We start from the raw sequence: 57671 nt of genomic DNA on the forward strand, positions 1-57671 counted from the left end.
GCGCGGGCCTGGCCCGCGGCTACACCGGCCGCGCCGCACTGACCGCCGAACGCTTCGTGGCCTGCCCCTACGGCGCCCCCGGCGAGCGGATGTACCGCACCGGCGACCTCGTCCGCCGGGACACCCGCGGCCGGCTGTTCTTCCTCGGCCGCGCCGACGACCAGGTCAAGATCCGCGGCTACCGGATCGAACCGGCCGAGGTCGAGACGGCGCTCGCCGCCCTCCCCGGCGTCCGCCAGGCCACCGTCACCGTCCGCACCGACCCCGCCGGCGAGAAATTGCTGGCCGGCTACGTCGTGCCCGAACCGGACGCCCCCGCCCCCGACCCCGCCGCCCTCCGTGCCCAACTGGCCGCCCGGCTGCCCGACTACATGGTGCCCGCCGCGCTCCTCACCCTCGACGCCCTCCCGCTGACGCCCCACGGCAAACTCGACCGCCGTGCGCTGCCCGCCCCGCGGTTCGCCGCGGCCCCCCACGGCCGGGCCCCGCGCGGCCCCCGCGAGGTCGTACTGTGCCGCCTCTTCGGGGAAGTCCTCGGCCTGCCCCCGGTCGGCATCGACGACGGCTTCTTCGAACTCGGCGGGCACTCCCTGCTCGCCACCCGCCTGGTCCACCGGATCCGCTCGGTGCTCGGCGTGGAACTCGGCGTCCAGGACCTCTTCCGGGCCCCGACCGTGGCCGGACTCAGCGCCCTCGCGGCCGCCGGCAGCACCGGCACCGAGCTCGGCGAGGTGCTCACCCTCCGCGCCGACGGCGACCTCCCCCCGGTCTTCCTGATCCCCGCCGCCAACGGCCTGAGCTGGGCCTACGCCCCGCTGCTGCGGCACGTCCCGGCCGGCCACCCGGTGCACGCCCTCCAGGACCCCCGGCTCACCGACGGCAACCCCGGCCCGCGCACCGTCGCCGACCTCGCGACCGGCTACCTCGCCCGGATCCGCGCCCTGCGCCCGCACGGCCCGTACGTCCTCGCCGGCTGGTCGTTCGGCGGCACGGTCGCCCAGCAGATCGCCACCGACCTGGCGGCACAGGGCGAACCGCCCGCCCTGCTGGTCCTCCTCGACGCCTACCCCGGCGATGTCCTCGGCTGGGGCACCACCCTCGACCCGCGCACTCTGGTGCCGCTCGCCCTGGACGGCATCACCGCCGAGGCACCGGACGGCACCGGCCTGCCCCCGGCCGCCGCCCTGCACGAGGCGCTGCGCACCGCCGGCAGCGCCCTCGGCTCCCTCGACGAACGGACCGTCGGCCGGCTCGTCGAGGTCGCCCGGCACAACGTCCGGGCCCTGGCCGAACACCGGCCGGGCCGCTACTCCGGACCCGTGCTCTGCTTCGACGCGGCGGCCGGCCATCACCCCGCCGGCCCCGCCTCGGAAACCTGGCAGCCGCTCCTCGACGGCCGCGTCGACACCGTCGCCGTCCGCGCCGACCACACCGGCATCGTCACCGCCGCGGCCATGCCCGAGGTCGGCCCCGTCGTCGAGGCCGCCCTCAAGGCGGCGGCCCCACCGGCCTGACCCCTGCCACGGCCCCGCCCACCCGCCGCAAGGAGGAGCATGCCCCGCCGCCGACGCCCCCCGGAGACCGGACCGCGGAAACACCGCGGCAACACCGCCGCCACGCGACCCAACTACCTTTTCCCCCAAGGAAATCCGGTACAAGGACATCCGGTCCGCACAAAGGCGGTGACAGGCCCGTGAACTCCGGTCAGCCCTCCCTGTACTGGGAAGACGGTGCCATCGTCACCGTCGACCAGCGCGTCCTGCCGCACACCCACCGGCAACTACGGCTGCGCACGGTCGACGAGACCATCGAGGCCATCACCACCCTCGCCGTCCGCGGCGCCCCGGCCATCGGCCTGGCCGGCGCCCTCGGCGTGGCCCTCTCCGCACACCGCCACCGCCACCCCGACGGCACCCTGGACGAAGAGGCTGTACGCGCCGACGCCCGGCGGCTGGCCGCCGCCCGCCCGACCGCGGTCAACCTCGAATGGGCCGTCCACCGGGTCCTGGCCCGGCTCGGCGAGGGCCGGCAGGCCGTCCTCGACGAGGGCCTGGCCATGCTGCGCGAGGACGCCGAGGTGAACGGCGCGATGGTCCGGCGCGCCGCGGACCTCCTCGACGACCTGCTCCCGGACCGCCCGCTGCGACTGCTCACCCACTGCAACACCGGCCGGCTGGCCACCACCGCGGTCGGCACCGCCCTCGGCGTGATCCTCGAACTCGCCGCCCGCGGCCGGGTCGCCGAGGTCCTCGTCGACGAGACCCGCCCGCTGCTCCAGGGCGCCCGGCTCACCGCCTGGGAACTGCGCGAGGCGGGCGTACCGCACCGGGTGTGCGTCGACTCCGCGGCCGCCGCCGCGATCGCCACCGGCCTGGTCGACTGCGTCCTGGTCGGCGCCGACCGGATAGCCGTCAACGGCGACGTCGCGAACAAGATAGGGACCTACGGCCTCGCCGTCGCCGCGGACCGCAGCCAGGTGCCCTTCCTCGTCATCGCCCCCGAATCCACCCGCGACCCCGCACTGCCCACCGGCGCCGGCATCACCATCGAGGAACGCGCCGCGACCGAGGTCACCGAGTTCGCCGGCACCCCGGTCGCCCCGGCCGGCACCGCCGTCTTCAACCCGGCCTTCGACGTCACCCCCGGCGAGCTGATCACCGCGATCGTCTCCGAGACCCGGGTGCAGCGCCCCCGCGAGGCGACCGTGGCCGCTCCCGGCGCGGACCTCCCCGACGACGGGCAACTCGCCGCCGAAGTCGCCGCCATGTCCCGGGCGCTGTACGAACGGGACTGGATGCCCGGCACCTCCGGCAACATCTCGGTCCGCTCCGCCACCGACCCCAAGACCGCGCTGATCACCGCCAGCGGCCGGGACAAGGGCGACCTGACGGCCCGTGACCTGGTCGCCGTGCACGCCGAGACCGCCGACCCGCTCGCCTCCGACGGCCCCCGGCCGTCCGCCGAAACCGCCGTCCACGCGGCCGTCTACCGCACCACCGACGCCCGCGCCGTGATCCACGTGCACGCCCCGTACGCCACCGCCGTGGCCGGCCGCTGGGCCCGCGAGACCGCCGCCCCCGGCACCGGCCCGGCCCCGCTCCCGCTGCGCGCCTTCGAACTCCTCAAGGGCCTCGGACTGGCCGACCCGGCGGCCACCCACGTGCCCGTCTTCCCCAACCACGCGGATGTCGGGAGGATAGCCACCGAGGTGGCGGACCACTTCCAGGACCGGCCCGAGGCACCGCCCGCGCTGCTCATCGCCGACCACGGCATCACCGTCTGGGGCCGGGACCTGGCCCAGGCCCGCAACCGGCTGGAGTGCCTGGAGGCGATCTGCCGGCTCGTCCTGCTCGACGACGGCAACTGGCCGGCCCGGCCCGCCCCGACACCGGAAGGAAACCCCGCATGACGCTCCTTCAGCTGATGCCGGACGACGCACCGGACACCGTGCTGCTGCGCACCACCGACACCACGGTCATCGCCAGGACCCTCGCCGGCCACGGCGTCGAACTGCGCCACTGGCCGGTCCGCGGCCCGGTCACGCCCCACGACGACAGCGACGAGATCCTGCAGCGCTACCGCGCCGAGGTCGACGAACTCAGCGCCCGCGAGGGCTTCCGCCTCATCGACGTGGCCCGCCTGCACCCCAGCGACGACCCCGCCCAGGCCGAGCAGGCCGCCAAGGCCCGCACCACCTTCCTGGAGGAACACCGGCACGCCGAGAACGAGGTCCGCTTCTTCGCCCACGGCCGGGGCTGCTTCTACCTCCACCTCGGCGGCCAGGTCTTCGCCACGGTCTGCGAAGCGGGCGACCTGCTCTCCGTACCGGCCGGCACCCGCCACTGGTTCGACATGGGCACCCGCCCCGACTTCACCGCCATCCGCTTCTTCGAGGAGGAGGACGGCTGGGTCGGCGACTTCACCGGCGACCCGCTCGCCCGCTCCTTCCCCACCCTCGACGCACTCGTCGGCACGCCCGAACCGGCGGCCCCATGACCGACCGGCCCACCCCCGGCACCCCGCCGCACACCCCGGCCGGTGCCTCCGTCAGTGTTCCCGTCAGTGCCCCCGTCAGCGCCGTCGTCCTGGACATCGAGGGCACCACCGGCTCGGCCGACCACGTCCACACCGTGCTCTTCCCGTACGCCCGCAAGCGGATCGCCGGCTGGCTCGCCGCCCACCGCGGCGAGCCCCGCTGGACCGAGATCCTCGACGGCGTGCGCACCGGGACCGGCACCCCCGACCTCGACGAGGCGGGCGCCGCCGACGCCCTGCACGCCTGGGCCGACGCCGACGTCAAGGCCGCCCCGCTCAAGGCCCTCCAGGGCGAGATCTGGGCGGCCGGCTACGCCGACGGCACCCTGCGCGGCCACGTCTACGACGACGTACCCGAGGCGCTCACCCGCTGGCGGGCGGCCGGCATCGCCCGCCACATCTACTCCTCCGGTTCGGTGGCGGCCCAGCGCGACTGGTTCGCCCACAGCAACCACGGTGACCTGACCGGCCTGATCGACGGATACTTCGACCTGACCACCGCCGGCCCCAAACGCGCACCGGACTCCTACCGCACCATCAGCCGCACCCTGGCCGTCCCGCCCGGACGAACGCTCTTCCTCAGCGACGTCCGCGACGAACTCGACGCCGCGGCCGCGGCCGGCTGGCAGACCGCGGCGGTCCGCCGCCCGGACGACCCCCGCGGCCGGTCCGTCGCGGGCCATCCCGTCCACGGCGACCTCACCGGGCTCCACCACCTCCCGCCCGCACCGCCACCCCCGGCCGCCTGACCGACCTCCCGGCCCACCCACCGAGACAGGACACATGACCACCACCGCCACCCCCGCCGCCGAACTCGCCGTCATCGGCGGCAGCGGCTTCTACGAACTCCTCGCCGACGCCGAACGCATCACCGTCGACACCCCCTACGGCGAACCGTCCGACGCGATCACCCTCAGCGAGATCGGCGGCCGTCGCGTCGCCTTCCTGCCCCGCCACGGCCGCGGCCACGCCGTACCCCCGCACCGCATCAACTACCGCGCCAACATGTGGGCGCTGCGCTCCCTGGGCGTCCGCCAGATCCTCGCTCCCTGCGCGGTCGGTTCGCTCCGCCCCGAACTGGGCCCCGGCGCCGTCGTCGTCCCCGACCAGCTCGTGGACCGCACGAGCGGCCGCGCCCAGACCTACTACGAGCGGGGCGCGGTCCACGTCTCGTTCGCCGACCCCTACTGCGCGCACGGCCGGGAAGCGGTCCTGGAGGCGGCCGCCGCCACCGGCACCGAAGCCACCGACGGCGGCACCATGGTCGTCATCCAGGGACCCCGCTTCTCCACCCGCGCCGAATCCCAGTGGTACGCCGCGGCCGGCTGGTCCCTGGTCAACATGACCGGCCACCCCGAAGCGGTCCTCGCCCGCGAACTCGCCCTCTGCTACACCGCCGTGGCCCTGGTCACCGACCACGACGCGGGCATCGACGCCCACCAGAGCGTCTCCCAGGAAGAGGTCTTCAAGGTCTTCGCCCAGAACACCGAACGACTGCGCGCCCTCATCCTGGAAACCCTCGACCGCCTCCCCAAGGAACGCACCTGCGGCTGCACCGCCACCCTCGCCGGCCTGGAGCTGCCGTTCGAACTCCCCTGACGGGCCGGCGACAGCCCCGCCCGGCTGCTGCCCGGTTGCTGTCCGGCTGTTCCGTCCCTCAGGTGGGTCCGGGCCCGTGCGGTGTGACATGCCGCAGGTGGCGTAATGACCGGTCCGGACCGTTCGGGCACGCGACGCTGAAGGGCCTTGAGCACGGTCGAATGACCGTGCTCACGGTCGTCAGGAGCCCGTGGTGGACAGGTCGGGGACGGACAGGTCGGGGACGGACGGTTCGGGGCCCGACGGGTCACCCCGGCCGGTCATGGAACGGATCCGCGGCGACCGCCGGCCGGGCCGCGGTCACCCGGCACCCCGCAGCGCCGCGATCGTGGAGAACAGCGGCTTCGAGGTCCCCCGCCCGCCGGCCTGGATGCGCTGGCTGCCGGTCGCCTACGTCGCGCTGGTCCTGCTCCTCGAAACCGTCACCCCCACCGAATGGGCGGTCAGCTTCCTGCTCATCGCCCTCCCCGTGGTCGCCGCCTACACCCTGGGCCCCCTCAGCGTCGCCGCGGTCACCACCTTCACCCTCGTACTCGAAGGCGTGATCGCCGGCACCCCCTGCTGCACCGGCCACAACATCCACCAGCTCTGGGAGAACCACCACGTCGCCGCCTACATCGCCACCGCCCTCGTCGGCGTCCTGGGCATCGCGCTGGCCGCCCACCGCCGCCGCCAGGAGCAGTCGCTGGTCCGCGCCAACTCGGTGGCCGAGGCCCTGATGCGCACCCTGCTCCGGCCGGTCCCGCACCAGGTCGGACACGTGCTCGCGGCCGGCCTCTACCGCTCGGGCGAGGTCGGCACCATGGTCGGCGGCGACCTCTACGACATCCGCGCCACGAAGACCTGCGAACGCGCCATCATCGGCGACGTCCGCGGCAAGGGCCTACGGGCCGTCCGCACCGTCGCCGACATCCTCGGCAGCTTCCGCGAGGCCGCCTACGACCAGGGGGACCTGATCGGCGTCGCGGCCCGGATGGAACGCCGGCTGGCCCGCGAGGCCGCCGAACTGCACGACGACGAACTCTTCGTCACCGCCGTCCTGGTCGAGTACGACGCGGTGGCGGGCGAGGTGACGATCGTCAACCACGGCCACATCGAACCGGTACTGATCTCCGACGGCGAGGTGACCCCCCTCCTCGGGCCCCCTGCCCTCCCGCTCGGCCTGGGCGCCCTCGCCGATGTGACCGCCACCGCCTACACCCACCGCTTCGCCCCCGGCGACGTGCTGCTCCTCTGCACCGACGGCCTGATCGAGGCCCGCGACCACGACGGCGCCTTCTACCCCCTCCTCGACCGGCTCCGCCACCACTTCACCGGCCGGCCCGCCCCCGGCCCCGCCGACGTCGTCGACTTCCTCAACACCGATCTGCCCCGCCACACCCGGACCTTCCACGACGACGTGGCCATCCTGGCAATCGCGCCCCAGGGGGCGCCGTAGCGGCTGGTGGGGGGGAGGGGCCGGTGCGGGGGAGGGGCTGGCGTGGCCCAGGAATCGGTGCGAGGGAGGAGCCGGGGCCGGTGTGTGTGGGGCGGAGGGGCCGTTCGGGGAGGGCGTCGCGCCAGGGCTTCGTGGCTGGCCTCAGTGCCCTGCGGCCGGCCTCCGGGCAGCGCGCCGCCGCCGACCCACCGCGGCCCGCCCGGCGCCCGCCGACTCCCCCCGCTCTGCCACGCTGTCGGTGTCGGCGTGGGTGCTGGTGCCGGTGCCGGTGGCAGTGACGACATCAGGGGCGGTGGCGGCATCAGGGGCAGTGGCGGCACCGCTGCCGGACTCCGGTAGCACCGCCGACAACGGACGGAACGGCAGCACCCCCGCGTACCCCACCAACCGGGAGAGCTGACGCCCCGCCAACTCCCGTACGCCGGCCAGATCCAGTCCCGGGTCATGGGCGGTGAGCCGTACCGACAGCCCCGCCAGCAACGCCTGCGCCGCCGTGGCCACCTCGGCCGGCACGCAGTCGTGGAAAATCCCTTCGGCCAGCCCCGCGGCCACCGCCTCGGCGACCGGCTGTTCCGTACGCCGGTTGAGCCGCGCCAGCGCCTCGGCGAGCTCCGGCGAGCCGGCCGCCCGCGACTCCAGCTCCGCCCACAGCCGCGCCTCCCGCACATCGTCGTCGGTGAACGGCAGCGCGAAGTCGATCAGATCCGCCAGCCGCCGGTCCGCACCGGCCCGCCCCACCTCACCGGCGCTACGGGCCAGCCGCTGCTCGGCCCGGCTCAGCGAGTGCGTCAGAGCCTCGGTCAGCAGCTGGGCCCGATTGGCGAAGTGGTAGTGCACCAGCGCCGTCGAGACCCCTGCCTGACGCGCCACATCCGCGATCCGCACCCCGTCGAAACCGTCCCGGGCGATCAACTCGACGGCGGCATCCAACACCCGCCCCCGCCGGTCCACCTGCTCGTGCCGATCCACCTCTGCTGCCGGTCGATCAACCTGGCGATCAACCTGTCGATCAACGTCGGCCGTCTGACGACCCACCTCTGCGCGACGGTCCGTGGAACCCATGGCCCGATCCTTCCACACCGGGTATTGCCCACCCCCACCTCCTGACGTTAACGTCAGGGCCCGCCCAGCCGCTGACTTTAACATCAGCCCGCGACGTCAACCCGTCATGCCACCCCGCCACGTCAACCCGTCCCGACCGCCGATCCCCGCCTTCAAGGAATGGATGGACGCCATGCCCCGCTACGGCTCGATGTTCGGCCCCGACATCACCTTCCTGGGGGTGGAGCGATGCACCCTCGACGAGCCGGAGACCTACCGCGACGCCGACGTGGTGATCATCGGTGCACCGTTCGACGGCGGAGTCAGCCACCGCCCCGGCACCCGCTTCGGTCCCCAGGCCATGCGCGCCACCGACTACAACGCCCATGACGGCTCCCGGCCCTCCCTCGCCATGCGGGTGGACGCACTCGCCGATCTCCGCGTCCTCGACGCCGGGGACGTCGAAATGTTCGCCGGCGACATCGAGGGCAGCATCCAGGCCATCGAGGACGCGGTGGCCACCATCGCGGCGAGCGGCGCGATACCCGTCGTCCTCGGCGGCGATCACACCATCGCGCTACCCGACGTGACCGGCGTCGCCCGCACCCACGGCTTCGGCCGGGTGTCGATCATCCACTTCGACGCCCACGCCGACACCGGCGACACCGAGTTCGGGCATCTGCACGGCCACGGCCAGCCCATGCGCCGCCTCATCGAATCCGGCGCCGCCCGTGGCGACCGCTTCCTCCAGATCGGCCTGCGCGGCTACTGGCCCGGCCCGGAAACCCTCGACTGGATGGCCGACCAGCACATGCGCTCGTACGAAATGAGCGAGATCACCGCCCGCGGCCTCGACGCCTGCCTGGAGGAGGCGATGGCCCTCGCCCTGGACGACTGCGACGCGGTCTTCCTCTCCGTGGACGTCGATGTCGTCGACCCCGGCATGGCCCCCGGCACCGGAACCCCCGAGCCGGGCGGCCTCACCTCCCGTCAACTCCTGGACGCGGTACGCCGCTTGGCCCTCGAACTGCCGCTGGCCGGCATGGACGTGGTCGAGGTCTCCCCGCCCTACGACCATGCCGACATCACGGCCTACCTCGGCAACCGCATCGTCCTGGAAGCTCTCTCCGGCCTGGCGGCCCGCCGCCGCGGCGACACCTGGAACCCCTCCCGCCCCCTCCTCGACGGCCGCGGCACCCGCCCCACCCCCGCCCGCCAGACACCGACCGGCCCCTGACACGGCGGGGTTGCCCGCCCGTAGGTCCGTAGGCCGGTAGGCCCGTTGCGAGTGGCGGTTCGTTATGGGTGCAGACCGCCCCTCAGGTCGCGCTCCTACGTGCCCCCGGTGCACCGCCCCATGCGTGCCCCTCCTCAGCCGTCACGTCCGCGTCTGCGTCCGCGTCCGCCCCCTAAGCGCCCACTGCCCGGGTCTCCGTCCGCTGGTGTGCCTCGCGGGCCGCGTCCACGAAGTTCTCCAGGGCCGCCCAGAACGGGCGGTAGGCGGCATCGAACGCGTCACGGCCGTCGCCCTCACCGGCCAGCTCCTGCTGGACGGCCGCGTAGAACGGGCCCGTCGCCTTCTGGAGCGACAGCGCCGCGGCGGCGGCCGACGGCGGGCCCTCCAACTCTACGACACGCGCACAGCGACGGATCTTGGCGTACTCGGCCACCTCCCTGTCATGCAGCTCAGTCAGCGTCGCCGTCCGGTCATCGGAACCGGGTAGCCGCAGCGTCGCCGAAATCTCCCAGTACAACTCGCCCATGCGGTGGGTCTGTTCGATCAGGTCCAGGTACGCGGTACGCCGGCTTTCACGCAGCCGCTCGGCGCGTTGCGAGCGAGCGGCGATCTCCGCCTGGATCCGCGCCGCCTGTGCGCTGCCACGGCTGGTGACCCAACTGGCCAGCACCGCCGTGCCACCGGTTACCGCCGCGATTGCCAGAGTCCACAAGCTGCTGTCACCCACCCGGCGCACAATACCCAGGCGCAGTCGCAGCCCAGCAGCCGCCCGATGCTCACATTCCGCGCCTGTTCGCCGCCGGCGCCCCCGCCGACCGCACACCTACGACGGGAACTCGCCCGGTGGCACCTGACTCGTGGTCGCATTGCCGCCGATCACCTTGTTCAGGGTGAATGTCAGCACCGTGTACTGCGTCCCGCCGGAAACCTGGACGGTCCGGAAATTCGCCTTGTCGTCGAACTTCTCGAAGCTGCACTCCCGGGTGAAGGAGCTCTTCCGGCTGTTCCAGTCCTCCCCGGTCGTGAAGTACACGGTGTACGAACCACTGTTGACGCTACGTATGGTGGTGTTGGACCCCTTACGTATGTAGACGGAGAAGGCCGTCCGCGTGCCTCGGGTCAACGTCACCACGGCATCGCCGCTCGTACCGTTCCGCACCGTCAGCCGACCCAGTCCGCCCCGGCTGCTGTCGCGTATGAACGCGCCATTGGCCAGCCGCCGGTGCTGCGCCTTTTCCGTACGTGGCAGCCGTAGCGTGGCGTCGTACCCCAGGCTCGTGAGCGCGCGGCCGGCCTCTCTCACGCTCTTCGGGCTCTCCGCCGTATCGAGCGTCACCCGTGGTGAGTCGGCACAGCGGCCGCCACTTCCGCGTGCACTCCTGAGGTCCTGCCCCAATGCCCTTAGCGAAACGGCGAGTTGTCGGTTGCCCGCCGTGGCGTTCTCCGGTGTCCGGGCGGTCTCCAAGGCGTCCGCGGCCGCCTCGGCCTTACCGACCGCCGAGTCCAGCGCCCGGTTCAGCGATCCTCCTTCCTGCGCCCGGTCGACAGCTTGAAGCGCGCTGTTGAGCGGGCCCAGGGCGTTGCTGAGGGCGTGACGGTAGGACGCCGGATCGACGCTCGGAGTGGGGGAGGAACTGGGCGACGACGCCGCATCGGCCGTCGATGAACCGCCGGACCCGCTCGCCCCACTCGATCCACCTGCCTCGCTTCCCCCGTCCGACGAACAGGCCGACAGAGGGAGCGAGAGCGCGAGCACCGCCACTCCGAGAGCGACCCCCCGGCGCATCCGCGCCCGTGCCCCCGACCTGCCCCGAAGAGTCGGCGTACGCCGCACCCACATGTATCTGTTCATGATCCCCCCTGGTCCCCCTGATTCCCCCGGTTTCCCGGTAACCCGGGCCCCCAATTCCGCTTACGTTCTGCTGCATTGCTGCATTGCTGTACTGCTCGGTATCTGATGGAACTCCTCAGGGTCCTCTGCACCTCAGAACGCGCAGAATCCTGAAGACCCGCAGAACCCGCGGAACCCTGAAGCCCCTCAGAACCCTCAGAGCCCTCAGCCCCTCCGACTCGGAATCCCTGGAATCCCTTGGCGCCCCTCAAGCTCGGACGAATCCCTCGGGACGCCTCGTCATCCCTCGTCATCCCTCGGTATCTCTCGCTATCCCTTGGTTTCCATCGGTACCCCCAGAACCCCCCTGCTTTCGTCTGCTTTCCCTCAAGTCCCGCAAGGACCTCAAGCCCCGCAAGCACCTCAAGTCCCGCTGGTGCCTCGTGTCTTGAGCCCACCAGATCCCCTGGATCACCCGAACTTCCGGCAACTGCCGAAAGGAACCGGATGCATAACTAAGGCTTCTCCCACCCGAGTTGACTGTCAAGGTTGCTCGTCCGGGCTGTGGATAACTTCGTCGCTCGCCGGAATTTCTACTTCCGCACCGGTGCGCCGGCCACCGTGGCGTAGGTAGAGTCCGCTGCCATGGCAGCGCTGAGTGATCTTCTCCCCCTTGCCGCTGTGCGCCTGGATGTCCAGGTGGCGGACTGGCAGGAAGCGATCCGAACGGCCGGCGTATTGCTGGTGGAGACGGGGGCCGCGACCGACGGGTACACCGCCGAGATGATCCGTAACGTCGAGGAGAACGGGCCCTACATCGTCCTCGCCCCCGGCTTCGCCTTCGCCCACGCCCGCCCTTCACCCGCCGTCCTCAGGACCGGGCTTTCCTGGGTGCGGCTGTCCCGGCCGTTGGAGTTCGGGCACGAGACGAACGATCCGGTGACGTTGGTCGTGGGCCTTGCCGCACAGGACGCCGACGCGCACACGGAAGCGCTGGCCGCCCTCGCGCGGCTCCTGGCCGACCCGGCAACGGCGCAGGCCCTCCAGGAAGCGGCCGATCCGGACGCGCTGCATACGGTGCTGGCGGAGTCGGCGGCCCTACCGCAGGCGCCGGGAAAGGAAGCGGCACCACCGGAGGAGCGAGCTCACCAACCGTCCCGGAGCCCGTCCGTCCACAAGATCCTCACCGTATGCGGCAACGGCGTCGGCACCAGTCTCTTCCTCAAGAACACCTTGGAGCAGGTGCTCGACCGCTGGGGATGGACCCGGCACGTGACGGTCGAGGCAACCGACACCATTTCGGCCCGGGGCAAGGCGTCCGAGGCCGTGGCGATCCTCACCTCCCGGGAGATCGCCAGGACGCTGGGCGACGTCGGCGTACCGGTCAGGGTCGTCGAGGACTTCACCAGCGGCCGCGAGGTCGACCGGGTACTCCGCGATACGTACGACGTCTGAGCCGCCTCGATCCGCCCTCGTCCGAGCCGCCCGCCTTCCCCGCACGCGGCCCCGCCCGCGACTGCGGACGCCCCCCACCTTCACTGCACCCCACCCGACCCCACCCGACCCCACCCCTCCACCCCCATCCGGCACCGGGAGGACGGACCGCACCATGCACGGGCTCATATCCCTCGCCACGTTCCTCGTGAACGAAATCCTCAGCCAACCCGCGTATCTCGTCGGCCTGCTCACCGCCGCGGGCCTCATCGCGCTCAAGAAGTCCGCCGGGCAGATCGTCGGCGGCGCCATCAAGGCGACGCTGGGCTTCCTGCTGATCGGCGCGGGTGCCGGTCTCGTCGTCAGCGCGCTCGCTCCGTTGGGAGGCATGATCCAGGGCGCGACCGGCGCGCACGGCGTGATCCCCACCAACGAGGCGATCGTCGGCATCGCCCAGGCGAAGTTCGGCGCCCGGGTCGCCTGGCTGATGATCCTCGGCTTCGCGGTCGCCCTCCTCCTGGCCCGCTTCACCCCTCTGCGCTACGTCTTCCTGACCGGCCACCACATCCTCTTCATGGCCACGCTGCTGACCATGGTCCTGGCCACCTCCGGCCAGACCTCCGTGATCGTGGTCCTTGTAGGAGGCCTGCTGCTCGGCATCCTCCTGGTAGTGCTGCCGGCCTTCGCCCACCCCTGGACGAAGCGCGTCACCGGTAACAACAGCATCGCCATCGGCCACTTCGGCACCGCGGGTTACGTCCTTTCCGGTGCTGCCGGTAGGCTCGTCGGCAAGCGCAGCCGCAGCACCGAGGACATGAAGCTCCCCGAGGGCCTGCGCTTCCTGCGCGACTCCATGGTGGCCACCGCGCTGTCCATGGTGCTGATCTACGTGATCATGTCGCTGGTCTACCTGGCCAAGGCGGGCCGGGCCACGGCCTTCAAAGCGTTCGCCACCGGCGGCGGTACCCCGGCCGCCGACCTCGGCAACTACGCCATGCACTCCGTCATGCAGGGGCTCCAGTTCGGTATCGCGGTCGCGGTGATCCTCTTCGGGGTGCGCACGATCCTGGCCGAGCTGGTCCCCGCATTCCAGGGCATCGCCGGCCGGCTCGTGCCCGGCGCGGTGCCGGCGCTGGACGCACCCATCGTCTTCCCGTACGCGCAGAACGCCGTGCTCATCGGCTTCCTCGCCAGCTTCGTCGGCGGTCTGGTCGGCCTCGGCGTGCTCACCTGGGCGTTCCACCCGGCGTTCGGCCTCGCACTGGTTCTGCCGGGACTCGTACCGCACTTCTTCACGGGCGGCGCGGCCGGCGTCTACGGCAACGCCACCGGTGGGCGGCGCGGGGCGGTTGTGGGCGCCTTCCTCAACGGCCTCCTGATCACCTTCCTGCCCGCGCTGCTGCTCAAGGTGATGGGCGCGTTCGGCAAGGAGAACACGACCTTCGGCGATGCCGACTTCGGCTGGTTCGGCACCTTGATCGGCAACGCGGCCAAGGCGGGTTCCACCGGGGGCATCGTGCTGATGCTGGTGATCGGCGGTGTGCTGCTGGGGGCCGCGGTCCTCTTCCAGAAGCGCGTCGTGGACACCGGCTGGGACCCGGGCGCCGCCCGCGACGCCCTGCGGCCCGAGACGTCATCCGGGGGGATCTCCTCGGAGCCGTCCGGTGCGGACACGGCGCTGCCGGCGTCCCGCACCTACGGAAAGATCGCCCCGCCCTCAGGTGCGCCGACCCCACCTCCGCCCCCGTCCCCGGAGGCCGACTGAACGGCAGCGGAGCGGCTTCATACCCCGGCCCGGTGCTGTCCGCGCGCCGGGATGCTCTCGGGAGGTGAAACGCCACGGCCGGGGGCGTGCAGCCCCTCCGCTAGCTCGCACTCAGAGCTAAAATCGGGGCATGGCCATGGGGGAGTTCCCCGATTCGCTCGCCGACGTCCTGGCCGGTGTCCAACGGCTGATCCGGCGCCGCCTGCGGGCCGGTCTCACCGCGCCCCCACTGCGCGGCGCCGAGGTGGAACTCCTGCGTCTGGTCGTGGCCCGCCCCGGCATCCGCGTCTCGGCCGCCGCGAAGGAGCTCTACCTCGCCGGCAACTCCGTCTCCACCCTCGTCAACCGGCTCAGCCGGACCGGCTATCTCCGCCGTGAGACCGCACCGGAGGACCGCCGCTCGGCACTGCTGTATCCCACCCCGGCCGCCTGCGCGCGGCTGCACGACTGGGAAGTCCGCCGGAGCGCCCTCGTACGCGAACAGGTGGCCCGGCTCTCCGAGGCCGACCAGGCCGCCCTGGCCTCGGCTCTCCCGGCACTGCGCAGACTCGCCCACAACCTGCACGAGGAGGCGGAGGGCTGATGACTCCCGACCCGGTCCCCGACGAGATCCCAGAGGAAAGCTGCGAGGAGGCCGCCGACGAGACCCTCGGCGGCGCATCGCGCGCCGCTGCGCCCGGCCCCGCACCCGCCCCGGATGCCTCCGACGCCGTGCTCTGCCGTGGCCTGCGCTACGCCTTCGGCGAGACCCGGGCCGTCGACGGCGTCGACCTCTCCGTACGCGCCGGCGAGGTCTTCGGCCTGCTCGGGCCCAACGGTGCCGGGAAAACCACCGCGATCCGCTGCATCACCACCCTCCTGCCCGTCCCGGCCGGCATGGTGCGGGTATTCGGGCACGACGCGGCCAGGCAGCGGATGGCGGTACGTCGACTGCTCGGGTACGTCCCCCAGCAGCTGTCCGCCGACGCCGGCCTGACCGGCCGCGAGAACGTCACCCTCTTCGCCCGGGTCTTCGACGTCTCCCGCCGCGAGCGCGCCGCACGCGTCGACCAGGCGTTGGCGGCGGTCGGCCTCACCGACGCGGCCGACCGCCTCGCCAAGACGTACTCGGGAGGCATGATCCGCCGCCTCGAACTCGCTCAGGCGCTGGTCAGCGCGCCCCGTCTGCTGATGCTCGACGAGCCTACGATCGGCCTCGACCCGATCGCCCGCACCAGCGTCTGGGACCACATCAACGCGGTACGGGCCGCCACCGGCATGACCGTCCTCGTGACCACCCACTACATGGACGAGGCCGACCAGTACTGCGACCGCGTCGCCCTGATGCACCACGGCCGGATCCGTGCCCTCGGCACACCGGACGAGCTCAAGTCCGCCCTCCGTGCCCGTCGCCGGACAGCCCCCGCCCCGGCCACGACGGGCACATCGGCCCACCCGTCCCCGGTCTCGACGTCACACCCCCACTTCCCCGCTTCACCGCTCTCCTCATCCTCGCTCTCCTCCCCGCCTTCCTCAGCGGCACCGTCGCGCTCGTCCGATGCCGCGCCGACGCTGGAGGACGTCTTCCGGGACGTCGCCGGCAGCGGCCTCGACGAGCAGTCAGGAGACTTCCGCGATGTCCGAAGCACCCGCCGCACCGCCCACCGCGTCGGCTGACGCCCGTCACGACGCCGGACAGCTGGACCTGCTGCTGGCCCCGCCCCGCGCCCGTACCGGATGGCGGGTGCTGCTCGCCCGCGTCCTCGCGATGTGCGTGGTCGAGCTGCAGAAGCTGCGGCACGACCGGACCGAGCTGTACACCCGCGCCGTCCAGCCCGCCCTCTGGCTTCTGGTCTTCGGGGAGACCTTCAACCGCATCAAGGCCATCCCCACCGGTGGCACCCCCTACATCGACTATCTCGCGCCCGGCATCATCGCTCAGTCAGCCATGTTCATCGCGATCTTCTACGGCATCATGATCATCTGGGAGCGGGACGCCGGCATCCTCACCAAGCTGCTGGTCACCCCGACCCCACGCGCCGCCCTGATCGCCGGCAAGGCGTTTGCCGCCGGGGTGAAAGCGCTGGTCCAGGCCGTAGTGGTGATCGTTATCGCCGCACTGCTGGGTGTGGCCATGACCTGGAACCCGCTGCGGCTCCTCGGTGTGGTCGTGGCGGTGGTGCTCGGCTCGGCCTTCTTCTCCTGCCTGTCGATGACCATCGCCGGCATCGTGCTCACCCGCGATCGTTTGATGGGTATCGGCCAGGCCATCACCATGCCGCTCTTCTTCGCCTCCAATGCGCTGTACCCGGTGGCGATCATGCCTGGCTGGCTCCAGACGGTCAGCAGGATCAATCCGCTGAGCTATCAGGTCGATGCCCTCCGCGGCCTTCTCCTCGGCACCCACGCCCATCTCGCCCTGGACTACGCCGTACTGGTCGCGGCCGCCGTGGCCGGTATCGCCGCCGCCTCCTCCCTCCTGGGCCGCTTGGCCCGCTGACCTCGCCCCCCATGAGGCCCGCCGGTCATGTGTGCCGTCCGGCCATCGCAGCCCCGTCCGTCGTCGCTCCCTCAGCCGTACGCGCGGCGTCCGCCGTCGTACGCTCGGCCTGCTCCAGCCACTCCAGGTACCAACTCCGGAACGTGGCCGGCGTGCCGTCGTCCGGGCCCAGCCGCAGGGGCTGCATATCGACGCCGTCGCAGCGGGCGTCCGCCCATATCCGGCCCCGCTCCGGCCCGCTCACCACCAGCCACCGGCGCTCGGCACATCCGATGTGGCACAGACATATCGCCCCGACGGTGCGGTCCTCGGACCACATCAGCGTCTCCCACCGGTCCCACCAGGCCTCTTCCGCCTCCTCGTACTCCTCCGCACTCTCGAAGTCGGCCTCGTCGGGCCGCTCCGCCTCCAACGCGTCGAGCAGCTCGGCATCGGGACCGGCCTGGGGAAAGGGCTCGGGCAAACGGGCGGGGGTGGTCATATTGCCTCCGTCGCCCACCCACTCCCAACCGCCGCCCGCCACCCTGCGCACGGGGAAAATGCCATAGGCCGGGCCCGCCCCGCCGGCGCCCACCTCTCGGAGGAACTCCCGGTACGCATCGGGCAGGCGCACTCCCAACGAGCGCTCAAGGTCCGCCAGTTCGTCCGCCGTGAGCGGATCGGCCAGCGCGAACCCATGGCCGTGATACCCGAACACCTGCTCCGCGCACGGTGCCGAGCACAGCCGCAGCACCCGCTCGCGGACCCCCGCCCATGTCTGCTCAGTCATGCTCCCACCGTACGAGGCACCACTGACAACGCCCGCCGCGCAGCCGGCTCGCGGCCGGCGCCGCGACGGTGGGCCGGGCCCGCGGCACGTCTCAGAGCCAGTCCCGCCGCTTGAAAATGAAGTACAGGCTCACGCACACCACCACCATCAGCCCGATGGCGAAGGGGTACCCGAACCCCCAGTGCAGCTCCGGCATGTTCTGGAAATTCATGCCGTAGATCGTCCCCACCAGCGTCGGTGCGAACAGGATCGCCGCCCACGACGAGATCTTCTTGACCTCTTCGTTCTGCTCGAAGCCCGCCTCGGCCAGGGCCCGCATCTCGGCGTTCTGCTGCTGGTTCACCAGGGTGGCGTTGACGGTGAGGATGTCCTGGAGGGCCTGCCGGAAGCCGTCCACCCGCTCCGTGGTGTGCAGCACGTGGTCCGCCACGTCCCGCAGATAGCGGCGCAGCTCCTCGTCGATCGCATACTTCTCGAAGCCCGCGGTCAGGCTCTCCAGGATGCCGTTCAGCGGACGGGTGGCGCGCTGGAACTCCACGACCTCCCGGGAGAGTTCGTAAATACGGCGGGAGACGCGCGGGTCGCCGCCGAAGACCTCGGTCTCGATCTCGTCGATGTCGGTCTGTACCCCGGCCACGACCGGCGCATAGCCGTCGACGACCGCGTCGAGGATCGCGTAGAGCACGGCCTCCGGGCCGCGCTTGAGCAGCTCCGGGGCGTCCTCCATGCGGCGGCGCACGGCCGTGAGGTCCGGTGCGCCCCCGTGCCGCACGGTGATGACGAAGTCCCGCCCGACGAAGAGGTGCAGCTCGCCGAAGTCGACCTCTTCGGCGTCGTCCAGATAGCGCGCGGCACGCAGCACGACGAACAGGGTGCCGCCGTAGCGTTCCAGTTTGGGACGCTGGTGAGCCTCCAGGGCGTCTTCGACGGCGAGCGGGTGGAGATCGAACTCCGAGGCCAGCGTGACCAGTTCGGAGGGTGTGGGGCGGTGCAGCCCGATCCAGGCGAGGGTGTCCGTAGTGGCGCGCTGCTGCCGGAACGCGTCGGCAAGTGTGTCGTGGGTGCTGACGCGGTGTCCGTCGCGATACAGGGCGGCGGTGATGACGCTGCTGGCGTTCTCGGCGGGCGGTTCCGGTGGCTGGGATCCGTCTGCGTTTTCGGCGGGCGGGGGCCCCGCGGGCCGTTTCTTCGCGGTTTTGCGCAGGCCGCGCAGGCCACGCGGCCGACGGCCGGGAGGTTCAGAGCTCACGACAGAACCGACCTCCGTCACAAGGGGGGATGAACGGGCACACAGAATCTCGACGCAGGATATCTGCCGCAGATGTCAGCACAGGTCAGCGGGCATGGTGCAGGATGGAACGGGACGTGACGCGGCGTGTGTCGCGTCCGGCGAGCTTTGTATGTTTATCCCTAGAATTGCGCGATGCAGATACCGCAGACAGCCATTGCTCCTCTGGGTGAGGTGATTCGGTGAACGGCCCCGATGCCACCGACGAACAGTGGGAAGGGCTCGCCGAGGTCGTCCCGCTCCGCGGCAGTAGTGAGTGGCCTTCCTGGCCCGACCACCGCGCCCTCCCCGAGGACGAACCGGCCGAGGAGCAGCGGCGGTTCATGGTCATCAGGGTCCAGACCTTCGCGGACGCCCGCGAGGTCGCCGAGTACCTGATGGCACAGATCCCGGTCCTGTTGGACCTCAGCAGCGCCGACACCGACGTCGCCAAGCGCATCCTGGACTTCTCCAGTGGTGTGGTCTTCGGACTCGGCAGCGGTATGCACCGCGTTGACACCAACGTCTTCCTTCTGGCGCCGGTCGGCACCGAGGTGGCAGAGGCGGTGACGGGGACCATCCCCCGTTCGTAGGAAGAGTGATCGGGCGGAACGGTTCTCCGGTCGCGCCACTGCATAGCGTCCCCACATGGATACCGGCAGTGTGCGACCGGCGGTCACCGAGTTACGGCTGTCCGCCTTCAAGACCCATCGCGGCATCACCCTGCCGCTCGGCCCGCTCAGCCTGTTGAGCGGCGAGAGCGGAAGCGGCAAATCCAGTGCGCTGCAGGCGTACGAGATCCTCGCCCGCCTGGGAAGCGGGGAGCCCCTGACCCGGGCGGTACGGGACGTCGCGGGCAGTGCATCGGCGTGTGTGCCGGCGGGGTCGCGCCCCGACGAACAGGGGAGACGCGGCTTCCGCATCGGCTGCACGGTCGACGGTCCGGCCGGTCCGGTCGACCTCGATCTCGCCGTACAGGCCGAGCCCGAACTCCGGATCGTCGGCGAGCGGTTGACCGGCGGCGGCGAAACCCTGCTGACCACCGCCCTCACCGACCCGGCGCGTCCTGCGGTGCAGGCGGCCTGGCACACCGCGGGTACGACCCCGGTCACCCGCGCCCCGCTGCCCGACGACCGTCTCGGTACGTCGCTGCTGCCGTTGCGCGTAGCCGGTAAAACGGAGGGCCAACGGCTCGTGCTGGCGGCCGCCGAGCAGGTCGTGGTCGCGCTGCGCTCGGCGTTCGTCTGCGATCCCCGGCCGGAGGTCATGCGGGGGATGCGGGCGGCCATGGCGGCCGGCGCCGTAGGCACGGACGGAACGGGGGGCCGGGCCAAGAAGGCGGGCACGGGCAACGCCGCGGGAAAAGGGGCGGCGACGACGGCAACGGCCGGGAGCTGGGGCGCCCGGGCCCGCAACGGGAGCGGAGGCGGTGGCGAGGCAGGACGTTGGGGCCGCGACACCGACGATGTGCAGGACGAGGGGCGGCTGCGGACCTCCTGCGACAACCTGCCCGCCGTACTGGAGCGGACGAGCAAGGAATGCGCCCGACGGCACGCGGTGCTGGTCGCGGCAGTACGGGAGGCCTGCAACGGCCCGGTCGACGGACTGCGTGCCGTCCCGAGACAGCCGGATCAGGCGGCCGAGGCGGCGACCGCAGTTCCTTCGCCGGCGGCACCGGCGGCCCCGCCGAGCAGCGGACGCAGCGGTTCCGGTACTCGGCGGGCCGGGCAGGGAGCGGTGGCGGAGGAACGGCGTCTGCAGGCCGTGGTCGACCGGGGCACGCTCGGCGAGATGCCCATCGAGCAGCTCGGCGACGGCGAGCTGCGGTTCGTCGCCCTGGCGCTGGTGCTGCTGACCGGGCCGGGCGTGCTGGCCATGGATCCGGCCGGGGAGATCCCCTCGGCACAACAGCAGATGACCGTCATGGCCGACGGAATGGACCGTTGCATGGACCGCAGGCAGGCGCGTGAGCTGGTGTCGCTGGCCGTGCGCATGGCGGAACGCGGGCACGTCCGGTTGCTGGGCACGGTACGGGACGCTTCGGTCGCCGACGGATTGCCCGGCGTACAGGTGCTACACCTAGGAGCATGAGCGAGGATCTTCATGCGCTGCAGCGACGACTGGCCGAATTCGCGGCCGCGCGGGACTGGCAGCAGTACCACACCCCCAAGAACCTGGCCGCGGCGCTGAGTGTCGAGGCCGCGGAACTCGTCGAGATCTTCCAGTGGTTGACCCCGGAGGAATCGGCGGAGGTGATGTCCGATCCGCGGGTGGCCGGCCGGGTCGAGGACGAGGTCGCGGACGTGCTGGCATATCTGCTGCAGTTCTGTGGGGCGCTGGGCATCGACGCCTTGTCGGCGCTGGCCGCGAAGATCGAGCGCAACGAAACGCGCTTCCCGGCGGTCCGGCAGGCCCGGCCGGACCGGCCCCGGGAGGGCGAGAAGTAGCGGGCGGGGGAGGGCGGCTCCGGAAGCGGGGCCGCCCCCTTGATGCTGAATTTTCCGGTCATTGCAGCTTTTTCTGGTGCCCTGAGTCGATCGTGTGACGGGTGGGGGTTGCGTGACGTGAGGGGAGCGGGCCGCGCGCAAATCGGACTCTCATCACTCTCTGGAGTTATGGATCTCTCCACAGCGCCTTGGTTGTCCACAGATTTGCGAATTCCCCTGGCTTTTTTGGCTGTTGACCCTCACTCTGGGTAGTGAAAGGAGTGCGGGGTGCATGCGAAGAAAGAAGGAAGGAGGGGGAGAGGATGGACGCGGTGCGGATCATCGCGGCCAGCCGGCGCGGCCTGGCGGAGTCGACCACGGTGCAGGACGTGATCGTCGAGGCGTGGCAGGCGCAGGCCTTGGCGGAGGCGATAGGCAGCCATCTCGCGATATGCGGACCGTACGAGGTGCGGTCCCGGGCCCAAGGCCTGGGTGATGCGAGCGGGCGGTTCAGCGGGGGACTGCCGCGCTCGACGCCGGCCAGAGGTGGACTGCGGGCAGCACAACTCTCCGAAGTGCGTGACGTCAGGGCTGCCTTGTCGGGGCTGTGTCGACTGCTACGCGAGGTTTGCGAAGCACTGGTCGGAGTGGTGCTGCTGGCCGAGGAGGAAGGAACGTACTGGACCTGCGTGGAGGCGATGGACACGCTCGACGAATCGAGAGACCGCGTTACCGGAATACTGGAGAAGCTGGAGGTGCGTGACCCGAACCCTGCCTGAGAACGACCACAGAAGAAGTCTGCGGAGAGCAGAAGAAGCCCGATGACGGTGGTAGCCCTGGCACGCCGGTTTCCCTGACGGCAGCGGCAGCGGTTACATGCAGCGCCGCCACTCCTTCCGACGGAATGCCTGGCGGCCTCTGCGCACCCTCTTGCACCCTGCGCACCTGACACTTCGCCTGCTGCTGACGAATTGCTCTGCATCGCGAGCCCCCCAAGGTCCGGCCCGCCACCCATAGACCGTCGCCCGTCGCTTTCGTGCCCTTTGAAGCCCGCTCATGGGCGGGGCCGCCCCCGACGGGCCTGAATTCCCCGCTCATCGGCGCCACATGCCGCAGCCGAGGTATGCAGAGCTACCTCCCTACATCCCTATGGCCCTAGGTCCCTATGGCCATCGACCGCCCGCGCGGTCGGGCAGTCGGCAGCGGTGAATGAGCAGGTTCCGGCCGGGACCGGGCGGGGCCGATCCGACCTGAAGCAACGCCAAGCAACGACGTACTGCCGCGGTTGGTCCGCCGTGAGAAGTGCAGGATGGAGGTATGGACCTACGAATCTTCACCGAGCCCCAGCAGGGGGCTTCCTACGACACGCTCCTGAAGGTCGCCAAGGCCACGGAGGATCTCGGCTTCGATGCATTCTTCCGCTCTGACCATTACCTGAGCATGGGCAACGGCGACGGGCTGCCCGGTCCGACGGATGCCTGGATCACCCTGGCGGGCCTGGCCCGTGAGACGAAGCGGATCCGGCTCGGCACGCTGATGACGGCGGGCACCTTCCGGCTGCCGGGTGTGCTGGCCATTCAGGTGGCGCAGGTCGACCAGATGTCGGGCGGCCGGGTGGAACTCGGCCTCGGAGCAGGGTGGTTCGAGGAGGAGCACAAGGCGTACGGCATTCCGTTCCCCAAGGAGAAGTTCGCGCGGCTGGAGGAGCAGCTGGCGATCATCACCGGCCTGTGGGCCACCGAGACAGGAAAGGAGTTCACCTACGACGGGACCTATTACCAACTTGAGAAGTCGCCGGCGCTGCCCAAGCCCGCGCAGACCAAGGTGCCGGTGCTGATCGGCGGGCACGGTGCGACCCGTACCCCGCGGCTGGCCGCGCAGTACGCCGATGAGTTCAACATCCCCTTCGCCTCGCTCGAAGACAGTGAGCGCCAGTTCGGACGGGTGCGGGCGGCTGCTGAAGCCGCCGGGAGGAAGGGAGATGAGCTGGTGTACTCCAATGCCCTGGTGGCCTGCGTCGGCAAGGACGATGCGGAGGTGGGGCGGCGGGCCGCAGCCATCGGGCGGGATGTGGACGAACTGAAGGCCAACGGCCTTGCGGGTTCCCCCGCGGAGGTCGTCGACAAGATCGGGCGCTATGCCGCCCTCGGCACCTCCCGCGTCTACCTGCAGATCCTGGACCTCGATGACCTGGACCACCTCCAGCTGATCTCGGACCAGGTGCAGTCCCAACTGGGCTGAGTCGGTCAGGCGAGGCGCCGAGTCGAACCAATGCGTTGCTGAGCCGGATCGACTGCGGTGCCGAGTCGAACGAACTGCGTTGGGCCGGCCGGCCGAGGTGGTGCAGGGGGAGGGGCTGCTGGAAAAACTGGTGGGGATCGGGGAGCGGTGCCGTAATACTCGGACGGGTGTTCCTGACGATAACCACCACCGGCAGCGCCGACCGTCCCGCGACCGACCTCGGATTCCTGCTGCACAAGCATCCCGACAAGGCGCAGCAGTTCTCGACGTCGCATGGCACCGCACATGTCCTGTACCCGGAGGCGGATCCGGAACGGTGTACCGCGGCGCTGCTGCTGGAGGTCGATCCCATCGCCCTGGTTCGCCGGAGCCGCGGCAAGGGCCGTGGCGGCGCTCCGGACTCGGCGCTCGGGCAGTACGTGAACGACCGCCCGTACGCGGCCTCCTCGCTGCTGGCGGTGGCGTTGCGGAGCGTCTTCTCCAGCGCGATGAAGGGGCAGTGTGCGGCGCGGCCGGAGCTGGTGGCGCGGGCGATGCCGTTGCGCATCGAGGTGCCCGTGCTGCCAGCCCGGGGCGGTGCGGAGCTGGTGCGCAAGCTGTTCCAGCCGCTGGGGTGGCAGGTGCTGGCCGAGGCGGTGCCGCTGGACGAGACGTTCCCGGAGTGGGGTGACTCCCGCTACGTACGGCTCGTACTGGAAGGGGAGTGCACGCTCGCCGAGGCGCTGCGGCATCTGTACGTGCTGCTGCCGGTGCTGGACGACGCCAAGCACTACTGGGTCGCGCCCGACGAGGTCGAGAAGCTCCTGCGGGCCGGTGAGGGCTGGCTGGAGGGGCATCCGGAGCAACGGGTGATCGTCGGCCGCTATCTGGCGCGGCGCTGGTCGCTGACGCGGGAAGCCATGGCGCGCCTGGAGCTGGAACGGCTGGCCGAGTCGGACGACGTGGCTGCCGAGGAGATCGACAACGCGGTGGACGAGGAAGCGGACACCGAGGAACGGCCGGTGCCGCTCGCCGTACAGCGGAGGGAGGCGATTCTCGCGGCGCTCCGGTCGGCCGGGGCTGAGCGGGTGCTCGATCTCGGCTGCGGGCAGGGTCAGTTGGTCGGTGCGCTGCTCAAGGACCCGCAGTTCACCGAGATCGTGGGGATGGACGTGTCGATGCGGGCGCTGCACGAGGCGCGGCGCCGGCTGCGGCTGGACCGGATGTCTGAGCGGCAGGCGGCGCGCGTACGGCTCGTACAGGGGTCGCTGGCGTACACCGACGCGCGGCTGAAGGGATATGACGCGGCGGTGCTCAGTGAGGTCGTCGAGCATGTCGACCCGGAGCGGCTGCCGGCGCTGGAGTACGCGGTGTTCGGGTCGGCCCGGCCGAGGACGGTCGTGGTGACGACGCCGAACGTCGAGTACAACGTGCGCTGGGAGTCGCTGCCGGCCGGGCATGTGCGGCATGCGGACCACCGCTTCGAGTGGACCCGGGAGGAGTTCCGGGGCTGGGCGCGGGAGGTGGCCGCGCGGCACGGTTACGAGGTGGACTTCGGCCCGGTGGGGCCGGACGACCCCGAGGTCGGGTCGCCGACACAGCTCGCCCACTTCCGTAGGGCGGAGGAGGGTGACAGTGGGAAAGCCGCGGGTGCGGGCGCGGGCGCGGTCGCAGTCGTAGCCGGTGGTCGCGGCGAAAGCGCCGCCGGAACGGGAACCGGAACCGGAACCGGTGCCGGTAACGGTTTGGGTGCCGCCGCCGGTGCCGGCAGGCATAAGGAAGGAAGCAGTGCTGTGAGTGGGGAGGAGGGTGCGGTATGACGGGCGTCGACCGTCGGGAAGCTGCGGTGGAAGTAGCGGTGGAAGAGACGAGGGAAGTGGCTGAGGAAGGGCGCGTGGGGCGCGTGGAGCGGCGGGCGCTCGGGGTGCCGGACCTGTCGCTGGTGGTGTTGGTCGGAGCCACCGGGTCCGGTAAGTCGACCTTCGCGGCCCGGCACTTCAAGGCGACGGAGGTCATCTCCTCCGACTTCTGCCGCGGGCTGGTCAGCGATGACGAGAACGACCAGAGCGCGAGCAGCGATGCGTTCGACGTCCTGCACTTCATCGTGGGGAAGCGGCTGGCGGCCGGGCGGCTGACGGTCGTCGACGCCACCAATGTGCAGTCGGAAGCACGCACCCAGCTGGTGCGACTGGCGCGGGAGCATGACGTCCTCCCGGTGGCGATCGTGCTGGACGTGCCCGAGCAGGTGTGCGCCGAGCGCAACGCGACGCGGGCCGACCGCGCCGGGCTGCCGCGCCGCGTCATCCAGCGCCACCAGCGCGAACTGCGCCGGTCCATGGGCCACTTGGAGCGCGAGGGATTCCGTAAGGTGCACCACCTCAGAGGCCAGGCGGAGGCCGATGCCGCCGAGGTCGTCAGGGAGCGCAGGTTCAACGACCTGCGGCACCTCACAGGGCCGTTCGACATCATCGGCGACATCCACGGCTGCCGTTCCGAGCTGGAGACGCTGCTCGGCCGGTTGGGGTACGTCGTGGTGCGCGACGGGCTCGGCAGGGCCGTGGACGCGGCGCACCCACAGGGCCGTACCGCCGTGTTCGTCGGGGACCTGGTCGACCGCGGACCGGACAGCCCCGGGGTGCTGCGGCTGGTGATGGGCATGGTCGCGGCCGGGCACGCGCTCTGCGTACCGGGCAACCACGAGAACAAGCTCGGCCGCTACCTCAAGGGCCGCAAGGTCCAGCACACCCACGGCCTCGCCGAAACCGTCGAACAGCTGGAGAAGGAGGACGCCGCCTTCCGGGACGAGGTGGGGACGTTCCTGCACGGACTGGTCAGCCACTACGTCCTCGACGGAGGCGGACTGGTGGTCTGCCACGCCGGGCTGCCGGAGAAGTACCACGGCCGGACGTCCGGCCGGGTGCGGTCCTTCGCGCTGTACGGCGACACGACCGGCGAGACCGATGAGTTCGGCCTGCCGGTGCGCTACCCGTGGGCCGAGGACTACCGCGGCCGCGCCGCCGTCGTCTACGGACACACGCCCACCCCGCGTGCCACCTGGCTGAACAACACCATCTGCCTGGACACCGGCTGCGTCTTCGGCGGCCGGATGACCGCGCTGCGCTGGCCGGAGCGGGAGCTGGTGGACGTGCCGGCGGAACGGGTCTGGTACGAGCCGACGAAGCCGCTCGCCACCGAGGCGCCGGGCGGCGCGGACGGCCGTCCGCTCGACCTGGGCGACGTTGCCGGCCGGCGGATCGTGGAGACCCGCCACATGGGCCGGCTCGCAGTGAAGGAGGAGAACGCGGCGGCCGCGCTGGAGGTGATGAGCCGCTTCGCGATCGACCCGCGGCTGCTGCCGTACCTCCCGCCGACGATGGCGCCCTGCGCGACGTCTCAGGAGGACGGCTACCTGGAGCACCCGGCGGAGGCGTTCGCCGGGTACCGGGCGGACGGCGTACGGGAGGTGGTGTGCGAGGAGAAGCACATGGGTTCCCGTGCGGTGGTGCTGGTGTGCCGCGACGAGACGGTGGCCGCGGAGCGCTTCGGGGCACCCAAGGGGATCCCGGGTGCGCTCTACACCCGTACGGGACGGCCGTTCTTCGACGACCCGGAGGCGACCGGCACCCTGCTGCGGCGGGTCGCCGCGTGCGTCGCGGGGGCCGGGCTGTGGGAGGAGCTGGAGACCGACTGGCTGCTGCTGGACGCGGAGTTGATGCCCTGGTCGCTCAAGGCCACCGGGCTGCTGCGCAAGCAGTACGCGGCCGTGGGCGCGGCGTCCGGAGCGGCGTTCCCGGGCGTGCTCGGCGCGCTGGAGGCAGCCGCCGGCCGCGGGGTCGAGGTGGCACCGCTGCTCCAGCGGCAGCGGGACCGGGCGGCGGACGCCGCGGCGTTCACGGCAGCGTACCGGCGCTACTGCTGGCGCGTCGGCGAGCGGGCGGCGTCGGACGGGCTCGGAGCGTTGGAGGGAGTGCGGCTGGCACCGTTCCAGATCCTCGCCGTACAGGGGCGCAGCCTCGCCGGGCTGGCACACACGGAGCAACTGGCGCTGATCGACCGGATCGTGGCGGCGGAGAGTGCGGTGGCCGGCCATGACGACGGGGTGTCCGGAGGCGGACTTGCCGCCGGCGGGGCCGGGCTGCTGGCCACGACGCGGCGGATCATCGTCGACACCGAGGACGAGGCGTCGGTCGCGGCCGGCATCCGGTGGTGGCTGGAGCTGACCGCGGAAGGCGGCGAGGGGATGGTCGTCAAACCGGTGCAGGCGCTGATACGGCAGCCGGACGGGCGGCTCGTCCAGCCGGGCGTCAAATGCCGCGGCCGCGAATACCTGCGGATCATCTACGGGCCCGAGTACACCCGTCCGGACAATCTCAAGCGGCTGCGCATACGCCACCTGGGCCACAAGCGTTCGCTGGCACTGCGGGAATACGCACTGGGCCTGGAGGCGTTGGACCGGATGGCGGAGGGCGAGCCGCTGTGGCGGGTGCACGAGGCGGTGTTCGGTGTGCTCGCACTGGAGTCGGAGCCGGTGGACCCGCGGCTGTAGCGGCGGCGGCCTGCGGACCGAGGAGGCGCGCTCGCCCCTGCTGACCGAGGTGGCGCGCCCCGCCCGTCAGGCCAACGATGGTGCGCTCGCTCGTCCGCCGTTGGGGGTGGGGGCGTTCGTCAGGCTGTTGAGGGCGCGCTCGCCGTTAGGTGGTCAGGCCGTCCTCGTCGCGCTCGTCGTGCGGTAGGACCGGCGGTAGTCGTTCGGCGGTACGCCCACCGTGCGGGTGAAGTGGCGGCGGAGGTTGGCGGCGCTGCCCAGTCCGGAGAGTTCGGCCACCCGGTCGACGGGCAGGTCGGTGCGTTCGAGCAACTCCCGGGCCCGGCCGATGCGTTGGGTCTGGAGCCACTGCATGGGCGTGGTGCCCGTGGCCGCGTGGAAGCGGCGGACGAGGGTGCGCGGGCTGGTGTTGGCGCGGCGGGCGAGGTCGGCGACGGTCAGTGGCCGGCGCAGGCGTTCGGTGGCCCAGTGCAGCAGCGGCGCGAGCGAGTCGTCGGGGCGCTGCGGCAGCGGCGTCTCGATGTACTGCGCCTGGCCGCCGGGACGGTGGGCCGGGGCGACCAGCTGGCGGGCCAGCGAGTTGGCCGTCTCGGTGCCGAAGTCCTCCCGTACGAGGTGCAGGCAGACGTCGATGGCCGCGGTCGAGCCGGCGCCCGTCAGCACATCGCCGTGGTCGACGTAGAGGACGGCGGGGTCGACGGTGACGGCCGGATAGCGCTCGGCGAGCAGGGCCGCGTACATCCAGTGCGTGGCGGCCGTGCGGCCGTCGAGGAGCCCGGTGGCGGCGAGGGTGAAGGCCCCGGAGCAGAGGGAGACCAGTCGCGCGCCGCGCCGGTGCGCCTCGCGCAGCGCCGCCACGAGTTCGTCCGGCGGATCACCGTGCACATCCGCCGAGCCCGGTACGAGGACGGTGTCGGCGGTCACCAACTCCTCGACCCCGTAAGGGGTCCGGGCCTGGAACCAGGGGCCGGTGCGGGGCTCGGCGCCGTCCGTGCCGATGGCGCACACCCGCAGGTCGTACCAGCCCGGAGGGGTCTGGATGCGGTCGAAGCCGAAGATGTGGCAGGGGATGGCGAGTTCGAAGAACGGGATGCCGTCGGTGACGGCGACGGCGAGGGAAGGCATGGGCCGAGTATGGCAGCGGAGGTGGCAGAAATGTAGCGGGCGTTGTCAGGGCTGCCACTCGTGACGGAGGGCGTCGCGTTCGATGCTGATCGGCATGACCAGTTCTGTTTCGAGATGCCGTGGGACGGATGCGCCCGCGAAGGAGCCGGTGGCGGGGCCCGGGAACGCCCCGGCGGATGCGTCCACCGGGGCGGCGGGCGTCGCGGGAGGCGCCGAAGCGCCCGCCGACCCTCGCCGCTGGCTGGTGCTGGCGATCGCGTCCGCGGCCCAGTTCCTCGCCGTACTCGACCTGATCGCCGTCACCATCGCCTTCCCGGCGATCGGCCGGGACTTCGCGCCCGCGTCCGCCTCCGCGCTGTCGTGGGTGCTCAACGGCTACACCGTCGTCCTCGCCGGGCTGCTCGTACCGGCCGGACGGATCGCCGACGAGGCGGGGCGGCGCCGCTGCTTCCTGGTCGGCATGGTGCTGTTCGGCCTGGCCTCGGCGGCCTGCGGCGCGGCGCCCACCCTGGGTCTGCTGGTCGCGGCCCGTGTGGTGCAGGGCGTGGCGGCGGCGGTGCTGATCCCCACCTCGCTCTCCCTCGCCCTGCCCGTCTTCCCGCCGCACGAGCGGGCGACCGCGGTCGGTGCCTGGACGGCGGTCAGCGCGGTCGCGGCGAGCTCCGGACCGGTGATCGGCGGACTGCTGGCGGCCGCCGACTGGCGACTGGTCTTCCTGATCAACGTCCCGGTGGTGGTCCTCGCGGTCGCGGCGGGGATACGACTGCTGCCCCGCTCCGCGGTGGATCGTGGAGCCCGGCGGAGCCGGGACCTGCCGGGTGCGGCGCTGGTGCTGGTGTGCATCGGCGCACTGGTGACCGGGTGCGTACAGGCCCCCGAGTGGGGATACCGCGCCCCCGCCACCCTCCTCGTCCTCGGCGTCGGCGTGGCGGCCGGCGCCCTCGGGGTACGGCATGCCGGGCGCGCCGCGGAACCCGTCGTGGATCCGGTCCTGTTCCGGACACCCGGTTTCGGGGCGGCCGCCCTGGGGCTGCTCAGCTATTTCGTCGCCTATTCGGTGATGATGCTCGGCGCGACGCTGCTGTTCACCGACGTCTGGCACTACTCGGTCCGGACGGCCGGGCTGGCGCTGGCCCCCTGGCCGCTCACCGTGCTGGTGGTCTCCGCGTTCTCGGGCCGGATCGTGCGGGCGGTCGGGGAACGCGCCACCGGCGTCATCGGGTCGCTCTCCTTCGTCGCCGCCGCGTCGTGGTGGCTCGGGTGCGCGGACGACGGCGCCGCGGGCACGCAGTACGCGGCGCACTTCCTGCCGGGCCTGGTCCTCGCGGGCATCGGCACCGGCCTGTACCAACCGGTCATGTTCGCCGCCGCGGGACTGCTGCCCGCGCAAAGCCTCTCCGTGGGGTCCGGGGTGCTGATGGTTTCGCGGCAGGTGGGTACGGCGCTGGGGGTGGCGGTGCTGATCGCCGTCGTGGGAGGGCAGGGCGGAGGAAAGGGACAACCCGGGCCAGGAATGGGGGAGTTGAGGGTCGGCTGGGTGATCGCGGCGGTGACGGGGGCGGTCGCGGTGGGAGCGGCGGTCACGCTGCGGGCGGGCGGTGACCGCGGCGGGGTCACCCTCCCGGCCACCCGCCGGCAGGACCGTAGGCGCCCCTCCCGGCACCGGCCCCCGTCCGCTCCCTGGTCCCCGCCGGCCGCCGTCGGCCACGCTCCCGCCACCCCCGTCCGCCGACCCGTGCACCTCACATCGGCCGACTCCCTCCACCCGGCCCCCGGAGCGGCCAAGATGGGGAGATGGGATTCCAAGTCGACTCCGAGGCCGGGCGGCTGCGCCGGGTCATCCTGCATCGTCCCGATCTGGAGCTGAAGCGGCTCACCCCCACCAACAAGGACGCCTTGCTCTTCGACGACGTGCTGTGGGTGCGCCGGGCGCGGGCCGAGCACGACGGGTTCGCCGACGTACTGCGCGACCGGGGCGTGGAAGTGCACCTCTTCGGGGATCTGCTGGCCGAGAGCCTGCAGATCCCCGCAGCCCGGGAGCTGGTCCTGGACCGGGTCTTCGACGAGAAGCTGTACGGGCCGCTGGCCACCGACCATCTGCGCGCCGCCTTCGACGAACTACCGGTACCGGCACTCGTCGAGGCGCTGGTCGGCGGGATGACCAAGCGCGAGTTCCTGGAGCAGCATCCCGAACCGACCTCGGTCCGCTTCCATGTGATGGATCTGGACGACTTCCTGCTGGGTCCGCTGCCCAATCACCTCTTCACGCGCGACACCTCCGCCTGGATCTACGACGGGGTGTCGATCAACTCGATGCGCTGGCCGGCCCGCCAGCGCGAGACCGTCCACTACGAGGCGATCTACCGCTACCACCCGCTCTTCCGCGGCGAGGACTTCCACGTCTGGTCGGAGGGGCAGGCGGACTACCCCTCGACGATCGAGGGCGGCGACGTCCTGGTCATGGGCAGCGGCGCGGTGCTGATCGGGATGAGCGAGCGGACCACTCCGCAGGCCGTCGAGCTGCTGGCGCGCGGGCTGTTCGCGGCTGGTTCGGCGCGCACGATCGTGGCGCTGGACATGCCCAAACGGCGGGCCTTCATGCACCTGGACACCGTCATGACCATGGTCGACGGGGATACCTTCACCCAGTACGAGGGCCTCGGCATGCTCCGCTCGTACACCATCGAGCCCGGCTCGGGCGAGACGGACCTCAAGGTCACCGATCATCCGCCGGAGCACATGCACCGCGCCATAGCGGCCTCGCTGGGACTGTCCGACATCCGGGTGCTGACCGCGACCCAGGACGTGCACTCCGCGGAGCGCGAGCAGTGGGACGACGGCTGCAATGTGCTCGCCGTGGAGCCCGGCGTGGTGGTGGCGTACGAGCGGAACGTCACCACGAACACCTTTCTGCGCAAGCGCGGCATTGAGGTGATCACGATTCCGGGGAGCGAGCTGGGCCGGGGCCGGGGCGGGCCGCGCTGTATGAGCTGTCCGGTGGCGAGGGACGCGGTGCCCGGGGCAGGCTGAGGCGTGCGGCGGGTGCGGTGCGGTGGGCGGGGTGCGCGGAGGACGCGGCAGCCGCAGGTACGCCGCGGCGGCGACGGTGTGGCGCGGCTGCCGCGGGTACGACGGCGCTGCCGCAGGTGACGCGGCCGCCGCACGGAGGGCATGCCGTATATAGATACGAGGCGTCGTATACACTTCCAATCCAATCCCGTCCCCGACCGCCGCGAAACAGGAGCCGACCGATGGCGATAGACCTCACGGGCCGCCACTTCCTCAAGGAGCTGGACTTCAGCGCCGAGGAGTTCCGCCGACTGATCGACCTCGCGGCCGAGCTGAAAGCGGCGAAGCGTGCCGGTACCGAGGTCCCCCGCCTCCGCGGCAAGAACATTGCCCTGATCTTCGAGAAGACCTCCACCAGGACCCGCTGTTCCTTCGAGGTCGCGGCCGCGGACCAGGGTGCTTCGACCACCTACCTCGACCCCTCCGGTTCGCAGATCGGGCACAAGGAGTCGGTCAAGGACACCGCGCGGGTGCTGGGCCGGATGTTCGACGGCATCGAGTTCCGCGGCAGCCGCCAGTCCGACGTCGAGGAGCTGGCCGCGTATGCCGGCGTATCGGTCTTCAACGGGCTGACCGACGACTGGCACCCGACCCAGATGCTCGCCGACGTCCTGACCATGGTGGAGCACGGCGGGGGCCGCCCCCTGCAGGAGACCGCCTTCGCCTACCTCGGCGACGCCCGCAACAACATGGGCAACTCCTACCTCGTCACCGGCGCCCTGCTCGGCATGGACGTACGGATCGTGGCGCCGAAGGAGCTCTGGCCCGAGGAGGCGGTGATCACCCGGGCGCACGAGCTCGCCGACACCAGCGGGGCCCGGATCACCCTCACCGAGGACGTCGCCGACGGTGTGCGCGGCGCGGACTTCGTCGCCACCGACGTCTGGGTGTCCATGGGCGAGCCCAAGGAGGTGTGGGACGAGCGGATCGCGCTGCTGGCGCCGTACGCGGTCACGATGGACGTGCTGCGCGCCACCGGCAAGCCGGACGTGAAGTTCCTGCACTGCCTGCCCGCGTACCACGACCTGGGCACGGCGGTCGGCCGGGAGATCCACGCGCGGCACGGCCTGTCGTCGCTGGAGGTCACCGACGAGGTCTTCGAGTCCGCGCACTCGGTCGTCTTCGACGAGGCGGAGAACCGTATGCACACCATCAAGGCGGTACTGGTCGCGACGCTCGCCGGCTGATGCTCGCCGGCCAGGGGATGGCCGCCTTCGCCGCTCGCCCGGCGGCGGCGATATCGCACCACCCATATCGGCAATATCACACTGCATAGGCATACGTTCCAAAGGGCGATCATGCAGCTCCGGCGGCTACCATCGAGCCGCTAGCGGGGTTCGGACCCACCGGTCCGGACCCCGCTCGTGCGTGGCCCACCCGTGCCCCGCGCACCGCACCACCAGAGAGAGAACGCCCATGCGTGCCCCAGGTCCCTCCGGACTGCGCATCAAGTCCCCCGACCTCCTCGTCGCCGAATCGGGCGCGGACCGTGAAGGCAACGGCCTCAAGCGCAGCATGGGCCTCTTCCAGCTCGTCTGCTTCGGCATCGGCGCCATCGTCGGCACCGGCATCTTCGTCGGCCTCTCGGACACCGTCGCCGAGGCCGGCCCCGCGGTCATCGTCTCCTTCCTGCTGGCCGCCGCCACCTGCGTCTTCACCGCCTTCTCCTTCGGGGAACTGGGCGGCGCGATCCCGGTGTCCGGCAGCTCGTATTCCTATGCGTACGCCACGCTCGGCGAGCGCACCGCCTTCCTCGTCGGCTGGTGCCTGCTGCTCGAATACGGCGTCTCGGTGTCGGCGGTGGCCGTCGGCTGGGGGCAGTACCTGAACGAGCTGCTGGGCAGCCTGACCGGCTGGGAGCTGCCGGCCGCGCTCTCCAACCCGCCCGGCGAGGGCGGGATCGTCAACGTCCCCGCCGTCGTCGTGATCCTGCTCGCCGCGCTCCTGCTGGTCCGCGGCATCCGGGAGAGCGCCCGCGCGACCGCCGCGATGGCGGTGCTGAAGCTGGCGATCCTGGTGCTGTTCTGCGCGATCGGCTTCACTGCCTTCCGGGCCGGGCACCTCTCGCCGTTCGCGCCGCAGAGCATCGCCGGGATCACCTCCGGCGCCTCGGTCGCCTTCTTCTCGTACATCGGCTTCGACGCGATCACCACGGCCGGGGAAGAGGTCAGGAACCCGCGGCGGAACATCCCCCTCGCCATCATGGTCTGCATCGGCGTGGTCACCGTGCTGTACTGCCTGGTCGCGGTCTCCGCCATCGGCGCGCTCTCCTCCGACCAGGTCGCCGACCAGCCCGCCGCGCTGTCCTTGATCGTCAACCGGGTCACCCACTCGACGCTCGGCGGCGGTGTCATCGCCTTCGGCGCGGTGGTCGCCATCGCGTCCGTCGTCCTCGCGGTGATGTACGGACAGACCCGCATCCTGATGTCGATGTCGCGGGACGGACTGGTCCCGCGCGTCTTCGAAAGGATCTCGCCGCGTACGTCCACGCCGGTCGCCAACACCTGGATCGTCGCGGCCGTCTTTGCCGTGCCCGCCGCGGTCGTCCCCCTGGACGTGGTGATGAACCTGACCACCATCGGGACGCTGGCGGTCATGGCGGCGGTCAATCTCAGCGTGCTGGTGCTCCGCCGGACCCGGCCCGATCTGCCGCGCCGCTTCCGCGTCCCGTTCTTCCCGCTCAGCCCGATTCTCGGCATCGCCTTCTGCGGCTATCTGATGTACGGCACCGGCCCGGCCACCTGGCTGCAGTTCGTGGGCTTCCTGGTGGCCGGCGCGCTGGTCTACGCGCTCTACGGGCGCCGCCACTCCCGCCTCGGCCAGGTCGGCAGCCCCGGCACGGTCTCCGCGCCGGCCGCGGAGAACCGGGAGAACGAGGGGGACGGCGCGAGGGACAGGGAGAAGGCCAACGACAGCGAGAAGGACATCGAGGAGGACGCCCAGACGGAGCGCGAGGCGGCGGTCAGCGCCGGCGCGGCTGGTGCACTTCGGGAAGGATGAACCAGACCGCCTTACCGCGCCCCGTCCGCCGACAGCCGGAGGCGGAGCTGAGCGAACGCACGAGCAGCAGCCCGCGGTTCCGGATGGCGGGGACGGGGGCGGCTGCCCGGATGGGGGCAGGGCCGGGAGCGGGGGGTGCGGTTACGGCGACCGGTGCGTTCCCTGGTTCGCCGAGCGGCTCGTTCTTCGGTTCGTCCAGCGGGGACGCTGTGTCCGGTCCGGATATCGCCCGGGGTGCGCCCGCCCCGGTCATCGGCAGGGGCCTGCCCGGCCCGACCGCCGGTAGCGGCAGCGGCAGGGGTAGCGGCAGCACCATCGGCAGCGGCTCTCCCAGCCCCTCGAAGAGCACCTCGCCGCCGTCGTGCACCTCCACCTGACACCCGTCCGGCCGCCGCTCCACCACCAGCTCGATGGGGTGACCGTCACTGGTGTGCTTGAGGGCGTTGGCGACCAACTCGGCGGTCAGCAGCTGAGCGGTGGTGCGGTCCGCCGTGGTCCCCAGGTCCTGGAGCGCACAGTGGACCATCGCACGGGCGATGGGGACGGCCGTCGCTTCCCGAGGAAGCGCGATGCGCCAGCTCGACGGCGGAGGCGATTCCAACATGCGCGCGGCGTTCCGTTCGCGGGGGCGGGCTCGGACGGTTCCACCGTAGGAAGCGCGGGGGAGGCCCGGGCAGGGCCGGGCGGCCGCAAGGTACGTGACCCAGGTCATACGCGAGGCGGGACCAAAGTCCCGAACGGACGGGACCTTCGGCCCAGCCCACACCCCGCACCCCACCCGGCCCTCACCACCGCAGCGCTACGGAGGGCGCCGCGGGCCCGGGCGGCACACGGATATCGCGCCCTCATGACGACAGTCACAGAACAGTGATAGCTTCGAAGGGCATCCGGAAGAGCACCACCGGCCGACCCGCCGAAGGGGGCAGGCAGTCCGATGAGTCCGTTCGCAGGATCAGCCCGTAGTACAGAGGCCTGGCAGCACATCCGTGTGACCAGGGAGGACGGGGTCGCCACGGTCACCCTGGCGCGACCGGAGAAGCTCAATGCGCTGACCTTCGAGGCGTACGCCGATCTCCGTGATCTGCTCGCCGAACTGTCCCGGGAGCGCTCCGTGCGCGCCCTCGTGCTGGCAGGGGAGGGGCGCGGGTTCTGCTCGGGGGGTGACGTCGAGGAGATCATCGGGGCCACCCTGGGCATGGACACCGGCCAGCTGCTGGACTTCAACCGGATGACCGGGCAGGTCGTGCGGGCCGTGCGGGAGGCACCGTTCCCGGTGATCGCGGCGGTGCACGGCGTCGCGGCCGGTGCCGGTGCGGTGCTCGCGCTGGCCGCGGACTTCCGGGTCGCCGATCCCTCGGCCCGCTTCGCGTTCCTCTTCACCCGGGTCGGACTGTCCGGCGGTGACATGGGCGCGGCCTATCTGCTGCCGCGGGTCATCGGGCTCGGTCACGCCACCCGGCTGCTGATGCTCGGCGACGCGGTCCGGGCGCCGGAGGCCGAACGACTCGGTCTGATCAGCGAGTTGGCCGACGAGGGACGGGCCGACGAGGCGGCCGCGGCGCTCGCCCGGCGGCTCGCCGAAGGGCCCGCGCTGGCGCACGCACAGACCAAGGCGCTGCTCACCGCCGAACTCGACATGCCGCTGGCCGCCGCCGTCGAGATGGACGCCGCCACCCAGGCACTGCTGATGAACAGCGCCGACTACGCGGAATTCCACGCCGCGTTCACCGAGAAGCGGACGCCCAAGTGGCAGGGGAAATAGCCATGCGGGTCGCGGTCATCGGCGGCGGACCGGGCGGACTGTACGCCGCGGCGCTCCTCAAACGGCTCGACCCCACCCGTGAGATCACTGTCTTCGAGCGCAACGCCCCCGACGACACCTTCGGCTTCGGCGTCGTGCTCTCCGACGAGACGCTCGGCGGCATCGAGCACGCCGACCCGGAGGTCTACCGCGCGCTCCAGGCGGAGTTCGTCCGCTGGGACGACATCGACATCGTGCACCGCGGCCGCACCCTCACTTCCGGCGGACACGGCTTCGCCGCCCTCGGCCGGCGCCGGCTGCTGGCCGTACTGCACCGGCGCTGCCGCGGCCTCGGCGTGGAGCTGCGCTTCCGCACCGAGGCGCCGCCCGCCGCCGTGCTGGCCCGGGAGTACGACCTGGTCATCGCCGCCGACGGCGTGCACAGCGCGACCCGCACCGCGCACGCCGACGTCTTCCGGCCGCAGCTGACCACCCACCGCTGCCGCTACATCTGGCTCGCCGCGGACTTCGCGTTCGACGCCTTCCGCTTCGAGATCGCCGAGACCGAGCACGGCGTCGTCCAGCTCCACGCCTACCCCTACGCCGCTCCTGCTCCCACACCTGTTTCCCCCGACGCCGGCCTCACCCCGCCCCACGCCGGCCCCCCTCTGCCCTCCGCCCGCTCTTCGGCGGAGCCGGCCGGTTCTGACTCGGCCCTCGGTGCGAGCACCGTCATCGTGGAGATGCGGGAGGAGGTCTGGCGGGCCGCCGGGCTGGACCGGGCCGATGAGCGGACGTCGGTGGAGTGGTGCGGCAAGGTCTTCAACGACGCCTTGCGCGGCCGGGCCCTGCGGTCCAACAACTCCAGCTGGATCCCCTTCCGCACCGTCGTCAACGCACGCTGGTCGCACGGCAACACCGTGCTGCTCGGCGATGCCGCGCACACCGCGCACTTCTCCATCGGCTCCGGTACCAAACTCGCCGTCGAGGACGCCCTGGCGCTGGCCGCCTGCCTCGAAGAGCAGCCCGACATCCCTGGCGCCCTCGCCGCCTACGAGGCGGAGCGCCGGCCCGTCGTCGCCTCCACCCAGCGGGCCGCGCGCGCCAGCCTCGCGTGGTTCGAGGAGCTGGCCGGGTACGTCGACCAGCCGCCGCGTCAGTTCGCCTTCAACCTGCTCACCCGCAGCCGCCGCGTCACCCACGACAACCTGCGACTGCGCGACCCTGGATTCGTCGCCGCCGTCGAGGACGAGGCGGGCATCCCGGCCGGCACCCCGCCGATGTTCACGCCCTTCCGGCTGCGCGGGCTCACCCTGCGCAACCGCGTGGTCGTGTCACCGATGGACATGTACTCCTCCGAGGACGGTGTCCCCGGCGACTTCCACCTCGTACACCTCGGCGGCCGGGCCCTCGGCGGGGCCGGACTCGTGATGACCGAGATGGTGTGCGTCAGCGAACGGGGCCGGATCACACCGGGCTGCGCCGGTCTCTACACGGCCGAACAGGCGACGGCCTGGCGCCGCGTCACCGACTTCGTGCACACCCGGGCGCCCGGCACCGCGATCGGCGTGCAGCTCGGCCACTCCGGCCGCAAGGGCTCCACCAAGCTGATGTGGGACGGCATCGACGAACCGCTCGACACCGGCAACTGGCCGCTCGTCGCCGCATCCCCCCTTCCCTACAAGCCCGGCAGCCAACGCCCCCACGAGCTGACCAACGGCGAACTCACCGAACTACGGCGGGAGTTCACCGACGCCGCACGGCGCGCCGCCGACTGTGGTTTCGACCTCCTCGAACTGCACTGCGCCCACGGCTATCTGCTGTCCGGATTCCTCTCCCCGCTGACCAATCAACGCACCGACGCCTACGGAGGTTCCCTGGCCGGCCGGCTCCGCTTCCCGCTCGACGTCTTCGACGCGGTGCGCGAGGTGTGGCCGGACGACCGGCCGATGACCGTCCGGATCTCCGCCACCGACTGGGCCGACGGCGGCACCACCGCCGAGGACGCGGTGGCCATGGCAGCCGCGTTCGCCGAGCACGGCGCCGACGCCATCGACGTCTCCACCGGGCAGGTCGTCTCCGACGAGCGCCCCGACTTCGGCCGCTCGTACCAGACGCCGTTCGCCGACCGGATCCGCAACGCGCTCGGCGTGCCGGTCATCGCGGTCGGCGCGATCTCCTCCTGGGACGACGTGAACTCCCTCGTCCTCGCCGGGCGCGCGGACCTGTGCGCACTGGCCCGACCGCACCTCTACGACCCGCACTGGACCCTGCACGCCGCCGCCGAGCAGGGCTACACCGGCCCGGGCGCCCCCTGGCCACTGCCCTACCAGGCGGGCAGCCGCACCCCGCCCACCGGGCGCACCGACGCACCGAAGCCCCGCCTCACGCTGCGGTGACGGGGGAGGCACGGGCAGCGCGGGCGGGGCCGCTCCAGGAGCCGGTCCGTCAGGGCACCGGCACGCCGGTGATCCGCGCGGCGACCACCGGTTTTCCGTGCTGTTCCACGCCGACCTCGACCCGTCGCGCGCCGCCGGCCGCGACCGGGTCCGGGGTGCGCGCCCGCACCCAACTCGGCGCGTCCAGCTCGGCGTACCGCGCGAAGGAGCACTCCAGCGAGACCGGCAGCATCGGCACCCCGGGAGTCACCGCCTGGGCGGCCTGCCGGGCGGCCTCGACCAGCAGCATGCCGGGGGCGTGGTCGACGGGATGGCCGAAGAGCACCGGATGGGAGGTGTCGACCCGCAGCTGCCAGCGGTCCGGGAGGTCGGTGGGGGAGAGCACCACATCGCGTTCGTGGTCCCGGGCGACCAGCTGCGGACCGACCGGCTCCGGCACCGGCAGCCGGCGGGAGTTGGCGAACGCCAGCTCGCCGTATCTGCCGCGCACCCGGCGGTGGGCCCGCGGGCTGTGGCAGGAGTAGATCAGCCGGGCATGGGCCAAGTGGGCGCCGTCGCACCGGATGCGGAACTCCTGACGGGCGCTGATCAGGCGCTTCCCGCGACGCACCACGTCATGGTCGGTGATCCGCAGCTCCACCTCGGCCGGTTCGTCGGCGGTGCGCAGCGCCTGCGGGGCGAGGTCGTAGCGGACGTGCTGCCAGACGATGGGGTGGTCGAGCGGCACCCGGTGCGCCACATGGCTCAGTAATATCCCCGCCTGCCGCACGGTCTCGATCAACAGCAGCGGATCGTGCAGCCCGGCGACCGGTCCGTAGAAGGCGTGGGCCCGCGGCCACTGGGCGCTGACCACCCAGCTGTTGCCGGGACCGGGCCGCCAGTTGGTGAGGAACACCTCGGATTCGGCGGTGCGGTGTCCGTACGCGCGGAGGCCGGGCGAGGGCGACGAGGTCGGGCGGTTCCCTCCCACCAACGGGGTCGCCCGGGGGTGATGGTCACGTGAGGAGGAGGGCATCAGGGTGGCGCTGGCCATGGGCGTCCCTTTCTGCGGTGCGGCTCTCAGCGCCCTCACGGGCGAACGATCGACGACGGCCCCGAGGTAACTAAGATACGGACCATGTGGTTTGTTTGCCAGGGGCCACATGCCGGAGCGAAGCGCGGATCAGATGGGGACCTGGGTCCTGCGGCCGTGCGGATCGAGCCGGCTCAACGGGCCGGGCGCGGCCAGCCCCGGCAGGGTGTGCTTCCACAGCGCGGTGACCCGCTCGGGGAGGTCGGCGCGGTTGGTCGCGGCCCGCGAGAACAACTGCACGCCCATATAGGCGGCGACGAAGAACTCGGCCGCCCGTTCGGGGACCACGCCCGGCAGTAATTCCCCGTTGTCCCGGGCCTCGCGGAACATCGTCGTGATGATGTCCGTCCACACCTGATAGGGCATCAGCGGTTCCTCGCTGAAGGTCGTCTCCACCGCGATACGGGTGCCGGCCTGCAGCAACGGGTCGCTGCGCAGCGCCAGCGCCACCTGGTGCGTGAAGTCGATGGCGTCCTGGAGGCGGGACGCACTGACCTGTGGGAGGAACGGTTCGGCCTGCTCCGTGATGACGGCACGAGCCAGCGCGTCCTTGGAGGTGAAGTGGAAGTACACCGCCCCTTTGGTGACGCCGGCACGCTGGATGATCTCGGCCATGGTGGCCGCCTGGTAGCCGCGATGTCCTATGACGTGAGCCGCTGCTTCGAGGACCGTGCGTCGGGTACGCAGTGCGCGTTCCTGCTTGACCACAGATCATCCTCCGCATGCTCTCCAGGAGTTGTTCGGCCGTCGACCGCTGCTCGTGGCGGCGCAGTCTATTTGCGCCATCGTAAAGAAGCCAACCATGCGGTATTGAATCCGCGCGCCGCCCGATCCCAAGCCCCGAACGGCCGCGGGGCACTTCATCGGGAGCAGGGCCGGCCCCGCTGCCGCGGTCACGGCGGCGCGCGGGTGTCGGAGGCGGCTGCGCGCTCCGGCGGACTCGGCCACTGCCGTTACACGTGGCGGGCGTTCGCCGTCGGCGGGCGGGTGCGGGGGTGCCGCGGGCGCCGACGGCATCGATGTGCCGGCATCGGCGCGGTGTTCGGGAGTGGCGACGCGGACGCGCGGACGGCGGCGCGTTGGCGTTCACCGGAGGGAGGAGGACGGGCCGCGGGTGCGGCCCGGTACGGCGCGTCGGCTTCGGTTCAGCCGGCCGCAGGCAGTTGTGCCGGTGCGGGGACGCCGGCGGCCGGCACCCGGTCCGGGGCCTCCGGGAGCAGCGCCCACAGTCCGGCGACGGCCTCCTCGTCCCACCAGGTGCCGTCCTCGCCGCCCAGGTGCAGCAGTCCCACCACGACCGAGGTCAGCAGCTGGGCGGTGCGCCGCGGTTCGGCGTCCGGTGCGTCCGCCGCGGCCGGTCCGCCGGGGCTGCCGGTGCCGCAGGTGACGGCCTTGTCGAGGAAGAGCGCGTACCAGCGCTGCTCCAGGGCGTAGATGCCGAGGCCCGGTGCGGTCTCGGGCCGCAGGCGCAGTCCGGCGCGCAGCACCGCGTCGGTCCGCACCCGGCCGAACAGCTCGACGGCGAAGTCCCGTACGGCGTGCGGCAGTGGCTCCGGGGAGCGGGTGAAGGCGTCCTCGATCTCCTGGAGGCTGGCGAGCGCGGAGTCCCGCACCGCGAGGGTCAGGTCGTCCTTGGACGTGAAGTGGAAGTAGAGGGCGCCCTTGCTCAGGCGGGCCCGCCGGCTGATCTCGACCATGCCCGCGGCCGGGACCCCCTTCTCCAGGAAGGTCTCGGCGGCCGAGCGGATGAGTGCCTGGCGGCTCTGGATGGCGCGATGCTGGGTGGGCACGGTGTCCGTCCCGTCTCTAGTACGGCTGCGAGCTCATTGCAGTCTACATAGAAAACCAACCATGCGGTTCGATATGCTTCAGGGGTTTGGCCGGAACTGGCGTCACCTGACGGGAAGTCGACGGTTCGCCGCCCCATCGGGGGCATCGGCGGCCCCTGTGAAGCATGTGTCCCCAGTCTGAACGCTGGAAAGGGTGTTGTCGACCCGTCAGGGAGTGACCAAGGCACATTGACAAACAGCGCAGGCGGTTTTTAAATCTCCGAAGGCGGTAAACGGGACGTTCCCTTCCGTTGCAGCCGCCCCGTCGGTCGCGTGCCGCCCCAGGACAGCGGTGCGCCATGGCGAGACCGCCTCAACCGTTACGAGTCGTCGACCGCGGGCCGCCCCACCAGCAGAGCCGGCAACGTCACCCGAACCCGCACCCCCACCGGAACCCGAAAGGTCTCCAGCCATGCGCGTAGCAACGGAAGTCCGCGAACGTCCCGTGAGAGGCGCACGGGGTACCGGAGTCGACACGCTCCGGGCCGCCGTCTTCGACCTGGACGGCACTCTTGCCAACACCCTGCCCGCAATCAGCAAACTGTTGGTCAAGGTGGCTTCGGAGCAGGGCTGCTCGGTGACCGCGCGGCAGGCGGCGGCAGCCATCGGCAAGCCGCCCGGCCCGGCCTTCGGCCGGCTGCTGGGCCGTCCCGAGGACGACGGACGGGTGCAGGCCGCCATCAACCGCTACCGCGAACTGTTCTCCTACGAAGTGCTCTGCCAGGGGCCGCAGCTGCTCTTCCCCGGCGTGAGCGCGGGGCTGTCCGCCCTGCGCGCCCACGGCGTCGAGCTGGCGGTCGCCACGTCCAAGCCCACCCGCAGCGCCGAGGCGCTGCTCGACGTCATGGGCATCCGCGACCTGGTCGGGCCGGTCATCGGCCAGGACATGGTCCGGCGCGGCAAGCCGCACCCGGAGATGGTGCTGCGGGCGGCCGGCCGCCTGGGGGTCGCGGCCTGGCAGACCGCGTACGTGGGGGACACGGTGGGGGACATGAGGATGGCGGTCACCGCGCGGATGGAGCCGGTCGCGGTGACCTACGGGGTGGGCACGTTCGGCGAGTTGGCCGCGGTCGCCGGTACGCGCATGTGCAGTTCCTTCAAGGACGTGGTGTCGGTGATCGCCGCCGCCCGGCCGCGCCCCGCCATGGCCGCCGGAGCCGCGGGCGCCGCGCGGGCCGTACAGCGCCGCCGCTGACGCGCCGCGGCCGTCACGGCCCGGCCGTCACCTCACGCACGTAACGGGCGCCCGCCGCCTGCAAGGTGTCGTGCAGCCGGCCGAAGACCTCCGCAGCGCGGCCGCCCGGCCAGTCCTCCGGCAGGAGGGGAGAGGGCAGTCCGGGATCCGCGTACGGCAGACGGCGCCAGGCATCCAGGGCCAGCAGATAGTCGTGGTAGGCCGCCTCGCCCGGCACCGTGCGCCGCCGTGACCAGCGGCGCAGCACCGGCTCCTGCTCCGCCAGGAAGGCGCGGTGCTGCGCGGCGATGGCGTCCAGGTCCCACCAGCGCGCCACCGACGAGGCCGTCGGCGCGAAGCCCGCATGGGTACCGGTGAACAGTTCGACGTAGGGGGCGAGTTCGAGCCGCTCCAAGGTGTGCCGGGTCTCCTCGTAGAGGTGTGCGGGGGCGATCCACACACCTGGGGCGGCGGTCCCGAAGCCCAGCCGGGCCAGCCGTGAGCGCAGCAGGTGCCGTTTGTGCCGCTCCTCCTCGGGGACGGAGAAGACGGCCAGCACCCAGCCGTCGGACAGCCGCGCGGCCGGGCGGCCGAAGATCCGCCGGTCGCCGTCGTCCAGCAGCTGGCGGCCCGCGTCCGACAGCCCGTAACCGGCCGCGCCGGTGACGGTGCGCCCGGGGACGAGCAGGCCGCGCCGCTTGAGGCGGGAGACCGCGGAACGCACCGACGGCGGATCGACACCCAGCACACCGAGCAGCCGGATCAGCGCGGCGACCGGCACCGGCCCGGCCGGCTGGTCCGCCGGTCCGGGCTCGTCGCGCCCGTACGCACCGTAGAAGGTGACGATCAGGGACCGTGGGGTGCGCTGTGTCTGCTGGTCGGTCACCGGATCACTGTAGATCGGCGACCGGGTGCGGCCCGCGGGACGGGTCGGCCGGCCCGTGCGGCGCGCGCAGCCGGAAGCGCTGGAGCTTGCCGGTCGGGGTGCGCGGCAGCGCGGTGTGGAAGACGATCTCGCGCGGGCATTTGTACGGGGCGATGCGGGACTTGGTGAAGGCGCGCAGCGTGGCGACGGTGTCCGGGCCCTGGGGCACGCCGGCCCGCAGGACGACGTGGGCGACCACCACCTGCCCGCGCTCCTCGTCCGGCCGCCCGACGACCGCGGCCTCGGTCACGTCGGGGTGGTGCAGCAGTGCGTCCTCCACCTCGGGGCCGGCGATGTTGTACCCGGCCGAGATGATCATGTCGTCCGCGCGGGCCACATAGCGGAAGTAGCCGTCCGGTTCGCGCACATAGGTGTCGCCGGTGAGGTTCCAGCCGTCCCGTACGTACTCGGTCTGCCGCGGGTCCGCGAGGTAGCGGCAGCCCGTCGGGCCGCGGACCGCCAGCAACCCGGGCTCGCCGTCCGGCACCGGCCCGCCGTCCGCGTCCACCACCCGTGCCTCGAAGCCCGGCACCGGCAGGCCCGTCGTGCCGGGCCGGATCGCCTCGTCGGCGGCCGCGATGAAGATGTGCAGCAGTTCCGTGGCGCCGATCCCGTTGATGATCCGCAGACCGGTCGCCCCGTACCAGGACTGCCAGGTGGCGGCGGGCAGGTTCTCCCCGGCCGACACGCAGCGGCGCAGTGAGGAGACGTCGTGCCCGGCGAGCCGGGGCAGCATCGCGCGGTAGGCGGTCGGCGCGGTGAACAGCACCGAGATCCGGTGCCGGGCGATGTCGGCGAGCAGCCGCTCGGGCCCGCCCCAGTCGGCGAGCAGGGCCGAGGCGCCGGCCCGCAGCGGGAAGACCACCAGCCCGCCGAGGCCGAAGGTGAAGCCCAGCGGCGGGCTGCCGGCGAACACGTCGTCCGGGGTGGGCCGCAGCACCTGCGCGGAGAAGGTGTCGGCGATGGCGAGCACGTCCCGGTGGAAGTGCAGACAGCCCTTGGGGCGGCCGGTGGTGCCGGAGGTGAAGGCGATCAGCGCGACGTCGTCGGCCGCGGTCGGCACCGCCTCGTACGGGGCGCCGCCGGGCCGGGCCAGATGCCGCAGGTCGCCCGGTCCGTCACCGCCGTACGTCGTGATGCGCAGCCCGGGGACCCCGGCCTTGGCGAGGTCGTCGACCGACTCGGCCGCGCACAGGGCGTGCTGCACCTGTGCCAGCCCGCAGATCGTGGCGAGTTCGTCGGGGCGCTGGGAGGCCAGGACCGTCACCGCGACCGCGCCGGCCTTCATCACGGCGAGCCAGCAGGCGGCCAGCCAGGGGGTGGTGGGGCCGCGGAGCAGGACGCGGTTGCCGGGGCGGACGCCCAGCGGACCGGTGAGCGCATGCGCGATCGCGTCCACCCGGGCGCGCAGTTCCCCGTACGTCCAGACCCGGCCGGCGGCGTCGCGGAGCGCGGGCCGGTCGGCGCCGTACCGGGCGAGCGAGCCGTCCAGCAACTCGGCGCCGCAGTTCAGCCGGTCGGGATAGCCCAGGTCGGTCAGGTGCGGCCACTGCTCGCGCGGTGGCAGCCGGTCGCGCGCGAAGGTGTCGGTGTGGGCCGAGGACCGTGGCTCCATGGCGGTGCGCCCCCTAGGACGGCCGGGTGGCCGGCTCGGTCGGCTGCTCGTCCCTCCGGCCGGGACCGGCCGACGAGCCGTCGAGACTGCTCCAGAACTGTCAGTTGTTCAGGGACTGTCCGTCGCTCAAGGGCTGTCCCTCGCCCCGGGGGCTGCCGTTCGGATCCGTCGTCAGCGTAACGTGTTCGTGACGGCAGTCAACAGACCGCGATAGAGGACCGCTACCAGGGAGCCGCCTCGTGACTGTATTCGCGCTGGGACCGGACGAGCAGGAATGGTGTGCCGCGTTGCGCGCCATGACGGCCGAACGGCTGAGCCCGCTCGCCGAGAAGGGGACCGAGGGCCGGGTCAACCGCCCCCTGGTCGCCGCCCTCGGCGAACTCGGCCTGCTGCGCCGCCTGTTCCCGGACGACGGACCGCCGCGCGCCCTGGACCTGTGCCTGCTGCGGGAATCCCTCGCGCAGGAGTGCACGGAGGCGGAGACCGCCCTCGCGCTCCAGGGGCTGGGGACCTGTCCGGTCGTCCAGTCGGGGACCGAGGCGCAGCGCGCCCGCTGGGTGCCGGAGGTCGTCGCCGGCCGCGCGGTCGCCGCCTTCGCCCTGAGCGAGCCGGACGCGGGCTCGGACGCCGCCGCGCTGTCGCTGGCCGCCGAGCCGGACGGGCCGGGCCGCTGGCGGCTGACCGGCGAGAAGTGCTGGATCTCCAACGCGCCCGAGGCGGACTTCGCCACCGTCTTCGCCCGCACCGGCGGCGCGCCGGGGTCCCGCGGTGTCACCGCCTTCCTGGTGCCCGCCGACCGGCCCGGCCTGACCGGCGCGTACCTGGACCTGCTCAGCCCGCACCCCATCGGCACGCTGGTCTTCGACGGCACCCCGGTGACCGATGCGGACGTGCTGGGCGAGGTGGACGGCGGCTTCGCCGTCGCGATGCGCACGCTGAACCTCTTCCGGCCGAGCGTGGGCGCCTTCGCGGTCGGTATGGCGCAGGCCGCGCTGGACGCCGCGGTGGCGCACGCCGGCGCGCGCACCGCGTTCGGCGGACCGCTGAAGGACCTGCAGTCCGTCGGCCACCAGCTCGCCGAAATGGCCACCCGCACCGAGGCGGCCCGCCTCCTGGTCTACGCGGCGGCCACCGCGTACGACACCGGGGCCCGCGACATCGCCCGCCGCTCGGCGATGGCCAAGCTGCTGGCCACCGAGACCGCGCAGTACGTGGTCGACGCCGCCGTCCAGATCCACGGCGCCCGCGCACTGCGCCGCGGCCACCTCCTGGAGCACCTCTACCGCGAGGTCCGGGCTCCCCGCATCTACGAGGGCGCCACGGAGGTGCAGCGCTCGATCATCGCGAAGGAGCTCTACCGGGCCTGACCGCCGACGGCGGGCCGTTGCCGGGCACGGCCCGCCGACCGGCGGTCACCCACCGTTCCGACGGGCGAGTGTCAGTGCCGAATGTCAGGCTGAATCCAGAAAGGATCCGCGAAGGGAAACGCCATGATCACTACTGACTTCGTCCCCGGCTCCCCGTGCTGGCTCGATCTGGGCGCGCCCGACGTCGAGGTCGCGACGGCCTTCTACCGAGCGGTGTTCGGCTGGCGGTCGGAGCCGTTCGGTGACCAGCAGGCGGGCGGATACACGCTCTTCCGGCTCGACGGGAAGGCGGTGGGCGCGGTCGGCCCGCTCACCGAGGACGGCGCCACGTCGGCCTGGACGATCTACTTCCACACCCCCGACGCGGACGCCACGGTCAAGGCGGTGGAGCAGGCGGGCGGCTCGGTCCGTTCGCAGCCGGTCATGGTCGGCGCCGAGGACGGCCGCTTCGCGCAGCTCACGGACCCGCAGGGCGCGGACTTCGCCGTCTGGCAGCCCGCGCGGTACCCGGGCTTCGAGGCCGCCGACGCCCCGGGCAGCCTGGGCTGGACGGAGCTGTACACCACCGACCCGGCCGCCGCCCAGACCTTCTACAGATCCGTCTTCGACTGGCACACCCAGGACATGCCGCTCCCCGCCGGAGGCGGCACCTACACCCTCCTCACCCCCGCGCACTGCGGCGACGACCGCACGCACGGCGGCCTCATGGGCGTCCCCACCGACCTCCTCGCCCCCACGGGCAAGCCCTACTGGCACCCCGTCTTCATCTCCAAGGACTGCGACGCCACCGTCGGCCTGGTGACCGGCAACGGCGGCACCCTCTCCATGGGCCCCGAAACCGCCGAGGGCGTCGGCCGCCTCGCCGTCTGCACGGACTCCGCCGGCGCCGAATTCGTCATCCTCACGCCGCACGGGGCGCTGTGACACCGGGGCCCCGGCAGGCCCCGGCTGATGGTTCTGGTCGACCAGCTCCCAGGGCCCCTGATCGGCGCGGGCGGTCCCTGTGCCGAGGGCGAGAGCGAGCCGTATGCGGCTGACCGGCCCCGCCTTGTGCCGTGTCTCAGTTCCAATTGCGCTTGGCGTTGGTGAGCGGGTTCATGGCCTTCACCCACGAAACGTCAGGGATCCAGGACTCCAGGTCCCGTGACCAGCCGCCCAGCCACCCTCCGGGCTTGAGCGTCACGAACATGACGTGGCAGGCGAACTGCTTGTAGAGGGAGCTGCGCTTGGTGTCGGCCATCCCGATTCTGATGGTGAGGGAATGATCGGGCGTCCCGTGTGTGGCCGCAAGAGTGCTCTGTCCGGGCCGTGGGGGCGGGAAAGGCGGAAGGGCTCCACCCGGGTCGCGGGTGGAGCCCTTCCTGTGAGGCCTACTAGCTCGGCCAGGCTACTCCTGGGCGGTGCGGCGTCGGCGCACCCACCACATGAGGCCACCGCCGGCTGCCGCGAGCACCGCGGCGATGCTTGCGATCAGGCTGATGGGGGCATTGTTGCCGGTGTCGGCGAGATCGCCGCCAGGGTCGCCTGGCTTTGATGTGGCCGGGGGCTGTCCGCCGTTGCTGTCGGTCGGGTTCGGTGTGCCCGGTGTGGAGGGCCGGTCCGTCGGGGTCGGTTTGCCGGTGTGCGACGGGGTGGGTGTCGGGGTGGGGTCGCCGCCTGGGTCCTCGCTGCCTTCGTCGCCGCTGGGTCCGGCGCCGAGGTAGAGGGTGTCGGTGTCCCGGTAGGAGGTGTCGTCGGATGTGAGGGAGTTTCGGGTGGTGTTGTCCAGGTCCCGGTTCTCCAGGCGGAAGCGCGTCTTACTGATGTTGCGCTTGGGCTGCTTGGAGAAGTCGACGCCGCCGACGCCCTGCTTGTAGATCTTGCCGCCGTACTCCAGCTCGAACCACTCGATGCCTTCCTTGTACGACTTCATGTACTTGTCCCAGACCTTTTCGCGGGTCCAGTCCTGGTGCGGGGCGCGGATCGGCCACGCGGACACATCATTGGAGTTGATGATCCGGTGGAAGTCCGTCGGAGACTTGGCGTCGGTCTGGCGGATGTACTCGGCGGCGACGCGGGCGTTGTAGACGGCGCGCAGCTCGGCGTACTTGGGGTCCTTGTTCACCCGCTTCTGGATGATCGGGACAATGTTGGCGTTGACCGACGCCTCGATCCGCTTCTTTTCGGCGTCCGAGAGGTCAGTGCACTCGGTGGAGCCGGGGACGGTGTAGTCGACGTCCAGCCACTCGGCGGAGACATCCATCGGCGAGTCGAGGATGTAGATCCCGCCGTCCTGCTCACGGACCTTCGCCTCGTCGGGCTCGATCCAGAACCGGGTACCGGGGAAGCACGGTATGCCGTTGCGGCGCGGCGCGGTGTCCCAGTAGCGCTTACCCTCCACGTGCTTGTTCGGGTTCAGCGCCTCGGAGAAGTCGTACTTCATGAGCAGATCCGCGTCGAGAAGGACACGGCCGGCGTCGGTCTTCCCGAACTTCGCGTCCATGACCTTGCCCGGCTGGTCCGGGTTCAAGTTGACCCAGAACTTCTCAGGAGTCAGCGCGAGCCAGGTGAACAGGGCGTCGGAGGAGAGCTGCATCCTCTGCTCGCCGCCGAAGCCGGGGTTGTTGTCCGGGTCGGGCATCTGGTCGGCACGCATGGAGTACTGCATGCCCTTGCCCTTGCCCAGGCCCCCGACGTACCGGAGCTCCATGGTGGTGAAGTCGACGCCGCCAGGGCCGCCCCTGGGGAGGGTGCCCCTCGGGTCGAGGCGGTTGGCATCCCTCTGGAAGCGCTTGGCCTCTTCCAAGGTCTTGCCGGAGGAGATGGCGCGCTGGTTGGCGGGGCCGCGGGTGCCGCAGTCGTTGGCGCCGCCCGCCATGAGCTGCGTCCGCGTGCCGCCGGTCTGGCAGGCGGGGGCGAACCACCGCTGGTGGTCGGAGAACCCGCGGATCGGGGTGGTCTTGGGTACCGGGTTGTAGAACCGCTGGTTACCGCGGACCTGGCCGGTCTTGCCGCCTCGCATGGCGCTGACGTCGCGTTCCAGGTCGTTGATGTGCTTGACCTGGCCCTTGGTGAACTTCTTCGCGCCGATGAAGCGAAAGGTGTGCTTGGGCATCGACTTGGCGACGACCCGGTCCTTCGCGAGCTGCTTGGCGGTCAGCTTGCTGTTGGATTTGAACTCGTTGAACTCTTTGGTCTTCTGGTTGTAGGCGTCGTAGCGGCGCTCGCCGACCTTGGCGCCGTTCTTGTCGAACAGCTCGACGGTGACCTCACACAGCCAGTCCGGGCCGACCAGGCGGTAGTCCTTGACGAGCTGACGCTCGAAGCCGGAGCCCTTGTGGTTGTTGATCTGGTTGCGGATGTACCTCTTGTCGAACCAGTGCTTGAACCCGAGGCCCTCCTTGTTCGCGAAGTACCGGGCGTAGATCTCCATGGCCCGGTCCTCGGGCTTCTTGGAGATGTCGGCGGCCTTCTTCCAGGCCGCCACGTTCTTCTCCAGGTCACCGGGGACTTTCGACAGCGCTTGCGTCTTCTCGGCGGCCGTCGGCGTCTTCAGGCCGTCGTACGCCTGGCCGGGCAGGTCGTACTCAAACTTCCGCGGGAGGGCGGTGTCCTTGTGGAGGTTCCCGGTCAGGTCGTTGGGGAACCCGGAGTTCGCCGGGGTCTTCGCGGCGGCCGGGAGCTTGTTGCGGACGTCGCAGCGCTGGCCGGAGCCGGGTTTCATCTTCGCCGAGACCGGCGGCAGCTTCGGCGGCGCGGCCTGGACGGCTGGCAGCCCGGTCATGGTGACGGCCGCAGTCAGGCCGAAGGCGGCCGTTAATCGGGCCGCGAACCGCCACCGGGACGGTATGCGGAGCAGTTTGTTCAAGAGCTCGTCTTTCCCTCAGGTGGGGCCTTGAGGGGTCGTGGGCGGCACGTGAGGCCCCCGTGACGTGTACGCGCCGCCCGAACACCATAGTCCCAACTACCCACGAACAAAGAAGAGTTGATGGCGTGTCGAGGTGGTGATCCTCGCCCCTCCAGACAGTGGCCACCGGCTCCTTGCGCCTTAGATGAAGTACAGGCCCTCCATCGAGCAGACGGACAGCTCGCTGTGTTGTACGCGGAAGGCGGTGGTCTGCATCTCCTCCCATCCCCAGGGGTCGGAGTGACCCAGCGCCAGGCCGGCCAGGGAGGGCCATTCGATTTCGTGGAGGGGCTGGTTCATGTCGATGTCGGCGGCGGTGAGCATCCAACTGCTCAGGCCGAGGGAGGCGATGACATCTTGGGGTGAGCCCAGGACGACGAACGGTTCGTCGTCGGGCCAGCCGGAGGCGTGGAACATGGCGCCGTCGGGGAGCATCACGACGGTTTCGGTGTGTTCCATCCCGCCGTAGTAGGTGACGTGGCCGACGATCCGCGCTGCGGGGAAGCGCTCCTGCAGCCGTTCGGCTTCGGCCAACAAGGGGTTTCCGTTTCCGTCGTCGGCGAAGACGGGGGTGGAGATGGCCCGCATGCCGCCCCACACGGAGGCATGAACGATGTCCAGATCGGAACGCACCGACGAGGGCAGCGGCGTCTGCACGGAGCGCGGCCCGAGATCCTCCAGTACCTCCTCGATGCCGTCGAAGGACTCGACGAACAGGCGGGCCTGAGCGGAGTCGTTGGCCGGGAGGCTGCGGGCGTCGATGTTGAACGGCGGCTGAGCCACGGTGAGATGACACAGGCCCATCGAGCCGCGAACTATCCGTTCCGGGGCAGAAGTCCAGTACTTGGTATCGGTCATGCGGGCCACCGTAGCGGCCGGCGGTGACAGCCCTCCCCCATGCGCTCTGCCCACCTCATGCGGCCGACCGCAAGCAGGTCGCCTCCCGCCTCTGCCCCGAAGTCCCGGAGAAATCCCACAGGTGCCGCCGCGCCCCCTCCAGACCCGCATCAGCACAGGTCAGGCATGGGCGCGGCGGCATTTCCGTATCAAATGTCCCGGAAGATCTCGATCTGCGCCCCGATCGAGTTGAGGCGGGCCGCGAGGTCCTCGTAGCCGCGGTTGATGACGTAGACGTTGCGCAGGACGGAGGTGCCCTCGGCGGCCATCATGGCGAGGAGGACGACTACGGCGGGGCGCAGGGCCGGGGGGCACATCATTTCTGCGGAGCGCCAGCGGGTCGGGCCGTCGACCAGGACCCGGTGCGGGTCGAGCAGTTTGACCTGGGCGCCGAGGCGGTTGAGGTCCGTGAGGTAGATGGCGCGGTTGTCGTAGACCCAGTCGTGGATCAGGGTCTGGCCCTGGGCGCTGCCCGCGATCGCCGCGAAGAAGGGGACGTTGTCGATGTTCAGGCCCGGGAAGGGCATCGGGTGGATCTTGTCCAGCGGGGCCTGGAGTTTGGAGGGGCGGACGGTCAGGTCGATCAGCCGGGTGCGGCCGTTGTCGGCGGCGTACTCCGTGCTGCGTTCGTGGTCCAGGCCCATCTCCTCCAGGACCGCGAGCTCGATCTCCAGGAACTCCACCGGCACCCGGCGGATGGTCAGTTCCGACTCGGTGACGACCGCGGCGGCCAGCAGGCTCATCGCCTCGACCGGGTCCTCGGAGGGGGCGTAGTCCACATCGCGCTCGATGTGTGCGATGCCGTGCACGGTGAGGGTGGTGGTGCCGATGCCGTCGACCCGGACGCCCAACTCCTCCAGGAAGAAGCAGAGGTCCTGGACCATGTAGTTGGACGAGGCGTTGCGGATGACCGTGACGCCGTCGTGCCGGGCCGCCGCCAGCAGGGCGTTCTCGGTGACGGTGTCCCCGCGCTCGGTCAGTACGATCGCGCGCTTGGGGGTGACGCTGCGGTCGACCTCGCCGAGGTACGTGCCGTCGGTCGCGGTGATCTCCAGGCCGAAGTGCCGCAGCGCCGCCATGTGCGGGGTGACGGTCCGGGTGCCGAGGTCGCAGCCGCCCGCGTACGGCAGTTTGAAGCGGTCCATGCGGTGCAGCAGCGGACCGAGGAACATGATGACGCTGCGGGTGCGGCGGGCCGCCTCCAAGTCCATGGAGTCCAGGTCGAGTTCCGCGGGCGGCACGATCTCCAGGTCGTTGCCGTCGTTGATCCAGCGGGTGCGTACGCCGATGCTGCCGAGCACTTCGAGGATGCGGTAGACCTCCTCGATGCGGGCCACCCGGCGCAGAGTTGTGCGTCCGGCGTTCAGCAGAGTGGCGCAGAGCAGCGCCACACAGGCGTTCTTGCTCGTCTTCACGTCGATGCTGCCGGACAGTCGACGGCCACCGACCACCCGCAGATGCATCGGGCCGGCATAGCCGAGCGAGACGATCTCGCTGTCCAGCGCCTCGCCGATGCGAGCGATCATCTCAAGGCTGATGTTCTGATTCCCGCGTTCGATGCGATTCACCGCACTCTGGCTTGTGCCGAGCGCCTCCGCGAGCTGCGTCTGCGTCCAGCCACGGTGTTGCCGGGCGTCACGGATGAGCCTGCCGATGCGTACGAGGTAGTCGTCTGCCATGGGGCGACCGTATCTCAGATATGAGATGGGTATGCAATTGATGGTGGTTGAGTTGTTCTATTAGTATGCGAATAAGTGGAGGGGTGGTTTGAGGGTGGGTCACCGTCGGTGTGTGCGCGATGTCGTGGGGCGTGGCGCCGATGGGTCTTATTCGGCGGGTACCCCCCATGGCGCACTGAATGCTGCGCAAAGGGTTCTTGGCGAATGAAAGGTGTGAAGGGCGTGAAGGGTGTGAAAGGGATGAAAGGGGCGTCAGGGGTCGGGGGTGGGGCGCGGGCACGTTCCGGGTTGGCGTCGAGCGGTCCTTGGTGGGCCCTGATCGCCGCGTTCCCTTTCGTCGCGACGCTCACGACCGTCGTGCTCGTGTACGCCGTCGTGGCCGACCGGCTGCCCGAACCGCTCGCGGCCCACTTCAGCACCACCGGCGGCCGGGCCGACGGCTACGGCACCGCCCAGGACTTTCTGACGGTGGTTCTGGGACTCCTCCTGGTGAGCGGTGCCGTCTTCGGTGCCCTCCTCCAGGTGCCTGCGTTCCGCCCCGCCACCCCTTGGCTGATCGCCGGCGGATACGCCACGGCCGCGGGGATCGGCTATCCCGGCTGCCTCACCCTGCTCCTCAACGACGGTGCCGCCGATGCCTCGGCCGTACGGCTGCCCTTGTGGCAGCTGCCCGTGATGCTGGTGGTCGCCCTGGCCGCCGGTGTACTGGGCCGGCTGCTGGCCGGCGCCCCGCCCCGCCTGCCGCACCCGGAATCCGGCGGGGCACCCCGGCTCGACCTCCCGGCCGGTACGGCCGCCGGCTGGTCCCGCACCATCAGCTCGCCCCTGATGGCCGTCCTCGGCGGCGTGCTGTTCTGCGCCGGGCTGGTCCTCGGCGTCCTCGTCGACTGGCCGGCGAGCCTGAGCCTGATCCTCGCGGCGGCCCTGGTCCTTCCCTTCGCCTCCGTGCGGGTGACCGTCGACCGTCGCGGTCTGACCGTCGCGCCCACCCTGCTGCCCTCGCGGCTCCGCATCCGCCGTGTCCCCCTCGACCGCATCACGGAGGCCACCGGCCGGCCGATCGCCGCCCTGGCGGAGTACGGCGGCTGGGGCTACCGCATCCGCCCCGGCGGCAGCGGGCTCATACTGCGCTCGGGTGACGGAATCGTGGTGACGCTCACCGGCGGCCGGACGTTCGCGGTGACGGTCGACGACGCGGCCACCGCCGCTGCCCTGCTCAACACGTACGCGGACCGCGCGCGGTCGCAGCAAGGAGGCTGAGGTGCTCTTCCGGGTCGATCCCGGCTCGTCCGTCCCGCTCGGCGACCAGATCGCGGCATCGGTCCGCGGCGCGATCGCCGACGGCAGTGTCAGCACCGGGGAGCGGCTGCCGGCCGCCCGCGAACTCGCTGCGTCCCTGGGCGTGAACGTGCACACGGTCCTGCGCGGCTACCAGCGCCTCAAGGAAGAGGGCCTGATCGAACTCCGCCGCGGCCGCGGCGCGGTCGTCACCGGCAGCACCGCGCCGGCCCGCGCCCGCCTCGGCGAGACCGCCGCCCGCCTGATCGCCGAAGCCCGCCAACTGGGGCTCTCGGACGAGGAGATCGTGGGGGTGGTGCGGGTGGGGCTGAACGGGCGATGAGGGGGGCGGGCGGACGGGCAGTGACGGGCGGGCGGAACGGTGTGGAGCCGGCCGCCCGCCCGTTGCGGCCTCTCCCCGTGCTGCGCCATCCGGGGTCACACTGCAGCCATGGAACCCACCCAGGACCGGCGCACCGACGCCCTCCTCCAGCGCTTCCGCACCGACCTGCACACCCGACTGCCGCTCCGGGCCCTGTGGGCGCACGGGTCGCTGGGCGGCGGGGACTACCAGGAGGGCCGCAGCGACCTCGACCTGATCGCGGTCCTCGACTGTCCCGCCACCCCGGAGGAGGAGCGGGACATCGGTGCGCTGCACCGCACGCTGGACGCCGACGACCCGCTCGCCCGGCATCTGCACTGCAGCTACCTGGTCGCCGATGACTCCGCCGCCGACCCCGGACGCAGCCACCTCACCTGGGCCCACCGGGAGGTGCTGCACCGCCCGGTCACCCCGGTCACCCGGCGCGAACTCCACACGTTCGGCCGCGTCCTCTCCGGTGACGCCCCCGGTGCGCTGCTCCCGCCGGTGAGCGATGCCGAGCTCGCCGCCTACATCCGTCACGACCTGCGGAGTTACTGGCGGCCCGCGCTGGACGACCCGGCGCGCTGGCTCCAGGACGGCTGGGTCGACCTCGGACTGCTGACCCTCGCCCGCGCCACGGTGACCCTGCGCGACGGCACCCTCATCACCAAGGCCGAGGCGCTGACCGTCCTCGGCGAACTCGGCGCCCCGGACGCCGTCGTCACCGACATCAAAAACCGGCGGTACGGCCCCCGGCCCGCCCTCGCACCCGCGGACCCGGGCCGCCCCGATCCCTCGCCCTGGCACCTTCACCGCGCCGACCTCACCCGGGCCTTCCTCGGCCCGGCCATCGACCGGACCATTGCGACGTACGGAACGGGACGGTAATGAGGCATCAACTGCCCTCAGCCCGCTCGGAGTTGAGGCGGTGACGGGGTCGGACGGGCGCGGCGTTCCGGGGTCGGTGAAAGCGGGCAATTGCCGTGTCCTAGATTGGGCCGGGTGACCATTCGCCCCTCCCGTGACGAAGCCCCGACATCGAGGCCGACATCGAGGCCGACACCGACGTCGACGCCCCCGCAGACGCCTGCGCCGGCCCCGGCACCCGGCCGTCCCCGGTCCCGCGCCCGTGTGCGGGGGATCGCGCTCGGTGTCGTGCCGCTGGTGGCGCTGCTCGCCGTGGTGGGGTTCGCGCCGCTGCCGTACTCGGTGGCGCGGCCCGGGCAGACCACGGACGTGCTCGGGAAGCACGGCGGCGGGGAGGTCGTCGCCGTCAGCGGCGCCCCGGTGCGCAAGACCCGTGGCCAGCTGCGGATGGTGGCGATCCAGGCGACCGGGCCGCATGTCGACATCCACCTGGGTCAGGTGGTCGACGCCTGGTTCCGTCCGGATCGTGCGGTGATGCCCAGGGACGCCGTCTTTCCTTCCGGAAAGTCCGATGCGCAGGTCGCCCAGCACAACCGCGCGGACATGAAGTCCTCCCAGCGGTCCGCCGTCGCCGCGGCGCTCGGGCTGCTGCACAAGGACCCGGACCAGGTGAAGGTCAAGCTGACGCTCGACGATGTGGGCGGGCCCAGCGCCGGGCTGATGTTCTCGCTCGGCATCGTCGACAAGCTGGCCGGCGACGGCAGCGGCGGCGACCTCACCGGTGGCCGCACCATCGCCGGTACGGGGACGATCGACGCCGACGGCACGGTGGGTGCGGTCGGTGGCGCGGCGCTCAAGACGCAGGCGGCGCGGCGCGACGGGGCGAGCGTCTTCCTCGTACCGGAGGAGGAGTGCGCGCAGGTCCAGCCCGCACCGGCGGGGCTGCGGCTGGTCCCCGTCACCACGCTCAAGAGCGCGGTGCAGGCGCTGCGCGCGCTGGCCCGCGGTGGCACGGTCCCGCACTGCTGAGGTCGCCCACGCGACACCTCAAGTGCCCGCCTTCCCAGGCCAGTTGACCGCTCCTCGCCGTCAGTCGGTGACCTCGGCGTCCTCGTCCTCGCCCTCGCCCTCGCCCTCGATCTCGTTCTCGTTCTCGTTCTCGTCAAGGATGGTCAGGTCCAGCCGCCGCAGCCGCGCGAGGTCGGCCAGGATGTTGATCTCGACGATCCTTCCGTGCGCGAAGGTGAAGCCCATGACGGAGAAGAGCCGGCCGTTGTGCACCGTGACCACCCCCGGC

49 protein-coding genes (2 of these 49 cut by a window edge) are annotated in these 57671 nt (G+C 71.5%); 32 read left to right on the forward strand and 17 right to left on the reverse strand.

Annotated features, from left to right (window positions below):
- The 6 genes from ACGF4C_RS04140 to ACGF4C_RS04165 all read left to right on the forward strand — a co-directional run.
- Positions 1-1514, forward strand: partial view of an amino acid adenylation domain-containing protein gene (locus tag ACGF4C_RS04140; RefSeq protein ID WP_393563080.1) — the 3' end only. The gene continues 2710 nt to the left of window position 1, outside the view; only the last 1514 of its 4224 coding nucleotides appear in the window; its start codon lies off the left edge, out of view; its stop codon occupies positions 1512-1514.
- Positions 1515-1693: 179 nt separating this feature from the next.
- Complete coding sequence (mtnA, locus tag ACGF4C_RS04145) at positions 1694-3409, forward strand: S-methyl-5-thioribose-1-phosphate isomerase (RefSeq protein WP_393563082.1); 1716 nt, start codon at positions 1694-1696, stop codon at positions 3407-3409.
- Entirely contained in the window at positions 3406-3996 is a 591-nt protein-coding gene (locus ACGF4C_RS04150) for an acireductone dioxygenase (RefSeq protein ID WP_393563083.1), read from the forward strand. The genes mtnA and ACGF4C_RS04150 overlap by 4 nt, the downstream gene beginning before the upstream one ends.
- A complete protein-coding gene (gene mtnC, locus ACGF4C_RS04155) occupies positions 3993-4784 on the forward strand; it encodes an acireductone synthase (protein WP_393563085.1) in 792 nt (263 codons plus the stop codon). Before ACGF4C_RS04150 ends, mtnC begins: the two co-directional genes overlap by 4 nt.
- 34 nt (positions 4785-4818) lie before the next feature.
- Entirely contained in the window at positions 4819-5634 is an 816-nt protein-coding gene (locus ACGF4C_RS04160) for an S-methyl-5'-thioadenosine phosphorylase (protein ID WP_393563087.1), read from the forward strand.
- Positions 5635-5896: 262 nt separating this feature from the next.
- On the forward strand, positions 5897-7072 hold the full coding sequence (locus ACGF4C_RS04165) for a PP2C family protein-serine/threonine phosphatase (protein WP_393563088.1): 1176 nt from the start codon (positions 5897-5899) through the stop codon (positions 7070-7072).
- Between the two features lie 141 nt (positions 7073-7213).
- On the opposite strand, the gene ACGF4C_RS04170 is transcribed toward ACGF4C_RS04165, so the two are convergent.
- Positions 7214-8041, reverse strand: a complete 828-nt coding sequence (locus tag ACGF4C_RS04170) for a TetR/AcrR family transcriptional regulator (RefSeq protein ID WP_393563089.1) — start codon at positions 8039-8041, stop codon at positions 7214-7216.
- Between the two features lie 256 nt (positions 8042-8297).
- Here ACGF4C_RS04170 and speB point away from each other — a divergent pair, with 256 nt between their 5' ends.
- Positions 8298-9350, forward strand: coding sequence for an agmatinase (gene speB / locus ACGF4C_RS04175; protein ID WP_393563091.1), 1053 nt, complete (start codon positions 8298-8300; stop codon positions 9348-9350).
- A 172-nt stretch (positions 9351-9522) separates the two neighbouring features.
- On the opposite strand, the gene ACGF4C_RS04180 is transcribed toward speB, so the two are convergent.
- Both ACGF4C_RS04180 and ACGF4C_RS04185 read right to left on the reverse strand, forming a co-directional pair.
- The gene (locus ACGF4C_RS04180) at positions 9523-10077 is read right to left on the reverse strand and encodes a hypothetical protein (RefSeq protein WP_393563092.1); all 555 of its coding nucleotides are present in this window, start codon (positions 10075-10077) and stop codon (positions 9523-9525) included.
- 96 nt (positions 10078-10173) lie between these two features.
- Positions 10174-11112 (reverse strand): hypothetical protein, encoded by a 939-nt coding sequence (locus tag ACGF4C_RS04185; protein ID WP_393563093.1) that lies wholly within the window; start codon positions 11110-11112, stop codon positions 10174-10176.
- A 714-nt stretch (positions 11113-11826) separates the two neighbouring features.
- Between ACGF4C_RS04185 and ACGF4C_RS04190 the strand changes: the two genes are divergently transcribed.
- The 5 genes from ACGF4C_RS04190 (at position 11827) to ACGF4C_RS04210 (ending at position 16859) form a co-directional block, all read left to right on the forward strand.
- Positions 11827-12636 carry a PTS sugar transporter subunit IIA gene (locus tag ACGF4C_RS04190; protein ID WP_393563094.1) on the forward strand — a complete coding sequence of 270 codons (810 nt, stop codon included), beginning with the start codon at positions 11827-11829 and terminating at the stop codon, positions 12634-12636.
- Positions 12637-12790: 154 nt separating this feature from the next.
- The gene (locus ACGF4C_RS04195; RefSeq protein ID WP_393563096.1) at positions 12791-14380 is read left to right on the forward strand and encodes a PTS ascorbate transporter subunit IIC; all 1590 of its coding nucleotides are present in this window, start codon (positions 12791-12793) and stop codon (positions 14378-14380) included.
- Between the two features lie 130 nt (positions 14381-14510).
- A complete protein-coding gene (locus tag ACGF4C_RS04200; RefSeq protein WP_393563097.1) occupies positions 14511-14963 on the forward strand; it encodes a MarR family winged helix-turn-helix transcriptional regulator in 453 nt (150 codons plus the stop codon).
- Positions 14963-16036 carry an ATP-binding cassette domain-containing protein gene (locus tag ACGF4C_RS04205; protein ID WP_393563099.1) on the forward strand — a complete coding sequence of 358 codons (1074 nt, stop codon included), beginning with the start codon at positions 14963-14965 and terminating at the stop codon, positions 16034-16036. Before ACGF4C_RS04200 ends, ACGF4C_RS04205 begins: the two co-directional genes overlap by 1 nt.
- The gene (locus tag ACGF4C_RS04210) at positions 15996-16859 is read left to right on the forward strand and encodes an ABC transporter permease (protein WP_393563101.1); all 864 of its coding nucleotides are present in this window, start codon (positions 15996-15998) and stop codon (positions 16857-16859) included. Before ACGF4C_RS04205 ends, ACGF4C_RS04210 begins: the two co-directional genes overlap by 41 nt.
- 25 nt (positions 16860-16884) lie before the next feature.
- Here ACGF4C_RS04210 and ACGF4C_RS04215 read toward each other — a convergent pair whose 3' ends face one another.
- Positions 16885-17628 carry an SMI1/KNR4 family protein gene (locus tag ACGF4C_RS04215; RefSeq protein ID WP_393563103.1) on the reverse strand — a complete coding sequence of 248 codons (744 nt, stop codon included), beginning with the start codon at positions 17626-17628 and terminating at the stop codon, positions 16885-16887.
- A gap of 91 nt (positions 17629-17719) precedes the next feature.
- The gene (corA, locus tag ACGF4C_RS04220) at positions 17720-18877 is read right to left on the reverse strand and encodes a magnesium/cobalt transporter CorA (RefSeq protein WP_393563105.1); all 1158 of its coding nucleotides are present in this window, start codon (positions 18875-18877) and stop codon (positions 17720-17722) included.
- Positions 18878-19098: 221 nt separating this feature from the next.
- Here corA and ACGF4C_RS04225 point away from each other — a divergent pair, with 221 nt between their 5' ends.
- From ACGF4C_RS04225 to ACGF4C_RS04255, 7 genes are all read left to right on the forward strand, one after another.
- Positions 19099-19488 (forward strand): cell division protein SepF, encoded by a 390-nt coding sequence (locus tag ACGF4C_RS04225; RefSeq protein WP_393563106.1) that lies wholly within the window; start codon positions 19099-19101, stop codon positions 19486-19488.
- A 55-nt stretch (positions 19489-19543) separates the two neighbouring features.
- Positions 19544-20986 (forward strand): biotin transporter BioY, encoded by a 1443-nt coding sequence (locus tag ACGF4C_RS04230; protein ID WP_393563108.1) that lies wholly within the window; start codon positions 19544-19546, stop codon positions 20984-20986.
- A complete protein-coding gene (locus ACGF4C_RS04235) occupies positions 20983-21342 on the forward strand; it encodes a nucleotide pyrophosphohydrolase (protein WP_393563110.1) in 360 nt (119 codons plus the stop codon). Before ACGF4C_RS04230 ends, ACGF4C_RS04235 begins: the two co-directional genes overlap by 4 nt.
- Positions 21343-21644: 302 nt before the next feature.
- Positions 21645-22100, forward strand: a complete 456-nt coding sequence (locus ACGF4C_RS04240) for a DUF6099 family protein (protein WP_393563111.1) — start codon at positions 21645-21647, stop codon at positions 22098-22100.
- A 538-nt stretch (positions 22101-22638) separates the two neighbouring features.
- Positions 22639-23562, forward strand: a complete 924-nt coding sequence (locus ACGF4C_RS04245) for an LLM class F420-dependent oxidoreductase (RefSeq protein WP_393563113.1) — start codon at positions 22639-22641, stop codon at positions 23560-23562.
- A 167-nt stretch (positions 23563-23729) separates the two neighbouring features.
- Positions 23730-25361 carry a 3' terminal RNA ribose 2'-O-methyltransferase Hen1 gene (locus ACGF4C_RS04250; protein WP_393563115.1) on the forward strand — a complete coding sequence of 544 codons (1632 nt, stop codon included), beginning with the start codon at positions 23730-23732 and terminating at the stop codon, positions 25359-25361.
- A complete protein-coding gene (locus ACGF4C_RS04255; RefSeq protein WP_393563117.1) occupies positions 25358-28087 on the forward strand; it encodes a polynucleotide kinase-phosphatase in 2730 nt (909 codons plus the stop codon). The genes ACGF4C_RS04250 and ACGF4C_RS04255 overlap by 4 nt, the downstream gene beginning before the upstream one ends.
- A gap of 153 nt (positions 28088-28240) precedes the next feature.
- Here the strand turns inward: ACGF4C_RS04255 and ACGF4C_RS04260 are convergent, their stop codons facing one another.
- A complete protein-coding gene (locus ACGF4C_RS04260; RefSeq protein ID WP_393563119.1) occupies positions 28241-29212 on the reverse strand; it encodes a helix-turn-helix domain-containing protein in 972 nt (323 codons plus the stop codon).
- A gap of 94 nt (positions 29213-29306) precedes the next feature.
- Here ACGF4C_RS04260 and ACGF4C_RS04265 point away from each other — a divergent pair, with 94 nt between their 5' ends.
- From ACGF4C_RS04265 to ACGF4C_RS04280, 4 genes are all read left to right on the forward strand, one after another.
- Complete coding sequence (locus ACGF4C_RS04265; RefSeq protein ID WP_393563120.1) at positions 29307-31079, forward strand: MFS transporter; 1773 nt, start codon at positions 29307-29309, stop codon at positions 31077-31079.
- Entirely contained in the window at positions 31007-32242 is a 1236-nt protein-coding gene (locus tag ACGF4C_RS04270; RefSeq protein WP_393563122.1) for an arginine deiminase, read from the forward strand. The genes ACGF4C_RS04265 and ACGF4C_RS04270 overlap by 73 nt, the downstream gene beginning before the upstream one ends.
- Before the next feature lie 221 nt (positions 32243-32463).
- Positions 32464-33468 carry an ornithine carbamoyltransferase gene (gene argF / locus ACGF4C_RS04275; protein WP_393563124.1) on the forward strand — a complete coding sequence of 335 codons (1005 nt, stop codon included), beginning with the start codon at positions 32464-32466 and terminating at the stop codon, positions 33466-33468.
- A 229-nt stretch (positions 33469-33697) separates the two neighbouring features.
- Complete coding sequence (locus ACGF4C_RS04280) at positions 33698-35281, forward strand: amino acid permease (protein ID WP_393563125.1); 1584 nt, start codon at positions 33698-33700, stop codon at positions 35279-35281.
- Here the strand turns inward: ACGF4C_RS04280 and ACGF4C_RS04285 are convergent.
- Complete coding sequence (locus ACGF4C_RS04285) at positions 35244-35885, reverse strand: hypothetical protein (protein ID WP_393563127.1); 642 nt, start codon at positions 35883-35885, stop codon at positions 35244-35246. The two genes, ACGF4C_RS04280 and ACGF4C_RS04285, sit on opposite strands and share 38 nt — an antisense overlap.
- 330 nt (positions 35886-36215) lie before the next feature.
- Here ACGF4C_RS04285 and ACGF4C_RS04290 point away from each other — a divergent pair, with 330 nt between their 5' ends.
- Both ACGF4C_RS04290 and ACGF4C_RS04295 read left to right on the forward strand, forming a co-directional pair.
- Positions 36216-37043, forward strand: coding sequence for an enoyl-CoA hydratase family protein (locus ACGF4C_RS04290; protein ID WP_030811271.1), 828 nt, complete (start codon positions 36216-36218; stop codon positions 37041-37043).
- 2 nt (positions 37044-37045) lie between these two features.
- Positions 37046-39421 (forward strand): FAD-dependent monooxygenase, encoded by a 2376-nt coding sequence (locus ACGF4C_RS04295; RefSeq protein WP_393563450.1) that lies wholly within the window; start codon positions 37046-37048, stop codon positions 39419-39421.
- 49 nt (positions 39422-39470) lie between these two features.
- Here the strand turns inward: ACGF4C_RS04295 and ACGF4C_RS04300 are convergent, their stop codons facing one another.
- From ACGF4C_RS04300 to ACGF4C_RS04310, 3 genes are all read right to left on the reverse strand, one after another.
- Positions 39471-40454: a ScbA/BarX family gamma-butyrolactone biosynthesis protein gene (locus tag ACGF4C_RS04300; protein ID WP_393563129.1), complete on the reverse strand. Its 984-nt coding sequence runs from the start codon at positions 40452-40454 to the stop codon at positions 39471-39473.
- Between the two features lie 129 nt (positions 40455-40583).
- The gene (locus ACGF4C_RS04305; protein ID WP_393563130.1) at positions 40584-41201 is read right to left on the reverse strand and encodes a ScbR family autoregulator-binding transcription factor; all 618 of its coding nucleotides are present in this window, start codon (positions 41199-41201) and stop codon (positions 40584-40586) included.
- Positions 41202-41638: 437 nt separating this feature from the next.
- Complete coding sequence (locus ACGF4C_RS04310) at positions 41639-42283, reverse strand: TetR/AcrR family transcriptional regulator (RefSeq protein WP_030414260.1); 645 nt, start codon at positions 42281-42283, stop codon at positions 41639-41641.
- A 484-nt stretch (positions 42284-42767) separates the two neighbouring features.
- On the opposite strand from ACGF4C_RS04310, the gene ACGF4C_RS04315 reads away from it, so the two are divergent.
- A complete protein-coding gene (locus ACGF4C_RS04315) occupies positions 42768-43517 on the forward strand; it encodes an HAD family hydrolase (RefSeq protein WP_362136863.1) in 750 nt (249 codons plus the stop codon).
- A gap of 13 nt (positions 43518-43530) precedes the next feature.
- Here the strand turns inward: ACGF4C_RS04315 and ACGF4C_RS04320 are convergent, their stop codons facing one another.
- Entirely contained in the window at positions 43531-44382 is an 852-nt protein-coding gene (locus ACGF4C_RS04320) for a PaaX family transcriptional regulator C-terminal domain-containing protein (RefSeq protein WP_351533826.1), read from the reverse strand.
- 4 nt (positions 44383-44386) lie between these two features.
- On the reverse strand, positions 44387-46036 hold the full coding sequence (locus tag ACGF4C_RS04325; RefSeq protein WP_393563133.1) for an AMP-binding protein: 1650 nt from the start codon (positions 46034-46036) through the stop codon (positions 44387-44389).
- A gap of 239 nt (positions 46037-46275) precedes the next feature.
- On the opposite strand from ACGF4C_RS04325, the gene ACGF4C_RS04330 reads away from it, so the two are divergent.
- Together ACGF4C_RS04330 and ACGF4C_RS04335 are read left to right on the forward strand one after the other, a co-directional pair.
- Entirely contained in the window at positions 46276-47403 is a 1128-nt protein-coding gene (locus tag ACGF4C_RS04330; protein ID WP_393563135.1) for an acyl-CoA dehydrogenase family protein, read from the forward strand.
- 123 nt (positions 47404-47526) lie between these two features.
- Positions 47527-48327 carry a VOC family protein gene (locus tag ACGF4C_RS04335; protein ID WP_393563137.1) on the forward strand — a complete coding sequence of 267 codons (801 nt, stop codon included), beginning with the start codon at positions 47527-47529 and terminating at the stop codon, positions 48325-48327.
- Positions 48328-48463: 136 nt separating this feature from the next.
- Here ACGF4C_RS04335 and ACGF4C_RS04340 read toward each other — a convergent pair whose 3' ends face one another.
- From ACGF4C_RS04340 to ACGF4C_RS04355, 4 genes are all read right to left on the reverse strand, one after another.
- Positions 48464-48643, reverse strand: a complete 180-nt coding sequence (locus ACGF4C_RS04340; protein ID WP_393563139.1) for a hypothetical protein — start codon at positions 48641-48643, stop codon at positions 48464-48466.
- A 147-nt stretch (positions 48644-48790) separates the two neighbouring features.
- The gene (locus ACGF4C_RS04345; RefSeq protein ID WP_393563140.1) at positions 48791-51250 is read right to left on the reverse strand and encodes a hypothetical protein; all 2460 of its coding nucleotides are present in this window, start codon (positions 51248-51250) and stop codon (positions 48791-48793) included.
- 180 nt (positions 51251-51430) lie between these two features.
- The gene (locus ACGF4C_RS04350) at positions 51431-52147 is read right to left on the reverse strand and encodes a DUF6333 family protein (protein WP_393563142.1); all 717 of its coding nucleotides are present in this window, start codon (positions 52145-52147) and stop codon (positions 51431-51433) included.
- A 188-nt stretch (positions 52148-52335) separates the two neighbouring features.
- Positions 52336-53865 carry a UDP-N-acetylglucosamine 1-carboxyvinyltransferase gene (locus tag ACGF4C_RS04355; RefSeq protein ID WP_030414254.1) on the reverse strand — a complete coding sequence of 510 codons (1530 nt, stop codon included), beginning with the start codon at positions 53863-53865 and terminating at the stop codon, positions 52336-52338.
- Between the two features lie 363 nt (positions 53866-54228).
- Between ACGF4C_RS04355 and ACGF4C_RS04360 the strand changes: the two genes are divergently transcribed.
- The 4 genes from ACGF4C_RS04360 to ACGF4C_RS04375 all read left to right on the forward strand — a co-directional run bounded on the left by ACGF4C_RS04360 (position 54229) and on the right by ACGF4C_RS04375 (position 57403).
- Positions 54229-55125: a DUF1648 domain-containing protein gene (locus ACGF4C_RS04360; RefSeq protein WP_393563144.1), complete on the forward strand. Its 897-nt coding sequence runs from the start codon at positions 54229-54231 to the stop codon at positions 55123-55125.
- A gap of 1 nt (position 55126) precedes the next feature.
- On the forward strand, positions 55127-55486 hold the full coding sequence (locus ACGF4C_RS04365; RefSeq protein WP_393563146.1) for a GntR family transcriptional regulator: 360 nt from the start codon (positions 55127-55129) through the stop codon (positions 55484-55486).
- Between the two features lie 108 nt (positions 55487-55594).
- The gene (locus ACGF4C_RS04370; RefSeq protein ID WP_393563147.1) at positions 55595-56395 is read left to right on the forward strand and encodes a nucleotidyltransferase; all 801 of its coding nucleotides are present in this window, start codon (positions 55595-55597) and stop codon (positions 56393-56395) included.
- Positions 56396-56638: 243 nt separating this feature from the next.
- Positions 56639-57403 (forward strand): S16 family serine protease, encoded by a 765-nt coding sequence (locus tag ACGF4C_RS04375; protein ID WP_393563149.1) that lies wholly within the window; start codon positions 56639-56641, stop codon positions 57401-57403.
- A gap of 60 nt (positions 57404-57463) precedes the next feature.
- Here ACGF4C_RS04375 and sigJ read toward each other — a convergent pair whose 3' ends face one another.
- Positions 57464-57671: the final stretch of an RNA polymerase sigma factor SigJ gene (sigJ, locus tag ACGF4C_RS04380; RefSeq protein WP_393563150.1), read on the reverse strand. The gene runs 743 nt beyond the window's last position; the window shows 208 of its 951 coding nt (coding positions 744-951); its start codon lies off the right edge, out of view; it ends in the stop codon at positions 57464-57466.

Origin of the sequence: Streptomyces sp. NPDC048197 (assembly GCF_043202395.1) — a bacterium.
In the GTDB taxonomy this organism is placed as follows: domain Bacteria; phylum Actinomycetota; class Actinomycetes; order Streptomycetales; family Streptomycetaceae; genus Streptomyces; species Streptomyces siderophoricus.

What these genes read in the sequence shown, in the direction of transcription:
- ACGF4C_RS04240 (WP_393563111.1), top strand. Translation starts at nt 21,645, where the DNA reads ATGGACGCGGTGCGGATCATCGCGGCCAGCCGGCGCGGCCTGGCGGAG.
- ACGF4C_RS04230 (WP_393563108.1), top strand. Translation starts at nt 19,544, where the DNA reads ATGGATACCGGCAGTGTGCGACCGGCGGTCACCGAGTTACGGCTGTCC.
- argF (WP_393563124.1), top strand. Translation starts at nt 32,464, where the DNA reads ATGGCGATAGACCTCACGGGCCGCCACTTCCTCAAGGAGCTGGACTTC.
- ACGF4C_RS04165 (WP_393563088.1), top strand. Translation starts at nt 5,897, where the DNA reads ATGGAACGGATCCGCGGCGACCGCCGGCCGGGCCGCGGTCACCCGGCA.
- ACGF4C_RS04245 (WP_393563113.1), top strand. Translation starts at nt 22,639, where the DNA reads ATGGACCTACGAATCTTCACCGAGCCCCAGCAGGGGGCTTCCTACGAC.
- ACGF4C_RS04350 (WP_393563142.1), bottom strand. Translation starts at nt 52,147, where the DNA reads ATGACCGATACCAAGTACTGGACTTCTGCCCCGGAACGGATAGTTCGC.
- ACGF4C_RS04290 (WP_030811271.1), top strand. Translation starts at nt 36,216, where the DNA reads ATGAGTCCGTTCGCAGGATCAGCCCGTAGTACAGAGGCCTGGCAGCAC.
- ACGF4C_RS04285 (WP_393563127.1), bottom strand. Translation starts at nt 35,885, where the DNA reads ATGTTGGAATCGCCTCCGCCGTCGAGCTGGCGCATCGCGCTTCCTCGG.
- ACGF4C_RS04235 (WP_393563110.1), top strand. Translation starts at nt 20,983, where the DNA reads ATGAGCGAGGATCTTCATGCGCTGCAGCGACGACTGGCCGAATTCGCG.
- ACGF4C_RS04270 (WP_393563122.1), top strand. Translation starts at nt 31,007, where the DNA reads ATGGGATTCCAAGTCGACTCCGAGGCCGGGCGGCTGCGCCGGGTCATC.
- ACGF4C_RS04355 (WP_030414254.1), bottom strand. Translation starts at nt 53,865, where the DNA reads ATGGCAGACGACTACCTCGTACGCATCGGCAGGCTCATCCGTGACGCC.
- ACGF4C_RS04280 (WP_393563125.1), top strand. Translation starts at nt 33,698, where the DNA reads ATGCGTGCCCCAGGTCCCTCCGGACTGCGCATCAAGTCCCCCGACCTC.
- ACGF4C_RS04370 (WP_393563147.1), top strand. Translation starts at nt 55,595, where the DNA reads ATGGAACCCACCCAGGACCGGCGCACCGACGCCCTCCTCCAGCGCTTC.
- mtnC (WP_393563085.1), top strand. Translation starts at nt 3,993, where the DNA reads ATGACCGACCGGCCCACCCCCGGCACCCCGCCGCACACCCCGGCCGGT.
- ACGF4C_RS04190 (WP_393563094.1), top strand. Translation starts at nt 11,827, where the DNA reads ATGGCAGCGCTGAGTGATCTTCTCCCCCTTGCCGCTGTGCGCCTGGAT.
- ACGF4C_RS04335 (WP_393563137.1), top strand. Translation starts at nt 47,527, where the DNA reads ATGATCACTACTGACTTCGTCCCCGGCTCCCCGTGCTGGCTCGATCTG.
- ACGF4C_RS04295 (WP_393563450.1), top strand. Translation starts at nt 37,046, where the DNA reads ATGCGGGTCGCGGTCATCGGCGGCGGACCGGGCGGACTGTACGCCGCG.
- ACGF4C_RS04265 (WP_393563120.1), top strand. Translation starts at nt 29,307, where the DNA reads ATGACCAGTTCTGTTTCGAGATGCCGTGGGACGGATGCGCCCGCGAAG.
- ACGF4C_RS04150 (WP_393563083.1), top strand. Translation starts at nt 3,406, where the DNA reads ATGACGCTCCTTCAGCTGATGCCGGACGACGCACCGGACACCGTGCTG.
- ACGF4C_RS04260 (WP_393563119.1), bottom strand. Translation starts at nt 29,212, where the DNA reads ATGCCTTCCCTCGCCGTCGCCGTCACCGACGGCATCCCGTTCTTCGAA.
- ACGF4C_RS04340 (WP_393563139.1), bottom strand. Translation starts at nt 48,643, where the DNA reads ATGGCCGACACCAAGCGCAGCTCCCTCTACAAGCAGTTCGCCTGCCAC.
- ACGF4C_RS04160 (WP_393563087.1), top strand. Translation starts at nt 4,819, where the DNA reads ATGACCACCACCGCCACCCCCGCCGCCGAACTCGCCGTCATCGGCGGC.
- ACGF4C_RS04325 (WP_393563133.1), bottom strand. Translation starts at nt 46,036, where the DNA reads ATGGAGCCACGGTCCTCGGCCCACACCGACACCTTCGCGCGCGACCGG.
- ACGF4C_RS04195 (WP_393563096.1), top strand. Translation starts at nt 12,791, where the DNA reads ATGCACGGGCTCATATCCCTCGCCACGTTCCTCGTGAACGAAATCCTC.
- ACGF4C_RS04300 (WP_393563129.1), bottom strand. Translation starts at nt 40,454, where the DNA reads ATGGCCAGCGCCACCCTGATGCCCTCCTCCTCACGTGACCATCACCCC.
- ACGF4C_RS04200 (WP_393563097.1), top strand. Translation starts at nt 14,511, where the DNA reads ATGGCCATGGGGGAGTTCCCCGATTCGCTCGCCGACGTCCTGGCCGGT.
- ACGF4C_RS04215 (WP_393563103.1), bottom strand. Translation starts at nt 17,628, where the DNA reads ATGACTGAGCAGACATGGGCGGGGGTCCGCGAGCGGGTGCTGCGGCTG.
- ACGF4C_RS04205 (WP_393563099.1), top strand. Translation starts at nt 14,963, where the DNA reads ATGACTCCCGACCCGGTCCCCGACGAGATCCCAGAGGAAAGCTGCGAG.
- ACGF4C_RS04210 (WP_393563101.1), top strand. Translation starts at nt 15,996, where the DNA reads ATGTCCGAAGCACCCGCCGCACCGCCCACCGCGTCGGCTGACGCCCGT.
- ACGF4C_RS04255 (WP_393563117.1), top strand. Translation starts at nt 25,358, where the DNA reads ATGACGGGCGTCGACCGTCGGGAAGCTGCGGTGGAAGTAGCGGTGGAA.
- speB (WP_393563091.1), top strand. Translation starts at nt 8,298, where the DNA reads ATGGACGCCATGCCCCGCTACGGCTCGATGTTCGGCCCCGACATCACC.